The sequence below is a fragment of the Aurantiacibacter hainanensis genome (assembly GCF_036321025.1).
GTDB lineage: Bacteria > Pseudomonadota > Alphaproteobacteria > Sphingomonadales > Sphingomonadaceae > Alteraurantiacibacter > Alteraurantiacibacter hainanensis.
In genome coordinates this window covers 1-56087 of record NZ_JAZAPB010000002.1, presented here as the reverse complement: position 1 = coordinate 56087, position 56087 = coordinate 1, and the positions used below count along the sequence as shown (strand labels likewise).

General features: G+C 63.5%; 59 protein-coding genes and 2 tRNA genes (1 of these 61 running past the window's edge). 26 read left to right on the top strand and 35 right to left on the bottom strand.

Features of this window, described 5'->3' with window-relative positions; all coding sequences use genetic code 11:
- The 18 genes from AAA989_RS07755 to AAA989_RS07670 form a co-directional block, all read right to left on the bottom strand.
- A protein-coding gene (locus tag AAA989_RS07755) for an OmpA family protein (protein ID WP_338242275.1) crosses the window boundary here: on the bottom strand, positions 1-290 show its 5' portion. Its footprint begins 829 nt before the window's first position; the window shows 290 of its 1119 coding nt (coding positions 1-290); its start codon is at positions 288-290; the stop codon falls past the left edge of the window.
- Positions 291-557: 267 nt separating this feature from the next.
- The gene (locus tag AAA989_RS07750; protein WP_338242273.1) at positions 558-896 is read right to left on the bottom strand and encodes a P-II family nitrogen regulator; all 339 of its coding nucleotides are present in this window, start codon (positions 894-896) and stop codon (positions 558-560) included.
- A gap of 228 nt (positions 897-1124) precedes the next feature.
- Positions 1125-2459, bottom strand: coding sequence for an ammonium transporter (gene amt, locus AAA989_RS07745; protein WP_338242271.1), 1335 nt, complete (start codon positions 2457-2459; stop codon positions 1125-1127).
- A 17-nt stretch (positions 2460-2476) separates the two neighbouring features.
- On the bottom strand, positions 2477-2815 hold the full coding sequence (locus tag AAA989_RS07740; protein WP_120076376.1) for a P-II family nitrogen regulator: 339 nt from the start codon (positions 2813-2815) through the stop codon (positions 2477-2479).
- A 151-nt stretch (positions 2816-2966) separates the two neighbouring features.
- On the bottom strand, positions 2967-3665 hold the full coding sequence (locus AAA989_RS07735) for an endonuclease/exonuclease/phosphatase family protein (RefSeq protein WP_338242268.1): 699 nt from the start codon (positions 3663-3665) through the stop codon (positions 2967-2969).
- On the bottom strand, positions 3662-4237 hold the full coding sequence (locus tag AAA989_RS07730; protein WP_338242266.1) for a pyridoxamine 5'-phosphate oxidase family protein: 576 nt from the start codon (positions 4235-4237) through the stop codon (positions 3662-3664). Before AAA989_RS07730 ends, AAA989_RS07735 begins: the two co-directional genes overlap by 4 nt.
- A gap of 118 nt (positions 4238-4355) precedes the next feature.
- Positions 4356-5900 carry a peptide chain release factor 3 gene (locus AAA989_RS07725; RefSeq protein WP_338242264.1) on the bottom strand — a complete coding sequence of 515 codons (1545 nt, stop codon included), beginning with the start codon at positions 5898-5900 and terminating at the stop codon, positions 4356-4358.
- Between the two features lie 44 nt (positions 5901-5944).
- A complete protein-coding gene (locus AAA989_RS07720; protein ID WP_338242262.1) occupies positions 5945-6889 on the bottom strand; it encodes a hypothetical protein in 945 nt (314 codons plus the stop codon).
- Positions 6882-9272: a phenylalanine--tRNA ligase subunit beta gene (gene pheT / locus AAA989_RS07715; RefSeq protein ID WP_338242260.1), complete on the bottom strand. Its 2391-nt coding sequence runs from the start codon at positions 9270-9272 to the stop codon at positions 6882-6884. The genes AAA989_RS07720 and pheT overlap by 8 nt, the downstream gene beginning before the upstream one ends.
- Entirely contained in the window at positions 9269-10369 is a 1101-nt protein-coding gene (gene pheS, locus AAA989_RS07710) for a phenylalanine--tRNA ligase subunit alpha (protein ID WP_338242258.1), read from the bottom strand. The genes pheT and pheS overlap by 4 nt, the downstream gene beginning before the upstream one ends.
- Positions 10370-10471: 102 nt before the next feature.
- Positions 10472-11194, bottom strand: coding sequence for an AraC family transcriptional regulator (locus tag AAA989_RS07705; RefSeq protein WP_338242256.1), 723 nt, complete (start codon positions 11192-11194; stop codon positions 10472-10474).
- A 350-nt stretch (positions 11195-11544) separates the two neighbouring features.
- Complete coding sequence (rplT, locus tag AAA989_RS07700) at positions 11545-11907, bottom strand: 50S ribosomal protein L20 (RefSeq protein ID WP_338242254.1); 363 nt, start codon at positions 11905-11907, stop codon at positions 11545-11547.
- A gap of 24 nt (positions 11908-11931) precedes the next feature.
- Positions 11932-12135, bottom strand: a complete 204-nt coding sequence (gene rpmI / locus AAA989_RS07695; protein WP_338242252.1) for a 50S ribosomal protein L35 — start codon at positions 12133-12135, stop codon at positions 11932-11934.
- A gap of 227 nt (positions 12136-12362) precedes the next feature.
- Complete coding sequence (locus AAA989_RS07690; protein WP_338242250.1) at positions 12363-12791, bottom strand: gamma-glutamylcyclotransferase family protein; 429 nt, start codon at positions 12789-12791, stop codon at positions 12363-12365.
- The gene (locus AAA989_RS07685; protein ID WP_338242249.1) at positions 12791-13570 is read right to left on the bottom strand and encodes an inositol monophosphatase family protein; all 780 of its coding nucleotides are present in this window, start codon (positions 13568-13570) and stop codon (positions 12791-12793) included. Before AAA989_RS07685 ends, AAA989_RS07690 begins: the two co-directional genes overlap by 1 nt.
- Positions 13567-13968 (bottom strand): cupin domain-containing protein, encoded by a 402-nt coding sequence (locus AAA989_RS07680; RefSeq protein WP_338242248.1) that lies wholly within the window; start codon positions 13966-13968, stop codon positions 13567-13569. Before AAA989_RS07680 ends, AAA989_RS07685 begins: the two co-directional genes overlap by 4 nt.
- A complete protein-coding gene (locus AAA989_RS07675; RefSeq protein WP_338242247.1) occupies positions 13968-14903 on the bottom strand; it encodes a ribose-phosphate pyrophosphokinase in 936 nt (311 codons plus the stop codon). Before AAA989_RS07675 ends, AAA989_RS07680 begins: the two co-directional genes overlap by 1 nt.
- A 234-nt stretch (positions 14904-15137) precedes the next feature.
- On the bottom strand, positions 15138-15821 hold the full coding sequence (locus AAA989_RS07670; protein ID WP_338242246.1) for a YiaD family glycine zipper/OmpA-like lipoprotein: 684 nt from the start codon (positions 15819-15821) through the stop codon (positions 15138-15140).
- 148 nt (positions 15822-15969) lie between these two features.
- Here AAA989_RS07670 and AAA989_RS07665 point away from each other — a divergent pair, with 148 nt between their 5' ends.
- On the top strand, positions 15970-17268 hold the full coding sequence (locus AAA989_RS07665) for a hemolysin family protein (protein ID WP_338242245.1): 1299 nt from the start codon (positions 15970-15972) through the stop codon (positions 17266-17268).
- A 236-nt stretch (positions 17269-17504) separates the two neighbouring features.
- Here AAA989_RS07665 and AAA989_RS07660 read toward each other — a convergent pair whose 3' ends face one another.
- The 10 genes from AAA989_RS07660 to AAA989_RS07615 all read right to left on the bottom strand — a co-directional run bounded on the left by AAA989_RS07660 (position 17505) and on the right by AAA989_RS07615 (position 26559).
- The gene (locus AAA989_RS07660) at positions 17505-17912 is read right to left on the bottom strand and encodes a DUF3035 domain-containing protein (protein WP_338242244.1); all 408 of its coding nucleotides are present in this window, start codon (positions 17910-17912) and stop codon (positions 17505-17507) included.
- A gap of 35 nt (positions 17913-17947) precedes the next feature.
- Positions 17948-18466 (bottom strand): signal peptidase II, encoded by a 519-nt coding sequence (lspA, locus tag AAA989_RS07655; RefSeq protein WP_338242243.1) that lies wholly within the window; start codon positions 18464-18466, stop codon positions 17948-17950.
- On the bottom strand, positions 18463-21441 hold the full coding sequence (ileS, locus tag AAA989_RS07650; protein ID WP_338242242.1) for an isoleucine--tRNA ligase: 2979 nt from the start codon (positions 21439-21441) through the stop codon (positions 18463-18465). Before ileS ends, lspA begins: the two co-directional genes overlap by 4 nt.
- On the bottom strand, positions 21441-22376 hold the full coding sequence (locus AAA989_RS07645) for a bifunctional riboflavin kinase/FAD synthetase (RefSeq protein WP_338242241.1): 936 nt from the start codon (positions 22374-22376) through the stop codon (positions 21441-21443). Before AAA989_RS07645 ends, ileS begins: the two co-directional genes overlap by 1 nt.
- Positions 22373-23539, bottom strand: coding sequence for a dipeptidase (locus AAA989_RS07640; protein WP_338242240.1), 1167 nt, complete (start codon positions 23537-23539; stop codon positions 22373-22375). Before AAA989_RS07640 ends, AAA989_RS07645 begins: the two co-directional genes overlap by 4 nt.
- A complete protein-coding gene (locus AAA989_RS07635; RefSeq protein WP_338242239.1) occupies positions 23536-24045 on the bottom strand; it encodes a dihydrofolate reductase in 510 nt (169 codons plus the stop codon). Before AAA989_RS07635 ends, AAA989_RS07640 begins: the two co-directional genes overlap by 4 nt.
- A complete protein-coding gene (locus tag AAA989_RS07630; RefSeq protein WP_338242238.1) occupies positions 24045-25097 on the bottom strand; it encodes a 5-(carboxyamino)imidazole ribonucleotide synthase in 1053 nt (350 codons plus the stop codon). Before AAA989_RS07630 ends, AAA989_RS07635 begins: the two co-directional genes overlap by 1 nt.
- Positions 25098-25207: 110 nt before the next feature.
- Positions 25208-25690 carry a 5-(carboxyamino)imidazole ribonucleotide mutase gene (gene purE / locus AAA989_RS07625; protein WP_338242236.1) on the bottom strand — a complete coding sequence of 161 codons (483 nt, stop codon included), beginning with the start codon at positions 25688-25690 and terminating at the stop codon, positions 25208-25210.
- A 4-nt stretch (positions 25691-25694) separates the two neighbouring features.
- Positions 25695-26381, bottom strand: a complete 687-nt coding sequence (gene gpmA, locus AAA989_RS07620; protein WP_338242235.1) for a 2,3-diphosphoglycerate-dependent phosphoglycerate mutase — start codon at positions 26379-26381, stop codon at positions 25695-25697.
- A 34-nt stretch (positions 26382-26415) separates the two neighbouring features.
- Entirely contained in the window at positions 26416-26559 is a 144-nt protein-coding gene (locus AAA989_RS07615) for a hypothetical protein (RefSeq protein ID WP_338242234.1), read from the bottom strand.
- A gap of 117 nt (positions 26560-26676) precedes the next feature.
- Between AAA989_RS07615 and AAA989_RS07610 the strand changes: the two genes are divergently transcribed.
- Positions 26677-26751, top strand: a tRNA-Thr gene (locus AAA989_RS07610).
- 84 nt (positions 26752-26835) lie between these two features.
- The gene (locus AAA989_RS07605; protein WP_338242233.1) at positions 26836-28353 is read left to right on the top strand and encodes a DUF6538 domain-containing protein; all 1518 of its coding nucleotides are present in this window, start codon (positions 26836-26838) and stop codon (positions 28351-28353) included.
- A gap of 1396 nt (positions 28354-29749) precedes the next feature.
- Here AAA989_RS07605 and AAA989_RS07600 read toward each other — a convergent pair.
- From AAA989_RS07600 to AAA989_RS07590, 3 genes are all read right to left on the bottom strand, one after another.
- Entirely contained in the window at positions 29750-30088 is a 339-nt protein-coding gene (locus AAA989_RS07600; protein WP_338242232.1) for a hypothetical protein, read from the bottom strand.
- An 83-nt stretch (positions 30089-30171) separates the two neighbouring features.
- Positions 30172-30459 (bottom strand): hypothetical protein, encoded by a 288-nt coding sequence (locus tag AAA989_RS07595; protein WP_338242231.1) that lies wholly within the window; start codon positions 30457-30459, stop codon positions 30172-30174.
- A 141-nt stretch (positions 30460-30600) separates the two neighbouring features.
- Positions 30601-30921 carry a hypothetical protein gene (locus AAA989_RS07590; RefSeq protein ID WP_338242230.1) on the bottom strand — a complete coding sequence of 107 codons (321 nt, stop codon included), beginning with the start codon at positions 30919-30921 and terminating at the stop codon, positions 30601-30603.
- A gap of 128 nt (positions 30922-31049) precedes the next feature.
- Between AAA989_RS07590 and AAA989_RS07585 the strand changes: the two genes are divergently transcribed.
- Positions 31050-31751, top strand: a complete 702-nt coding sequence (locus AAA989_RS07585; protein ID WP_338242229.1) for an SEL1-like repeat protein — start codon at positions 31050-31052, stop codon at positions 31749-31751.
- A gap of 538 nt (positions 31752-32289) precedes the next feature.
- Here the strand turns inward: AAA989_RS07585 and AAA989_RS07580 are convergent.
- Positions 32290-32871 (bottom strand): recombinase family protein, encoded by a 582-nt coding sequence (locus tag AAA989_RS07580; protein ID WP_338242228.1) that lies wholly within the window; start codon positions 32869-32871, stop codon positions 32290-32292.
- A gap of 298 nt (positions 32872-33169) precedes the next feature.
- Here AAA989_RS07580 and AAA989_RS07575 point away from each other — a divergent pair, with 298 nt between their 5' ends.
- The 3 genes from AAA989_RS07575 (at position 33170) to AAA989_RS07565 (ending at position 36619) form a co-directional block, all read left to right on the top strand.
- Entirely contained in the window at positions 33170-34027 is an 858-nt protein-coding gene (locus AAA989_RS07575; protein WP_338242226.1) for a MerR family transcriptional regulator, read from the top strand.
- A gap of 505 nt (positions 34028-34532) precedes the next feature.
- Positions 34533-35006 carry a PH domain-containing protein gene (locus tag AAA989_RS07570; RefSeq protein WP_338242225.1) on the top strand — a complete coding sequence of 158 codons (474 nt, stop codon included), beginning with the start codon at positions 34533-34535 and terminating at the stop codon, positions 35004-35006.
- Complete coding sequence (locus AAA989_RS07565; RefSeq protein WP_338242224.1) at positions 35003-36619, top strand: PH domain-containing protein; 1617 nt, start codon at positions 35003-35005, stop codon at positions 36617-36619. The genes AAA989_RS07570 and AAA989_RS07565 overlap by 4 nt, the downstream gene beginning before the upstream one ends.
- Before the next feature lie 61 nt (positions 36620-36680).
- On the opposite strand, the gene AAA989_RS07560 is transcribed toward AAA989_RS07565, so the two are convergent.
- Entirely contained in the window at positions 36681-37118 is a 438-nt protein-coding gene (locus AAA989_RS07560; protein ID WP_338242223.1) for a PRC-barrel domain-containing protein, read from the bottom strand.
- 169 nt (positions 37119-37287) lie between these two features.
- On the bottom strand, positions 37288-37584 hold the full coding sequence (locus tag AAA989_RS07555) for a GNAT family N-acetyltransferase (protein ID WP_338242222.1): 297 nt from the start codon (positions 37582-37584) through the stop codon (positions 37288-37290).
- A 50-nt stretch (positions 37585-37634) separates the two neighbouring features.
- Here AAA989_RS07555 and AAA989_RS07550 point away from each other — a divergent pair, with 50 nt between their 5' ends.
- Both AAA989_RS07550 and AAA989_RS07545 read left to right on the top strand, forming a co-directional pair.
- Positions 37635-38630 carry a threonine aldolase family protein gene (locus AAA989_RS07550; protein ID WP_338242221.1) on the top strand — a complete coding sequence of 332 codons (996 nt, stop codon included), beginning with the start codon at positions 37635-37637 and terminating at the stop codon, positions 38628-38630.
- Positions 38631-38637: 7 nt separating this feature from the next.
- Entirely contained in the window at positions 38638-39603 is a 966-nt protein-coding gene (locus AAA989_RS07545) for a DMT family transporter (RefSeq protein WP_338242220.1), read from the top strand.
- On the opposite strand, the gene AAA989_RS07540 is transcribed toward AAA989_RS07545, so the two are convergent.
- The gene (locus tag AAA989_RS07540; protein WP_338245471.1) at positions 39600-40382 is read right to left on the bottom strand and encodes a Rossmann-fold NAD(P)-binding domain-containing protein; all 783 of its coding nucleotides are present in this window, start codon (positions 40380-40382) and stop codon (positions 39600-39602) included. The two genes, AAA989_RS07545 and AAA989_RS07540, sit on opposite strands and share 4 nt — an antisense overlap.
- 53 nt (positions 40383-40435) lie before the next feature.
- Between AAA989_RS07540 and pepN the strand changes: the two genes are divergently transcribed.
- The 17 genes from pepN to AAA989_RS07460 form a co-directional block, all read left to right on the top strand.
- On the top strand, positions 40436-43090 hold the full coding sequence (pepN, locus tag AAA989_RS07535) for an aminopeptidase N (protein WP_338242219.1): 2655 nt from the start codon (positions 40436-40438) through the stop codon (positions 43088-43090).
- Positions 43083-43766 (top strand): peptidoglycan editing factor PgeF, encoded by a 684-nt coding sequence (gene pgeF / locus AAA989_RS07530; protein ID WP_338242217.1) that lies wholly within the window; start codon positions 43083-43085, stop codon positions 43764-43766. The genes pepN and pgeF overlap by 8 nt, the downstream gene beginning before the upstream one ends.
- 215 nt (positions 43767-43981) lie before the next feature.
- Positions 43982-44566, top strand: coding sequence for a ubiquinol-cytochrome c reductase iron-sulfur subunit (gene petA / locus AAA989_RS07525; protein ID WP_338242215.1), 585 nt, complete (start codon positions 43982-43984; stop codon positions 44564-44566).
- An 18-nt stretch (positions 44567-44584) separates the two neighbouring features.
- Positions 44585-45877: a cytochrome b gene (locus AAA989_RS07520; RefSeq protein ID WP_338242214.1), complete on the top strand. Its 1293-nt coding sequence runs from the start codon at positions 44585-44587 to the stop codon at positions 45875-45877.
- 30 nt (positions 45878-45907) lie between these two features.
- Complete coding sequence (locus AAA989_RS07515) at positions 45908-46765, top strand: cytochrome c1 (protein ID WP_338242213.1); 858 nt, start codon at positions 45908-45910, stop codon at positions 46763-46765.
- Entirely contained in the window at positions 46708-47319 is a 612-nt protein-coding gene (locus AAA989_RS07510; RefSeq protein WP_338242212.1) for an adenine phosphoribosyltransferase, read from the top strand. The genes AAA989_RS07515 and AAA989_RS07510 overlap by 58 nt, the downstream gene beginning before the upstream one ends.
- A 97-nt stretch (positions 47320-47416) precedes the next feature.
- Entirely contained in the window at positions 47417-49267 is a 1851-nt protein-coding gene (locus AAA989_RS07505) for a cation:proton antiporter (RefSeq protein WP_338242210.1), read from the top strand.
- Positions 49268-49278: 11 nt separating this feature from the next.
- A complete protein-coding gene (locus tag AAA989_RS07500) occupies positions 49279-49923 on the top strand; it encodes an OmpA family protein (protein WP_338242209.1) in 645 nt (214 codons plus the stop codon).
- 40 nt (positions 49924-49963) lie between these two features.
- Positions 49964-50037, top strand: a tRNA-Gly gene (locus tag AAA989_RS07495).
- A 210-nt stretch (positions 50038-50247) separates the two neighbouring features.
- A complete protein-coding gene (locus tag AAA989_RS07490; RefSeq protein ID WP_338242208.1) occupies positions 50248-51480 on the top strand; it encodes a tyrosine-type recombinase/integrase in 1233 nt (410 codons plus the stop codon).
- A gap of 63 nt (positions 51481-51543) precedes the next feature.
- Positions 51544-51873 (top strand): type IIL restriction-modification enzyme MmeI, encoded by a 330-nt coding sequence (locus AAA989_RS07485; RefSeq protein WP_338242207.1) that lies wholly within the window; start codon positions 51544-51546, stop codon positions 51871-51873.
- Positions 51874-52686, top strand: coding sequence for a hypothetical protein (locus AAA989_RS07480; RefSeq protein ID WP_338242206.1), 813 nt, complete (start codon positions 51874-51876; stop codon positions 52684-52686).
- A gap of 96 nt (positions 52687-52782) precedes the next feature.
- Positions 52783-52968 (top strand): helix-turn-helix domain-containing protein, encoded by a 186-nt coding sequence (locus AAA989_RS07475; protein WP_338242205.1) that lies wholly within the window; start codon positions 52783-52785, stop codon positions 52966-52968.
- A 52-nt stretch (positions 52969-53020) separates the two neighbouring features.
- Positions 53021-53752 carry a hypothetical protein gene (locus tag AAA989_RS07470; protein ID WP_338242204.1) on the top strand — a complete coding sequence of 244 codons (732 nt, stop codon included), beginning with the start codon at positions 53021-53023 and terminating at the stop codon, positions 53750-53752.
- The gene (locus AAA989_RS07465) at positions 53749-54426 is read left to right on the top strand and encodes a hypothetical protein (RefSeq protein WP_338242203.1); all 678 of its coding nucleotides are present in this window, start codon (positions 53749-53751) and stop codon (positions 54424-54426) included. The genes AAA989_RS07470 and AAA989_RS07465 overlap by 4 nt, the downstream gene beginning before the upstream one ends.
- Entirely contained in the window at positions 54371-54529 is a 159-nt protein-coding gene (locus tag AAA989_RS16410) for a hypothetical protein (RefSeq protein WP_353527003.1), read from the top strand. Before AAA989_RS07465 ends, AAA989_RS16410 begins: the two co-directional genes overlap by 56 nt.
- Positions 54530-55245: 716 nt before the next feature.
- A partial coding sequence (locus tag AAA989_RS07460; protein ID WP_338242202.1) for a VCBS domain-containing protein occupies positions 55246-56087 on the top strand: 842 nt, incomplete at its 3' end.

Below are 56087 nucleotides of genomic sequence, written 5' to 3'. Positions count from 1 at the left end.
GTCGGGGCGTTGACGGCGACGGCGGTGATGTCCTGCGTATCCGCTTCCTTGTAGGAAACTTCCAGCTCGGTGCGGATCGGTCCCCAGTCGTAACCGGCGACGCCGCCCAGTTCCCAGCCGAGGTCATAGTCGACCTCGGAGTCGGGCAGGGCGAAAATTTCGAGATCGGTCTCATCGAAGACGACGGCGCCGACATCTACGCCGGCGTAGCCTTCGCCATCGCGGGCCATGGCCGGCGCGGCGATCGCACTTGCGGCGACGCCGATTGCCAATGCACTTTTACGCATCATTGAATTCCCTCACATTGTTCCGAGCATGGCATAAAACCCACACGAGTCCGTGGCAACGGTTTCCCTTGCAGTACCCCTCGGCCTTTGGCGGGTTCCATTTGCGTCGGAATAATGACTCGCCGGTTCTCGCACAGCCTAAACGAAAATTAATCGTCCTGATTCAGAGATTTATCCGAATATCGCGTTTCTCCGCGACGTCTTGTTGCGCGAAAGTCACATTTTCGATGTTAGCGACGGCGCAGGTTCGGCTTTCCTGAAATTGCGCCGTCAAATCGCCAGTTCGCCGGTTTCTCCGGTGCGGATGCGGGTCACCTCGCCCACGTCGATGACGAAGATCTTGCCATCGCCGATGGTCTCCGTGTTGGCGGCGTTACGAATGGTTTCCACGATGCGGGGCGCCATTTCATCGCCCGTCACGATCTCCAGCCGCACCTTGGGCAGCATGTTCACGGCATATTCCGCGCCACGATAGATCTCGGTCTGCCCCTTCTGCCGTCCGAACCCCTTTGCCTCGCACACGGTCATGCCGGCGACGCCGATGGCGGCCAGGGCCTCGCGCACTTCTTCCAGCTTGAACGGCTTGATGACTGCGACGACCATTTTCATGCGGTGACCCCCTGAATTTCTCTATCCGCTCGCCAGGTCCGGCGAACTCGTTGCCCCATGTAACCGATCACACGGGGCGGCTGGCAACAGAAAAGTGGAACACAAAAAAAGGGGCCGGAGCATGGAAGCTCCGGCCCGTTGGAGTTGTACGTTCGCAGGAGGAACGAATGTTGGCGGGGTCGGGGGGAGAGGAGGAGAGAGGTCCCGCCCCCGCCAATTCGGTGAGGATCAGGCCTTGTGGGCGAGATCCGGATAGGCTTCGACACCGGTCTCGTGGATGTCGAGACCGGCGATCTCGACTTCCTCGGAAGGACGCAGGCCCATGGTCATCTTCAGGACGATCCAGACGATGCCCGAGGCGACCGAGACCCAGACGGCGGTGGCAACGATACCCGCGACCTGCGCACCCAGGATCTCCGGGTAGCTGATGGCGACGGCCAGCGTGCCCCAGATACCGGCGAAGAGGTGGACCGGGATCGCGCCGACGACGTCATCGATCTTCAGCTTGTCGAGCAGCGGCACGGTGAAGACCACGATCAGGCCGCCGATGGCGCCGATGATGATCGAGGTTCCGACGGACGGCATGAGCGGCTCGGCGGTGATCGAGACGAGGCCGGCCAGCGCGCCGTTCAGTGCCATGGTGACGTCAGCCTTGCCGTAGCGCAGCTGCGTCAGGATGATCGCGGTCACCACGCCGGCGCAGGCGGCCATGTTGGTGTTGACGAAAATCTTCGACACGTCCGACACGTCGCCCACGGTGCCCATCGCCAGCTGCGATGCGCCGTTGAAGCCGAACCAGCCGAGCCACAGGATGAAGGTGCCCAGCGTGGCGAGCGGAATGTTCGTGCCGGGGAAGACGTTCACCTTGCCATCGACGTAGCGGCCGAGGCGCGGACCAAGGATGATGGCGCCGATCAGGGCAGCCCAGCCGCCGGTCGAGTGGACCAGGGTGGAGCCGGCAAAGTCGGAGAAGTCCATCTGATCGAGGAAGCCGCCGCCCCATTCCCAGCTCACCACGACCGGGTAGATCACGCCGGTAAGCACGGTGACGAAGATGAAGAAGGGCACGATCTTGATGCGTTCGGCCAGTGTGCCGGAGACGATCGAGGCTGTGGTGGCGCAGAAGACCATCTGGAAGAACCAGTCGGAAGCGACAGAATAGCCCGTCTCGAGGTCGGCAGCGCCGACGTCCTGCATCGGATACCAGCCGCTGAAGCCGCCGATGTAGCCGTTGAAGTCGCCCGGATAGGCGATGTTGTAGCCGATGATCCAGAACATCAGGCCGGCAATCGAATAGAGACCGATGTTCTTGAGGCACTGGGTGGAGGTGTTCTTGGCGCGGACGAGGCCCGCCTCCAGCATGGCGAAGCCTGCCGCCATCCACATCACCAGGAAGCCGCCGATGAGGAACAGCAGCGTGTTGAAGATATAAGCGGTTCCGCCGCTCACGGCATCAGCCGCCACTGCGGCTGCGGCATCGGCAGCCGGAGCCGCGAGAGCCGGACTGGTTGCAAGCGCAGTCGTCGCGACGACGGCACCCAGTTTGAGAATTGCGTTTTTCATTCTGTCAGACCCCCTGATCAAAGCGCGGTTTCGTCGGTTTCGCCGGTGCGGATGCGCGTGGTCGAAGCGAGTTCGAGCACGAAGATCTTCCCGTCGCCGATGCTTTGCGTGCTGGCGGTTTCCTGGATGGTCTCGACGACCTTCGGCATCAGCTCGTCGCTCACGGCGATCTCCAGCTTCACCTTCGGCAGCATGTTCACCGAGTACTCGGCACCGCGGTAGATCTCGGTCTGCCCCTTCTGGCGACCGAAGCCCTTCACTTCCGACACGGTCATGCCGGCGACGCCGAGCCCGGCGAGCGCTTCTCGCACTTCGTCGAGCTTGAATGGTTTGATGATGGCGATGACGAATTTCATCCCTGACCCCTATGACTTGCCGGGTCGCTCCCGGCCGCACGATTGCAATGCAACCGCCGTGCCAGACGCAACGAAACGTTAGTTTTCGGGATGTTGGCGCAATTCGTCGCGCGTGAAAGCCGACCGGTCGCCTAAATCTCAGGCACGGTGCCTAAGATTCGTGCAGCGCCAGCGTCACCTTTATGGGCAGGTGGTCCGACGCCTGCCGCGCCAGTGGGCTGGTGTGCACGACGGCGTCCTCGCACTGCCAGTGCGGCGTGTGCATCAGCCGGTCGAGCGGCAGCAGTGGCCGCCGCGCCGGAAAGCTGCGTCCGGGCTCCACCATCTCCCAGTGCGCGGCGAGCCCGCGCTCTCCCCCGATCGGGCGGATCCATTCGTTGCAGTCGCCCAGCATCACCGCGGGCAGGCCGGGTGCGCGCGAATTGTTGCACAGGTGCGCGAACTGCCGCTTGCGCCGCAGCCCCGAAAGGTCGAGGTGCATGGAGGTAACGCAGATTTCGTAGGAGCCCGGGTGCAGCTTTACCCGCAACGCCCCGCGCGGCTCGATCTGCGGCAGCGTCTCCGCTTCCAGCTTGCCGATCCCGATCCCTTCGCGCACCAGCAGGGCGTTGCCGTGCCAGCCCATGCTGGCGGGCTTGGTGGGGCGAGCGACGATCTGCCAGCCGCAGTCCTTCAGCGCGTCCCGGTCCAGCACTGCCCGGCGCGTGCCGAAGCGTTCGTCCACTTCCTGCAGCGCGATGATGTCGGCACCCAGTTCCTCGATCACCTCGACGATGCGATCGGGATCGCGGCGCCGGTCGGCCCCGACGCCCTTGTGGATGTTGTAGCTGGCGAACGTCAGCCGCGTCATTCGGCGGGTTTGGTCGCCTTTCCGGCGATGTAGCGATCTGTGGGGCGGGTCGGCAGTCCGTCGATGCTTTCCCGGCGACGCTTGACCTTGCCCGCCCACTCCTGCGGATCGGCGTTGCTGTGCGCCTTGATCAGCGTGTTGCGCTCCTTCTCGAACTGCATGAAGGGCACGCCCCACCCGCAGCTTGTCTGCACGCTTTCCACCTCGATATCGAAGATCTGCCGCGTGCCGGGAAGCAGGGTGAAATGCTGCGCGATCTCGTCCCAGCCGGCTTCCCACGGCAGGACCGGCTTGCCCCTGCCATAGATGCGCAGGATCAGCGCGGGCTGCTGGAAATTGCAGAACATCAGCGTGATGCGTCCATCGGCCAGCAGGTGGGCATTGGTCTCGTTGCCCGAGCCGCCGAGGTCGAGATAGCCGGCCCGCGTGGGCGAGAGCACCCGAAAGGCGTCGTAGCCCTTGGGCGAGAGGTTGATGCGCGCGTCGGCAGCGGCAGTGGCGACGAAGAAGACCGGCTGGGCCTCGATCATCGCGATATGCTTGGCGTTCAGGGAGTCGAAGAAGTCGGCCATGCCGGGAAGTTACTTCATTCTCGGCGCTGGCGGAAGCATGGTGCGGCGCTTTCCTGCACCGAGGCGGCCAGGAAAAGGCCTGCTCTCGTTGTCAACTTCGTCAGGTTCGTGCAGGGCCTTACCGCTCCTTGGTGGCGGAGAATTTCAGATCGGGGTTCTTCTCTTCCTGGTAGCCCACGTCCCACGCGCTCTTAGCCATGAACACCAGATCGCCGTCGCGATCCTTCGCCAGATTACCCTGGTTGAAACGTTCGAATTCGCGCAGGGCCTCGTCGCTGCCTTTCAGCCAGCGCGCGGTGGCGAAGGGCGAATCCTCCAGCCCAGCATCGACCTTGTATTCCTGCGAAAGCCGGGAGACGAGAACGTCCAGCTGCAACTGACCGACCACGCCGACGATGCTGGTGCCGCCGATCTCCGGGTAGAAGACCTGGATCACGCCTTCCTCGGAAAGATCGTCCAGCGCCTTTCTCAACTGCTTGGTCTTGGTGGGATCCTTCAGCCTCACGCGGCGCAGGATTTCCGGCGCGAAGTTGGGCAGCCCGGTAAACCGGATCGTGTTCTTTTCGGACAGCGTATCGCCCACGCGCAGCGTGCCATGGTTCGGAATGCCGATGATGTCGCCGGGAAGGGCCGTATCGGCGATCTCGCGGTCCTGTGCGAAGAACAGGATGGGAGAGTGCACCGCGATGGGCTTTCCCAGACCGCTCGGTATCAGCTTCATCCCGCGTTTGAACGTCCCTGACACCTGCCGCATGAAGGCGATGCGGTCACGATGGTTGGGATCCATGTTGGCCTGCACCTTGAAGATGAAGCCGCTGACCTCGTCGTGATCAGGGCCGATCTTCTCGTCGCCAGCAGGTTGCGGACGCGGCGGCGGAGCGTAGCGGGCGATCGCGTCAATCAGTTCCGCCACGCCGAAGTTCTTCAGGGCGGAGCCGAAATAGACCGGCGTCAGGTCGCCGTTGCGATAGGCCTCCAGGTCGAATTCGGGATAACCGACCCTGGCCAGTTCCGCCTCTTCCTCGTACTGCTCGGGAATGTCGGCACCTGCGTCGCGCTTGCCGAGATACTCGTTGGAGCCGCCTTCGGGCCGGGCCACCTCGCCGGTGCGAAAATCCAGCAGGCCTTCGAACAGTCCGCCCATGCCGATGGGCCACATCTGCGGCGAAACGTCGAGCGCCAGCATGTCGGCCACTTCGTCCAGCGTCTCGAAGGGATCGCGGCCCTCGCGGTCCACCTTGTTGACGAAGGTGATGATCGGCACCGAGCGCAACCGGCAGACCTCGAACAGCTTGCGCGTCTGCGGCTCGATACCCTTCGCGGCATCGATCACCATGATCGCGGAATCGACGGCGGTCAGCGTGCGGTAGGTGTCTTCCGAGAAATCCTCGTGCCCCGGCGTGTCGAGCAGGTTGAAGGTGATCGTCTCGTCTTCGTATTCCTTCTCGAAGGTCATCACGCTGGACGTGACCGAGATACCGCGCTGCTGCTCGATCTTCATCCAGTCCGAGCGCGCGCGCCGGGCTGCGCCGCGTGCCTTCACCTCGCCGGCAAGGTGGATCGCGCCGCCCTGCAGCAGCAGCTTTTCGGTCAGCGTGGTCTTGCCCGCGTCTGGGTGCGAGATGATCGCGAACGTGCGGCGGGAGTTGGTCGATGAGGGCATGGTGGGGGCGCCGCTACCAGTCGCCGCCTTCTCGGTCTACCGAATTAGCCCGCGACGGCTGCGGCCAGCAACTGCTCGGCGCGCCAGTCCGGTTCGCGGAACGCCCGCTCGCGCCAGTCGGGCAAGAGTCGGTCGAGAACGAGCCACAGCGCGAGGCCCTGGTTCTGCGTCCAGTAATCGCCCGACAGGGCTTCTCGCAGGGCGAGTTCCGCCGAGACGCCCGGCTGGTTGCGGAAATGGCTGAGCATCATGAACTGGCCCATGCCCTCCATCGTCAGGAAAACATCTTCCAGTTCGGCATAGAAATCCCGCGCGTCGTGGAAGTACATGGCCCGCCGCTGGCGCATCAGGCCGAGGGCTTCGCCCGCCAGGTAGCGGGCCGTCTCATCGTCGGGCGCGGCAGCCGCGGCGAAGAGCGTGTCGCGCTCCGTCTCGTAGAGGCCGACATAGGCGGGATCGTCCGAGAAGGTGTCCTGCACCAGATCATCGCTGATCCTGAAATCGGGATGGCGCGCCTCGATGGCACCCAGCGCATCGCTGGCGAGGGTCGACTGCCGCGTGTGCATGATCTCGTGCAGCATGACCCCTTCGAGGAAGACTTCGAAATCGATGCTGCTGGAAATACCCGCGGCGCGCCACACGCTGGGAAGGCTCATCACGAAGCGCCCCGATCCGTCGGCGAATGCGATGGGTCCGAGCGGCACTTCGAAATTGCCCAGATCGACGCTCTCGCCGCCGTGCGGCACCCCCTCCGCCAGGGCCACCTGCCCTTCGGGCATGGTATAGGTGCAGGCGGAATCGATGGCCACGACCTGCGGCAAGGGTGCCGGGGGAAGGTCCAGCCACTGCTGTTCCGCCACCTGCCACTGGGAAAGCGCCCCTTCGAGCCAGGCCTGATCCGCGCTTGCCATCGTGCACACGCCCACGGGTCCGGAGCCGGTGGTGCACCCTGCCAGAAGCAGGCCGAGGGGCAGCAGCGTCCTACCCACGCAGCTCCGCGCCCTGGTTTGCTGCAGCGGCAATCACCTTGTCGCTGATCGCCTTCAGCTCCTCGTCCTTGTAGCTCTTCTCACCCGGCTGCAGCGTCACCTCGATGGCGATGGATTTCTTCCCCTCGGGAACGCCCTCGCCTTCGAACACGTCGAACACGCGGGCATCGACGATGTTGGCCTTGTCCGCCCCCTTCACCGCACGCAGGAGGTCTCCCGCCGGACAGTCGGCAGGAACGAGGAAGGCGAAGTCGCGCTCCACCGATTGCAGGGCGGGCGGCGCGAAGTGAGGTTTCTCGAAGCCGCCCTTGCCCTTCTTCTGCGGGATGGCGTCGAGATAGATTTCCACGGCCACGACCGGTCCGCCAATGTCGAACGCGTCGAGCGTGGCAGGATGCAGCGCCCCGAAGCGCGCCAGAACGTTCTTGGGGCCGAGCCGCATGGTCGCGGACTGGCCGGGGTGGAACTGGCCGCCCGCTTCGCCCATCACCATCAGCTTGTCGACCGGCGCGCCGGCCTGGGCCAGCAGCGCCTCGGCCTCGGCCTTGCCGTCGAAGGCATCGAATGGCTCGGCCTTGCCGGCGGACCAACCCCGCGGCGTTTTCTCGCCCGCCAGCAGGACGGCCAGCGTGGGGCGTTCGTCGCTCGAGCCATCCTTGGCGCGGAAGTAGCGGCGGCCGATCTCGAACAGGCGCGAACCCGGGGCGCCGCGATCGGAATTGCGCTTGGCCGCGCTCAGCAAGCCGGGGATGAGCGAGGGACGCATGACTTTCATGTCCTCGCTGATCGGGTTGTCGAGCACCCACAGCGCCTCGTCATCGGCAAAATGCCGGGCCTGGTCGGTGGGCAGGAATGACCACGTCACGGCCTCGTTCATACCTCGCGCGGCGGCGGCGCGGCGCAGGCGCCGTTCCAGCGCCTGCATCGGCGTGGCGGTGGGGCGCGCCACGCCATCGATGCGCGGCAGCGGCGTGCTTTTCACGTTGTCGAGGCCGTGGATGCGAACGACTTCCTCGACGAGATCGGCCGGGCCTTCGATGTCATGACGACGCGGCGGGCAGGTGACCCGCCAGTCGGAGCCGACCGAGAATTCGAGCGCCTCGAGAATGCGGCGCTGCTCGTCCTCGGCAACTTCGACGCCGCCCAGTCGCGCGGTCAGGCCGGGATCGAAAGCGATGACCTGAGGATCGGCAGGCGGCGAGCCTGCACGCACGATTTCGGATGCCTCGCCGCCGCAGAACCTCTGGATCAGGCTGGTAAGGCTTTCGAGACCTTCGTCCAGCCAGGCCGGGTCCACACCGCGTTCGAAGCGGGTGCGCGCATCGCTGGCCAGACCCAGCTTGCGGCCCGTCACCCCGATATGCTCGGGATCGAAATAGGCGATCTCCAGCAGCACGTCGGTGGTTTCCGGCTGCACGGACGAATACTCTCCGCCCATGATACCGGCGATGTCGTGCACGCCATTGTCGTCCGCGATCACCGTCATGCTGGAATCCAGCGTGTAGGTCTTCTCGTTCAGCGCCAGCACCTGCTCGCCATCCTTCGCGCGGCGAGCGACGACCGGGCCGGACAGCTTGGCAAGGTCGTAGGCGTGGGCCGGGCGGCCGAAGGCGAGCATCATGTAGTTGGTGATATCGACGATGGCGCTGATCGGGCGCTGGCCTGCCGCCATCAGGCGTTTCTGCATCCACTCCGGGCTGGCGCCATTGCTGACGCCCCGGACCACGCGGCCATAGAAGGCCGGGCAACCTTCCGGATCGTCGGTACGGATTTCCACCGGGCACTCGAACGTCGCCTCGATCTCGTGCTCGCGCAGGGGCTTCAGCGTCCCCACGCCTGCCGCCGCGAGATCGCGGGCAATGCCGTATACGCCCATGCAGTCGGGTCGGTTCGGCGTGATCGCCACGTCGAAGACGGGTGATGCGCCGTGATAATCGGCGAAACTCTCTCCGACGGGCGCATCTTCGGGCAGTTCGATGATGCCTTCGTGATCGTCACCCAGCTCCAGTTCGCGCACGGAGCACATCATGCCATTGCTCTCGACGCCGCGGATCTCGGACTTGCGCAGCTTCATGCCGTTGGCTGGCACCTCGGCACCGGGCAGGCCGAGCACGCCCTTCATCCCGGCGCGCGCATTGGGCGCACCGCAGACGACCTGCAACGGATCGCCCTCGCCCGTAGTGACGGTGAGGACCTGCAGGCGGTCGGCATCGGGATGGGGCCTTGCCGTAAGCACTTCGGCCACGCGAAAGCCTTCCAGCATCTCGGCCGGGTTCTCGATATCCTCCACCTCGATGCCGATGGCATTCAGCTTTTCGGCGATTTCCGCGACGCCGGCATCGGTTTCGAGGAAATAGGTGAGCCATTCCAGCGAGAACTTCATGGCTGCGCTCCCACACCGGCGGAAAGCGTCGGCTGGTCGAACGGGCTGAACCCGTAGTGCGACAGCCAGCGCGTATCGCCATCGAAGAAGGCGCGCAGGTCATCCATCCCGTATTTCAGCATGGCCAGGCGATCGACGCCAAGCCCCCAGGCAAATCCCTGCCACTCGTCCGGATCGAGGCCGGCAAATTCGATCACGCGGCGATTGACCATGCCGCTGCCCAGAAGTTCCATCCAGCCATGGCCGGGTTCGTCGCCGCTGCCGCCGAGGACGCGTTTCCCGTTCTCGATGGCGAAGCCCACGTCGACTTCCACCGATGGTTCGGTGAAGGGAAAGTAGCTGGGCCGAAGACGCAGCACGATGTCCTCAGTCTCGAAGAACGCCTTCAGGAAGGTCTCGAGCGTCCACTTCAGGTGGCCGAGATGGATACCCTTGTCGATGACAAGGCCTTCCACCTGGTGGAACATGGGCGTGTGGGTGGCGTCGCTGTCGCTGCGATAGACGCGGCCCGGCGCGATGATGCGCAGCGGCGCACCCTTCTCGAGCATGGTGCGCACCTGCACTGGACTGGTGTGCGTGCGCAGCAGCATCTTGCCGCCCTTGGGAGCGGTGTCGGGGAAATAGAACGTGTCGTGCATCGCGCGCGCCGGGTGGCTTTCCGGCATGTTGAGCGCCGTGAAGTTGTACCAGTCATCCTCGATCTCGGGGCCGGTGGCGACAGCGAACCCGAGGTCGGCGAAAATCTCTGCCAGCTCGTCCATCACCTGGCTCACCGGGTGCACGCTGCCCACGGGAGCGCTCGGGGCCGGAAGGGTCAGGTCGAGAGTTTCAGTGGCGAGGCGAGCCTCGAGCTCTGCCGCTTCAAGCTCTTCCTTGCGCGAGGCGAGGCCATCCGCCACCGATTGCCGCAAGCCCTGGATGGCCGGCGCCTTCTCCTGCCGCTCCTCCGGGCTCATCTTGCCAAGTGTCTTCAGCAGCGCGGAGATGCTGCCCTGCTTGCCGAGGTACTCGACGCGCAGGGCTTCCAGCGCGTTGAGATCGGCGGCGCTGTCGATCCGCGACTGGGCTTCCGCGGCGGTTTGGTCGTAATCTGACATTGTCTCTTCAGGGTCTTGAGGCGGGTGTTTTATTGCTTCGGACAGGCCGGGCCTGTTAGCCGCCCGGCCGCCCGCGCCCAAGCCCTAAATCGGCGGGGTTCGTCAGGTCTCGCGAGAATGGGCGCCGAGTTCGCTCAGCCGCCGGGCGAAGATACCATTCAGCAAGGGGTGGGGCATCTGGGCATATTCGCTGGGCGTCATGTCCATGAAACTACGAAAATCGCGCACGAAATGAGCCTGGTCGACATATTGTCCATCCAGCGATGCGCTCCATTTGCGGCCCGGGTTGTCGGTGAATTTCCAGAGGCTGCGAAGGAAGCGCTGGCGGCGTAGCAGCGTCTTCGGAGGAAAGCCGAAATAGCGGGATGCGAGGCGCTCCAGCGTGCGACGGCTCACGCCGACGCTCTCGGCCAGGCATTCGACATCGCCGATGGCCGGATCCTGCAGCGCCGCATGAATTTCGGCAACCTGCTTCTCCTGCGGATTGCGCGAGGACCGGTTCGCGCAGAGGAAGTCTCCGATCCGGCGAGCCGTGCCTTCGACATCGGCGGGATCCTCGCGCACCAGGTCGAGAATGGGGGCAAGCCTCTCGAACGCCGGGTGGTCTGCCGCATCGACGATGCGGTTTGCGATGTCCCGCGCAGAGCCGTGGGCGAAACGGGTCCAGCCCACCGGATTGAGACCCACGCTCCAGGAGCGGGAGGTGTGCAAGTCCAACTTGAGCGCACGGCTGGTGGGACCGTTGGCCACGAAATCGGGGCAGGCTTCCACCTTCGTTGACCCCAGCGTCACGCGGTGCGGCTCGCCATCGACCAAGAAATGCATCCCGGCCCAGTCCGGATAGTGGCAATCTCCGACGGCCACATTTTCGGGGGTTTCGACAACAAAATGGTAAAGCGCGCTGAAATAGGGCTGCAGCTTCTTCGGCAAGGCAAAGGCCTTCACCTCGACCTTGCAGTCTTGAAGAAGATACCCGGAAATGATTGCCCCCATTGTCTTGATCGGCGCGCTAATTCAACCGCGCTGGATACGAAGTTTACGCCAAGATTCGAATAAATAACAACAGGCTTCGCGATTCGATCAGGGGAGAATGATCGGTTTTGGAGGCAACAAAGACAAAGGGCGCGGATGAGATGCCCCATCCGCGCCCTTCAATCCTGAAATGCAGGCAGAAATCAGGCCGCGGGCAGCGCGTCCTTCGCCTGCTTGATGATCGCGCGGAAGGCATCCGCTTCGTTCATGGCGAGATCGGCCATCACCTTGCGGTCCAGCTCGATACCGGCGAGCTTAACGCCGTGCATGAACTGCGAGTAGGTGAGCCCTTCGGGACGCACGGCCGCGTTGATGCGCTGGATCCACAGGGCGCGGAAGTTGCGCTTCTTGATCTTGCGGTCGCGGTAGGCGTACTGGCCGGCCTTCTCGACGGCCTGGCGGGCGACGCGGATCGTGTTCTTGCGACGGCCGCGATAGCCCTTCGCCTGTTCGAGAATCCGCTTGTGCTTCTGGCGCGTGGTGACGCCGCGTTTAATGCGAGGCATATCCTATAACTCCTTGGCTGCGGCTCAATCGAGGCCGTAGGGGGCCCATTTCTTCACCGCGGCCCAGTCGGCCTTGGCAAGAACCTTGGTCCCGCGCTGCTGGCGGATATACTTCGCGTTGTGGCTGATCAGGCGGTGGCGCTTGCCGGCGACACCATGCTTGACCTTGCCGGAAGCGGTGAGCTTGAAGCGCTTCTTGACGCCGCTCTTGGTCTTCAGCTTGGGCATTTTCATCTCCTTGGTCAGAGACACGTCCGAACCAGCCCTGGCAGCCCTTTCAGCCAGACCGGCAGATAATCACGTGTCGGTGAAGGCCGCGCACATAGCGAATACATGCGAGAATGCAAGCTGGTTGATGAAGCACATGCGGCGGGTTGCCGCTGTATCTCCGCGAGGGCGCCCGCGATGGGAAAGAGCGATTCGCGGGTTTGCCGGCACCGACAGCTGTAGGAAAGTCAGCGCGCCGCGATCGGCTTGCGTCCCGTTTCCTCCAGCCAGGCCGCGAAGCTGCCGCCCTCGATCGGCACCGCCCCTTCCGGCACCTGGCGCGCGTAGCAGTAGGCCTGCGCATCCACGACGAGGCCGTTGGGCAGCATGACCGGGATCTGTTCGCGGCGATACTCGGCGTCGGGGCCGTCGTGGGCGTTCTCGAATTCGTCCATCGCCCGCCATTCGACAGCGCCCGCCTCGTGCACCACGCCAAGGACCTCGCCGCCCGCGGGATCGGGCAGCAGGATCGGATACCAGCCGCCGTCGTCGCCCTTCACGCCGTAGAGCGCGCCGCGCGTGGTGGCGGGCAGCCCGGCCTCCAGCGCCGCGACCAGTTCGGCGGCGCGGCCTTGCGCCAGTTCCTTGATAAGCACGCCGTAGACGAACAGACGCATCAGTTGCCGCCCATCGCTTCGAGCACGTCCTCCAGCCGCGCGGCGTCGCCCAGCGCCAGCACCGTGCCATTCGATTCGGCGTGCAGAGGCTCGCCCGCCCAGTCGCACATCATTCCGCCCGCGCCTTCCACCACGGGGACCAGCGCGGCGTAGTCGTGCAGCTTGAGGCCCGCCTCGCACACGATGTCGAGATGGCCGGAAGCGAGGCAGGCATAGTTGTAGCAGTCGCCGCCCATCACCATGCGCCGGTGATCGGTCTTCGCTGCCAGCGCCATGAAGGCATCGCCCTGCGCCTGGCTGAAATACTGCGGCCCGGTGGTGGCGAGGCTGGCGTGCGCAAGTTCGCGGCAATGGCGCGTTTCCACGCGCTTGCCGTTGAAGGTGGTCGCCTCGCCCGCGACGCCCAGCCAGCGCTCCGAATTGATCGGCTGGTCGATCATGCCCAGCACCGGGAAGCCTTCGACGAGGAGCGCGATGAGCGTCCCGAACACCGGTCGCCCGGCCAGGAAGGCGGTGGTGCCGTCGATTGGATCGAGCACCCACTGGCGGCCGGAGACACCGTCCTTGACGCCGAATTCCTCGCCGTGGATGCCGTCGCCGGAAAACTCCGCCTCGATCAGCTTGCGCATCGCCTCCTCGGCGTTGCGGTCGGCTATCGTTACGGGCGTCGCGTCGCCCTTGGCCTCGCTGTCGACGCCGGAGCGGAACAGGGGGATGATCTCCGCCCGCGCGGCATCGGCCAGGCGGTGCGCCAGCGCGATTTCGGCGGCAAGGTTCATTCGCCCACCTCGATCCTTTCCGGATCGCCTTCGTCGTGAACGCGCACGACGATGCCGCGAACGCCTTCTTCTCCGGCGCGCGGGGTGTGGACCTGCCTGGCGGGAATGATCACGCTCTCGCCCGCCACGAGGGTGCGGGGCTCCCGTCCCTCCATGTCGAGCACGGCGCTGCCCTCTATCACGTAGAGGTATTCCTCCCACGGGTGATAGTGCGTCGCGCCGACCGCCCCAGCGGGCAGGCGAAGGTCGTTCACGATCAGGCGCTGGCGGGGGGCCGCGCCGGGTGCGGTGTCGAAGACGGCGTTGGCGCCGAAAGGCGGCACCCAGCGGCTTTCAGGCCCCGGGGTCGAGGCGCACCCCGCCAGCAGGACAGCCAGCAAGGCAACCGCGGCGCGCATCAGTCGAACAGGCTCGACACGCTGCTCTCGTCGGCGATGCGGCGGATCGCCTCGCCCAGCAGCGGGGCGATAGGCAGGATGCGGATACGGCCCGAATCCTTGGCCGCGTCGGTCGGCTGGATCGAATCGGAGATCACCAGTTCGGTCAGCGCCGACTTGTCGATGCGCGCGACGGCACCGCCCGACAGCACGCCGTGGGTGATATAGGCGGTCACGCTTTTCGCGCCCTGGTCGATCAGTGCCTGCGCCGCGTTGCACAGCGTGCCGCCCGAATCGACGATGTCGTCGATCAGGATGCAGCAGCGATCCTTCACGTTGCCGATGATGTTCATAACCTCGCTCTCGCCAGGGCGATCGCGGCGCTTGTCGACGATAGCCAGCGGGGCGTTGTCGAGGCGCTTGGCCAGCGCGCGGGCGCGCACCACGCCGCCGACGTCGGGCGAGACGACCATCAGGTCCTTGTCGCCGTAGCGCGCCTGGATATCGGCCGCCATGGTGGGCGCGGCATAGAGGTTGTCGGTCGGGATATCGAAGAAGCCCTGGATCTGACCTGCATGCAGGTCCACCGCCAGCACGCGGTGGGCACCCGCCTCGGTAATCAGGTTGGCGACCAGCTTGGCCGAGATCGGCGTGCGCGGACCGGGCTTCCGGTCCTGCCGGGCATAGCCGAAATAGGGCACGACGGCGGTGATCCGCTTGGCAGAGGCGCGCCGCAGCGCATCGATGCCGATCAGCAGTTCCATGAGGTTATCGTTCGCCGGATAGCTGGTCGACTGGACGATGAAGACATCCTCGCCGCGCACGTTTTCGTGGATCTCGATGAACACCTCTTCGTCGGCGAAGCGGCGCACGCTGGCATCGGTGAGAGGTACTTCGAGATAACCGGCAATCGCGCGGGCGAGCGGCAGATTGGAATTGCCGGACATGATTTTCATGGATGCGAATCCCTGTGTGGCAGCTTGAGCGTCCCGCCTAGCGGAGAGTCATGGAAACGCAACAGAGGGCGGTTTCAGTTTTCCGCGCGATTGTATGTTTTTCGCTTCCGCCCCTGCCCTGGCGTCCTCGCCAGACGCGCAGCAAGCGTGAACGCGCCCTGCCGGGCGCTTGCGTGGGGCCAACAAAAAAGGGCGACCCGCAGGCCGCCCCTTTCGTTCGGTTCGAAGACTTTATCAGTAAGCCTGTTCGACATCTTCCTCGGTAACCGGGGTGATGCGGATTTCCACGCGGCGGTTCTCCGAACGGCCAGCGGCGGTGGAGTTGTCCGCGATGGGATACTGCTCGCCGTAACCGATCGTCTCGATGCGGGCGCGAGAGACGCCGCGCGAGACGAGGTAGTTGGCGACCGATTCGGCGCGGCGGCGCGACAGGTCGAGATTGTACTGCTCGCTGCCGGTCGAATCGGTGTGACCCATCACGTCGATCAGCGAGTTGGGGTAGTCGATCATCGACTGGGCAACGCCGTCGAGCGTGTCGCGCATCTGGGGCGAAATGGTGGTGGAATCGACCGCGAAGGTGACATCGGGAAAGTTCACCAGGATGCCGTCGCCCTCGGGCGTCTGGTTCACATCGACGCCCGTGCCTGCGGTCACTTCTTCCAGCTCGCGAATCTGCTCGTCCATTCGGTAGCCGACATAACCGCCGGCCGCACCGCCGATGCCCGCGCCGACAATGCGCGCGGTCTTGCCGCCGATCAGGCCGCCCAGAAGATAGCCGAGGCCGGCCCCGCCGATGCCGCCGATGGCGGTGCGCGAGACGTGGCGTTCACCGGTGTTCGGGTCGGTGACGCAGGCGCTGGTGGTGCCGATCAAGGCGACGGCGGCCGTCGTGGAGACGAGCAACTTCTTGATGTTCATTGAGATTTCCTCCAAATTTCGCACAGCGCGGCAGGCCCGAACTGCGCCACATGCCAACCTAAACGCCCCGTTTTGACGGCAGTTCCTTGAATGGCTGGAAGGGAAGGCTTTCACGTCGGCCGATAAACCTGCTAGCGCCGCAAGCCTGATGAGCCCGTTTCCCTGGCATTACCTCGCCGCGCTCGCATTTCTGATCGTGCTCAACGGCGTCTTTGCCATGTCCGAGCTGGCGATCGTCTCCGCGCGTACCGCACGCCTGCGCATGGCGGCCGAGAAGGGCAGCAAGAGCGCCACGGTGGCCATGCGACTGGCGGCCGATCCGGGCAAGTTCCTCTCCACCGTGCAGATCGGCATCACCCTTATCGGCATCATCGCCGGTGCGGTGTCGGGCGCGACCCTGGGCGAACCGGTCGGCGAGCGGCTGGCGGAACTGGGGCTGGAGGAAGAGACCGCCGTCAGCCTGGGCATCGCGCTTATGATCGGCCTCACCACCTTCTGCACGCTGGTGGTGGGCGAACTCGTGCCCAAGCAACTGGCCCTGCGCGCGGCTGAGCCGATCGCCATTTTCATGGCCCGCCCGATGGACGTGCTGGCCAGGGTCACCGCGCCTTTCGTCTGGCTGCTCGATGCCTCGTCCAGCTTCATCCTCTCCGCGCTCGGCATCCGCCACAAGGGCGATCCCAACCTGACTTCGGAAGAACTGCGGATGATCCTGGCCGATGCCACGCGCACCGGCGTGATCGAGGAGCAGGAGCATGCCATCCTGGCGGGCATCATGCGGTTGCAGGATCGCCCGGTGCGCGAACTGATGACGCCGCGCACCGAACTCGACTGGCTGGATATTTCCGCCGACGACGACGAGATCCGCGAGACCATCGCCGAATCGCCGCACTCGCTGCTGCCGGTGGCGGAAGGCTCTCCGGACAGGGTGCTGGGCGTGGTGAAGGTGCGCGAAGTGCTGACGCTGCTGATGACGGGCCGCCCCGTCGTGCTGGACGAGATGCTGCGCAAGAGCGAGGTGGTGCCAGACCAGCTGGATGCCATGGACGCGCTGCGCGTGCTGCAGCAGTCGGGCACCGGCATGGCCATGGTCCACGACGAATACGGCCACCTGGACGGGATCGTGACGACGGCCGACCTGCTGTCCGCCATCGCCGGCGACTTCGCCAGCCACCAGGACGAAGGCGACACGCCGATGTTCGTGGAGCGGGAGGACGGGAGTTTCCTCGTCTCCGGCGCGCTGGCCGCCGATGCCCTGGCGGAGCGGCTGGACATCGAGTTTCCCGAAACGAAGGAATTCGCCACGGCCGCGGGCTACGTGCTCTATGTTCTGAAGCACCTCCCGGCAGAGGGAGAACACTTCACCGAACAGGGCTGGCGCTTCGAGATCGTCGACATGGACGGGCGCAAGATCGACAAGCTGCTGGTGAGCAGGGCGAAGGGATAGTTCGTTTTTCGATTGCGCCTCCGCGCAATCGTCCTCGCTAGACGCGCAGCAAGCTGCGCCCGCTGCGGACGGGCGTTCCCCTTGCGGTCGGATAGACGCCGCCCGATCCAAGGACAGATTGATTTGGTCGGCGAAAGTCTCGGTCGCGATCAGCGACCGACAGCGCGCGAATTGCGCGCCGCCCGGTAGGGCGAAAGCCAAGCGACCGGACGCGAACGCCGGTGCCCGAGGCTGGATCAGGAAGGTATTACCGCCCGCGCGGCCTGTCCGTCACCTTCGGGTGCGGCGATGATGGCCTGCGTGGCCGTGCCCTTGTCCACCGTGAAGGTGTCCACGTCGCCGATGGACGAGCGGATGCCGGGATCGGCCTCTCCGGCCTGGTCGAGCGCCGAGGTCTCGATGCTGCTGCGCGCGGCGGGACCGCCGAAAAGCGCTTCCAGCGCCTGCTGCGAGGCGGTGCCTTCGGCGGGACGCGGGGCGCCCGGCTCGGGCGGGACGAGGTGGAAATCGGGCGGAATCACCAGCGGAGCCTGGCGCTGCACGGCGAATTCGTCCGGACGCTCGCGGTCGATGCTGATGCCGCCACAGGCGGCAAGGCCGAGCACGGCGGCGCTGGCGATGGTTGCTCGGATGATGTTACGCATAGATATCGTTTCCCTGGCTTTCGCAGCCTTCGGAGTTATTCGGTTGCAGCGTCCTGCTCATTGGCCGGTTTCTCGCGCATGAACAAGGCGCGGGCAAGGATAATCACGACGCCGATCGTGATCGCCGCATCGGCGACGTTGAAAATCAGGAAGGGGCGGAAATCCCCTATGTGGAAATCGGCATAGTCGATGACGTAGCCGTAGACATAGCGGTCGCGGATATTCCCCATCGCACCACCCAGCACCAGGCCCAGCGACAGGATGTCGCCGAGCAGCTTTTCACGCATCATCCAGACCAGCACCACCAGCGCAATGGCGGCGGTGGCGGCGACGAGGATCCAGCGCATCTCCACGCTCGTCGCCTCGAACATGCCCAGCGATACGCCGTAATTGTTGGTGCGGGTGAAATCGAAGAAGGGCAGCAGCGGATAGTGATCGCCGCGCTGGGTGAGACCCAGTTCGTCCACCACGAAATGCTTCATCCACTGGTCCGCGGCGAATATCGCCGCGGCCAGCAGCAGGCCATAAAGGCGGAACCTGGCAATCGCGCTCATCGGGCGGCATCCATTTTGGCTACGACGTCCTCGCAACGATGGCACAGATCGCCATCCTCTGAAACTTCAGGCAGCAGACGCCAGCACCGGCCGCACTTGGCATCGGTGGACTTGGTGACCTGCACCGCGTCCGTTTGCGCGGGCGTGACTGTGCCGGTGATGAACAGCGTTGCCAGATCATCCGGAGTGAAGCCTTCCGGCACGGCGCTGGCAGGCACGGTCACCTCGGCTTCCAGGCCGGAGCGGATCGTCTTCTCGCGCCGCAGCGGCTCGATGGCTTCCATCACCCGCTCGCGCAACTGGCGCAGCGCGTCCCATCGGCCCATGTCGGCATCGGCGGCGGGTATCTCCGGCCACTCGAGCAGGTGGACGCTGCCGCCTTCGGGATGACGCGTTCCCCAGACCTCTTCGGCGGTGAACACCAGCACCGGCGCGGCGTAGCGGATGAGGGCATTGAACAGCGTATCGAGCACCGTGCGATAGGCCCGGCGCTCCACGCTGCCCGGCGCATCGCAATAGAGCCTGTCCTTGCGGATATCGAAGAAGAAGGCCGACAGGTCCTCGTTCATGAAATCCACCAGCGCGCGGGTGTAGGCGTCGAAATCGTAATTGGCGACGTGAGTGCGCAGCCTGCCGTCCAGTTCGCCCAGCAGCGCCAGCACGTAGCGCTCCAGCTCGGGCATGTCGGATACGCCGACGCGCTCGTCCTCGCTGAACTCGCCCAGCGCGCCGAGCATGTAGCGGAAGGTGTTGCGCAGCTTGCGGTACTGGTCGGCCACGCCCTTCAGGATTTCCGGGCCGATCCGGTGATCCTCGGTATAGTCAACCGAAAGCGCCCACAGGCGGATGATGTCGGCGCCGTATTCCTCCATCACCTTGAGAGGATCGATGGTATTGCCGAGGCTCTTCGACATCTTGCGGCCGTCGGCGGCCATGGTGAAGCCGTGGGTCAGAACCTGCCTGTAGGGCGCGCGGCCACGGGTGGCGCAGCTTTCGAGCAGCGAGGACTGGAACCAGCCGCGGTGCTGATCACTGCCTTCAAGGTAAAGATCGGCGGGCGATTGCAGGTCGGGCCAGTTGTCGCTTTCGAGCACGAAGGCGTGGGTGGAGCCGCTGTCGAACCATACGTCGAGAATGTCGGTGACCATCTCGTAGTCCTCGACCGCGTAGTCGGGGCCGAGCATCTGGGCGGCGTTTTCCTGCGTCCACGCATCGACGCCGTCCTGCCTGATCGCCTCGACGATGCGCGCGTTCACCGCTGTGTCGACCAGGTATTCGCCGCTTTCGCGGTTCACGAACAGCGTGATCGGCACGCCCCAGGCGCGCTGGCGGGAGAGCACCCAGTCGGGGCGGCCTTCGACCATCGATCCGATGCGATTCTTGCCCTTGGCAGGCACGAAGCGCGTTTCCCCGATCGCCGCCATGGCGGTCTCGCGCAGCGTGGCGGTATTGTCCGCCTGCGTGCCGAGCGCCACGGCACCGCCGATGGCATTGGGCACGGCAACCTCGAAATCGAAGGTGCCCAGCGGCTTGTCCATCGGCACGAACCACTGCGGCGTGCAGCGGAAGATGATCTTCGCCTTGCTGCGCCAGCTGTGTGGATAGGAGTGTTGATAATCGGTGGACGCGCTGAGGAGAGCGCCCGCCTCGCGCAGGTCCGAACAGATCGGACCGTCGGGCGCGTTGAACTTCGGGTTGATGACCGAGGCATTGCGCTCGTCAGTGCGCGGCAGCCAGCCCCAGTCCTCGCGGTAACGACCATCGTCATCGACCACGAATTTCGGCGTGATGCCGTTGGCCTTGCACAGTTCGAAGTCGTCCTCGCCATGGTCGGGCGCCATGTGGACCACGCCCGTACCCGCATCGGTGGTGACGAAGTCGCCGGCCAGCATCGGGCGCGGCTCGGCGAAGAACCCGCCGAGCTTGTGCATCGGGTGAAGCACCTTGGTGCCGGCGAGGTCGGAGCCCTTGAAGTGCTTCACCACGTGCGGAACAAGAAGGTTTTCGTCCCCGCTTTCCGAAGCCTCGACCTTGTCATGGACAAGCGTGCGCATCCGGCCGAGCAGGCTGTCGAGCAGCGATTCCGCGACCACGACCATGCGCCCAACCTGCGAACGCGTGCCGGGCTCGTCTGTGGGATGCGAACTGGCGCCATATCCTTCCGGTTCGGCATCGAAGCCGACCAGCACGTAGTCGATATCCGGCCCGTAGGAGAGCGCCTGGTTCACAGGGATCGTCCACGGCGTGGTCGTCCAGATCACCGCGTGCGCGCCGACCAGCTCCTCGATGGGGGATTCGACGATCTCGAACGCCACGTCGATCTGCGTCGAGACGATGTCTTCGTACTCGACCTCGGCTTCGGCCAGTGCGGTCTTTTCGACCGGGCTCCACATCACTGGCTTCGCGCCGCGGTAGAGCATGTCGCTTTCGGCAAACTTCAGCAGTTCGGCGACGATGCCCGCCTCGGCCTCGGGGGCCATGGTGAGGTAGGGCTTTTCCCACTCGCCCAGCACGCCCAGCCGCTTGAACTGCTCGCTCTGCACGGCCACCCATTCGGCGGCATAGTCACGACATTCCTGGCGGAATTCGGCGGGTGGAACCTCGTCCTTGTTCTTCTTCTTCTTGCGGTAGGCTTCCTCGATCTTCCACTCGATCGGCAGGCCGTGGCAGTCCCAGCCCGGAACGTAGGGCACATCCTTGCCCAGCAGCGTCTGCGTGCGGACGACGGCGTCCTTCAGCACCTTGTTGAGCGCGTGGCCGATGTGGATGTTGCCGTTGGCGTAGGGCGGGCCATCGTGCAGGATGAATTTCTCGCGACCCTTCCGCGCCTCGCGCAGCTGCTGGTAGAGTCCATCCTCTTCCCAGCGCGCAAGGATGCCCGGCTCCTTTTGCGGGAGCCCGGCCTTCATCGGAAAATCGGTCTTGGGCAGGAATACCGTGTCCCGGTAGTCCCGCTTGCCTGTATCGTCTGCCATCAGGTGCGCGCACCTAGTAGGTCGCGCGCCTGCGCACAATCCTCTTCCATCTGGCGTTTCAGCGCTTCGAGGTCGTCGAACTTCGCCTCGGGCCGCAGGAAATGGTGGAAGGCGACGTCCAGCTCCTGACCGTAAAGGTCGCCGTCGAAATCGAAGAAATAGGGCTCGAGCAGTTCCTTGGGCGGATCAAAGCTGGGCCGCACGCCGAGATTGGCAGCGCCCTGCAACTGCTGCCCGGTGGCAAGCACGCGGCCCGTCACCGCGTAGATGCCGAAGCGCGGACGGATATAGCTGCCCATGTCGATGTTGGCGGTAGGATAGCCGAGGTCGCGCCCGCGCTTGTCGCCGTGGATCACGGTTCCACGCACGGTGAAGGGGCGGGTTAGCAGGCGCGCGGCGACGTCGCATTCGCCCGCCTTCAACGCGTCGCGGATGCGGCTGGAGGAGACGACCTGCCCGGCATCCCCCACCGGCGAGATGGCGCGCGCGGCGATGCCGCATCCCTCGCCCACTTCGCGCAGCACCTGCACGTTGCCCCCTCGCCCCTTGCCGAAGGTGAAGTCCTCCCCCGTCACCACGCCGGACGCGCCGATGTGCCCGGCCAGCAGGTCTTCCACGAACGCTTGCGCGGACATGGCGGCCAGCGCGTCGTCGAATTCGAACACCAGCATGGCCGCCGCGCCTGCCGCTTCGAACAGTTCCTCGCGCTGGGCGAGGGTGGTGAGGCGGAAGGGCGGCACGTGCGGGGCGAAATGACGCACCGGGTGCGGATCGAACGTGGCGACGATGGCGGGGCGGCCTTCCTCGCGCGCCCATTCGACGGCGGCGCGCACAACGTGCTGGTGGCCGAGGTGGAAGCCGTCGAAATTGCCCAGCGCAACGATGGCACCCAGCAAGGTGTCCGGCACGGGATCGCGGTGGGAAAGGCGCGTCATGCGAGCGGCTCCAGCCCGTTCTCCAGCACGCGCAGGGCATTGCCGCCCATTGCCGCGCGGATTTCCTCTTCGCTCCAGCCGTCGTCCAGCAGCGCCTGCGTCACCTGAGCGAGCTGTGCGGTATCGAACCGCGTGGTGACGCTGCCGTCGAAATCGCTGCCCAGCGCCACGTGCTCAACGCCGACAAGATCGCGCACATGGCGCATCGCCGCGACGATGGCGGCGGGCGAAGTATCGCATACCGCGCCCTCCCAGTAGCCCACGCCGATGACGCCGCCGGTCGCCGCAAGGCCGCGAATCTCCGCGTCGGTCAGGTTGCGGTTGACCGGGCAGGTCGCCTGCACGCCGCCGTGGCTGGAAACGACCGGACGGCGCGCCATGGCGAGCACGTCGGCCACGCAGGCATGGCTGCAATGGGCGATGTCGACCACCATGCCCATGGCTTCCATGCGCTCCACCGCCTCGCGTCCCATCGCGGTAAGGCCGCCCTTCTCCACCCCGTGCATCGACCCGGCCACTTCGTTGTCGAAGAAGTGCGCCAGCCCCGCCATGCGCACGCCTGCATCGTAGAGCACGTCGAGGTTGGCGAGGTCGCCCTCCAGATTGTGCAGGCCTTCCACCGAAAGCAGGGCGGCGACAGGCGGATCGGCCGCGTCCGGCGCGCGCACGGGCACCACGTCGCCGGCATCGCGCACCAGCACCAGCTGGCCTCCCGAGCCCTGCGCCGCGCGCGACAGCTTTTCGGAATGCCACAGAGTCCGCTCCAGCAGCGAGGTCCAGGTGCGCAATGGCTGCAACTGGCCGATGGCGAGCAGGGTGATGTTGTCCGTCTCGTCGGTATTGGCGTCGTAGTTCTGACCGCGCGGCGTCTTGGTGACGCTGGAGAACACCTGCAGCGCAACGTTGCCTTGCTGCAGGCGGGGCAGGTCGATATGGCCGCGGTCGGCGGGGTCGAGCATGTCGCGCTTCCACAGCAGGGTATCGCCGTGCAGGTCGACGATGGTGAGCGTGTCGTGAAGCGCCTGCGCCTCTTCGCTCACAGTCGGCAGCGGCTGGCCGTCGATCCGGTTGTGGTCGCGCTCCGCCACGGCGGGGGCGAACACGAAGAAGACGATGAGCGCCACCAGCAGCACACCGCCGAACCCGATCAGGAACCGCTTCATCCGGCGGCTATCCGCTCGAAAGTGACGAAATCGTAGGGCGGGAAACCATCCCTGGCGGGGCGGCTTTCGCGCGCCACCTCTCGCCAGGAGGGATCATCCGCGGGCGAGCGCATGGATACCTCGCCCTCGGTATCCTCGAAAACCTCGGTCAGCTCGAAAAGGGTGGCTTCGTCCCACAGCAGTTCGAACACTTCCGCGCCGCCGATCACGGCCAGGTCGCCCTCGCCCGCCATGTCCAGAGCAGCCTGCGGCGAATGCGCCACTTCCGCACCGTCGGCCTGCCAGTCTTCCTGACGGGTGAGCACGATGTGACGGCGGCCAGGCAGCAGGCCGGGCAGGCTTTCGAAGGTCTTGCGGCCCATGATCATCGGCTTGCCCATAGTCAGGCGCTTGAACCGCTTCAGGTCTTCCGAGATCGCCCACGGCACGTCGCCGTCCTTCGCGATGACGCCGTTGGTCGCCCGGGCGACGATGAACAGGATGTCGCGCTGCTGTTTTCCGGCCATCACCCCACCCGCGTGATGTGGCCCATCTTGCGCCCTGCCCTCGCTTCGGCCTTGCCGTAGAGATGCACGTGCGCGCGGCCGTCGGCGAGGTGGGCGGCGAGATCCAGCGCGGTCTCGCCGATCAGGTTGTCCATCACGATTCGCTCGGAAACGCTGTCGGTCGCGCCCAGCGGGGCGCCGACGATGGCGCGGATGTGGTTCTCGAACTGGCTGGTGTTCGCGCCCTCGATCGTCCAGTGCCCCGAATTGTGCACGCGCGGCGCCATCTCGTTGAACACCGGGCCATTGGCCGTGGCGAAGAACTCCAGCGTCAGCACGCCGACATAGCCCAGCGCGTCGGCAACCTTCCTCGCCAGATCGCGCGCCTCTTCCACCTGCTGGCCCACGATGGCCGGCGCGGGCAGCTCGCTGTGGGCAAGGATACCGCTGTCGTGACGGTTGCGCGTCGAATCCCAGAAGCGCACCTCGCCATCGCGGCCCCGGACCAGGATGACCGAGAACTCGCACTCGAATTGCAGTCGCGTTTCGTAGACGCAGCCGCTTTCGGGAATGCGCACGCCCTGGGCATCCGCCTGGCTTGAAATCGCCCACTGGCCCTTGCCGTCGTATCCGTCGCGGCGGGTCTTGAGGATGCCGGGCGTGCCTACGCGCTCCACCGCGGCGGCCAGTTCGCTGTCGTGATCGATGACGGCGTAGTCGGCGGGATGGCCACCCAGGTCCTGCACGAAGCGCTTCTCGCGGACACGATCCTGCGCCACTTCCAGCGCACGCGGACCGGGGGCGAGCAGATCCTGCGGCAGGTTCGCCAGCGGACCGACGGGCACGTTCTCGAACTCGTAGGTGATCACGTCGCAATCGTGCGCGAAGGTGATCAGTGCCTCGCTATCGTGCCACGGGGCGCAGGTATACGACGCGCAGACTTCCGCCGCCACGTTGTCCCCCTCGGGCGCGTAGACATGGCAGCGATAGCCCAGCTGCGCGGCGGAGACCGCCAGCATCCGGCCAAGCTGCCCGCCGCCGAGAATGCCGATGGTGGAACCTGGTGCCAGCAAACAAACCTCCGTACGCCCCGGGCTCGTCCGGGGACTGCTTTCATCGTGGAACGCGGGATTAGAAGAAACGGCGGCCCTTCGACAAGTTCAGGGCTGACGGAAACTGGGAATCAATCCTGCGGCTTTTCCGCGACCTTGTCGCTCTGCGCCGCGCGGTAGTCCTTCAGTCGCTGCACCAGAGCATCGTCGCCCAGCGCCAGGATGGACGCGGCGAGGATGCCGGCATTGGTCGCGCCCGCTTCCCCGATGGCGAGAGTGCCGGTGGGCACGCCGGCGGGCATCTGGACAATCGACAGCAGGCTGTCGAGACCGGAGAGCGCGCGGCTCTGCACCGGGACGCCCAGCACGGGCAAATGAGTCAGTGCGGCCAGCATGCCGGGCAGGTGCGCCGCGCCCCCCGCGCCCGCGATGATGACCTTGAAGCCCTCGTCCGCAGCGCCCTTGCCGAAGGCGTGCAGGCGATCGGGCGTTCGGTGCGCCGATACGATTCGGGCCTCGTGACCCACGCCAAGCGCGTCCAGCACTTCGGCGGCCTTTTTCATGGTGGGCCAGTCGGACTGGCTGCCCATCACGATGGCGACAGGTGCGCTCATGGTGTCAGGAATCCTTCAGGTAATAGCGTTCGCCGACGGGAGAGCTTCCCTCGAACTCGTAGATGATCGGCTGGCCGGTGGGAATCTCCAGCCCGGTGATATCGTCGTCGGAAATGCCGGAAAGGTGCTTCACCAGCGCGCGCAGGCTGTTGCCGTGGGCGGAAATGATCACCGTCTCGCCCGCTTCCAGCTGCGGCAGGATGTCGCTTTCCCAATAGGGCAAAACGCGCTCGATCGTCAGCTTCAGGCTTTCCGTCTGCGGCACCTCGATGCCTTCATAGCGCGGATCGGCGCCGGGATCGTACTTGTCGCCCTTTTCCATCGGCGGAGGCGGCACGTCGAAGCTGCGGCGCCAGATATGCACCTGCTCGTCGCCGTGCTTCTCGCGGGTTTCCTGCTTGTTGAGTCCCGTCAGCCCGCCATAGTGGCGCTCGTTCAGGCGCCAGTCCTTGGTTTCCGGGATCCACAGGCGGTCGCATTCCTCCAGCGCCAGGTGCAGCGTCTTGATCGCGCGTTTCTGCAGGCTGGTGAAGGCGACGGTGGGCAGCACGCCCTTTTCCTTCAGCAGGCGGCCCGCCTCCTTCGCTTCGGCAACGCCCTTTTCGGTGACATCGACATCCCACCAGCCGGTGAATCGGTTGGCGAGGTTCCATTCGCTCTGGCCATGGCGCACGAGGATCAGCTTGGGCACGGGTCGTCTCTTTCCTGTTGAGGGATGGCGGGCACTAGCCCTCGTCGGCCTTATTGGAAAGGTCCGGTTTCGCCTCTTCCCCGCGCGCGCTCAGACCGCGCTGCTGGGCCTTGCGCCGCCTGAGATTCGCGCGAAGCTGCGCGGCGAGGCGTTCCTCGCGGGTCAAATCCTTGCTCATGCGCCACATTATTGGCCCAAGGCGCGCCGCGGCTCAAGCTTGGCTTGACTTTCCCTCCCTTCGCGACAATAGCGCCCGCCTGCCTATCGACAGTCGATTTACGGTCTAGGCCCGGATGCTGCTGTAGCTCAGTGGTAGAGCGCACCCTTGGTAAGGGTGAGGCCGGGAGTTCAATCCTCCCCAGCAGCACCACTCTCCCCCTTGGGGGACCGGCAAACCCCCGGAAAACAACGGTTTTTGACAGCTGGCTGTTACATTTGTAACGGAGGCTTACCCATGTGCTCATACCTCGATCAGGTCGGTGCGACCTATTATTTCCGCCGCGCCGTCCCCAAGGACCTTGTCGGGCATTTCTTCACGAACAGTGGAAAACCGAGGACCGAATGGAAGTTCAGCCTCAGGACAAAGGATCGCGAGACGGCCAAGCGATGCTTGCGCCCCCATGAAATCGAGACCGACACCCTCATTGACGAGGCGCGGGCCGCCTTGGGATCGTCAGGTCTGACAGCACCCGAGGTCGATGCCACTTCTCGCCGAGAGCGCGAGGAGGCAGCGGCGGTCCACGCATTGGCCGAGGAAAGGCGACTACGCCATGAGGCCCGGAGTGACCTCCGGACGCTGTGGCACAAGCGGCGGCGCACGAGCACAGCGGAACTGGAACCGGAGCAGGCAGCCGCCATCGACCTGCTGAAAGAGAAGGACGCCGAGCTGGAGCAGCTCAGGCGCGCTGTGACGGTAATGGAGGCCGGAAATCAAGCGCTGAGCATCCCGACCCAGCGGGCACCTCGAACGAAGCCTCCTGTGGCTCTCGGCGCGCTGTTCGAGCGATACGCCGCAAGCGGGACCGCTAACCCCAAGACTGTCAGCAAATGGCGGAGCGTAGTGCAGAAGCTCATCCAGCACCTAGACCATGAAGATGCTGGCCGGGTGACGAGAGCTGACCTTAACGGGTGGACCGCCTCGCTCGTGGCACAGGGGTTGAGCAAGAAGACAATCGTGGACGGTTACCTGCCAGCGGCCCGGGCGGCCTTCTCGATTGCGTACGAGGACGGAACTATTCCTGCCAATCCGGTCACCGGCCTGAAGGTACGAGCACCAAAGGCGATAAAGCTACGGGACCCCGACCTCACCGACCGCGAAGCAAACACTATCTTGGCCGCGACGCTTAAGCCTCATCCCCCTCGACTGGCGAGCGAACATGCTCTTGCCCGACGCTGGGTGCCTTGGTTGTGTGCATACACGGGTGCAAGGGTGGGGGAGATTACCCAGCTCCGTGCGATGGACATCATGCAGGATCAAGGCATCTGGTGCATCCACATCACGCCGGAGGCAGAAGGCGGGGTCAAGACCAGTGAAGCCCGTACAGTGCCCTTGCACTCGCATCTGATTGAGCAGGGTTTCCATAGGTTGGCGAAAGCGGGTGACACCACGCCGCTGTTTTTCCGCGAGGGTGCAGGCAACGCGGTGAACCCCGGGTCAAAAATCAGGGCGGCAGACCTTGCCAAGTGGGTGCGTACCCTAGGCGTGACCGAGGTATATTCTCCCAACCACGGCTGGCGGCACCGCTTCAAAACTTTAGCCCGACTGTTGGAGATACCCGAGTACCTTGCGGACAAGATACAGGGACATGCACCACCGAATCAGGGGAGAAAGTACGGTAGCGTTCCTTTGGTTACCATGAGGAACGCCATTGAGAAGCTACCCGCTTACCGACTTGATGGTGCCGCGGGGGCATCCAGCATGGAACCACTAGAGGATACCCTCGGGATAAATCTCCTCAGGGAAGGGGCATAAGCCCTATATCACCTTAGGATACTCGGAGTGAGCTTTGGATCACCCCGGCCCATCCCCCCTACCCCCCTTCCCGCTCCCAAAAACGGCAGTTTTCTGCGGTTCTTGGGATCGCCACGGTCGTGCCGTTTGAGGCAGAGCATGGAGAGGAGCGTCTATCGTGGCATCCGGGTGATGCAGCGACCGCTGGGTTTCATGGCTAGGTTTACCGTCCTCACCTGATAGACGTTCCATCGACACCCATGAGGGTATCGGCGATGACATCACCTTGAGGCTCGTCGGTCGCTTTTGGAGTGCACCCCGGTGCGCCCAACCATGCGGCAGGCCAAAGGCCGGTGCAGCTCGCATGATCCATCCCGCTATAAACTTCCACCTTTCGGCAGCGCGGGCGCAATCGTGTTTATGGTCCCGCCGGACCGAGTGCCGAAGCACATCTGTGTTAAGACGGTATCGAAATGGAGAGGGGGAACGGTCGACCGGAAAATGAGACAGATGGCTCGCGCGGATGGCTGCGGACCCTCTCACGGCAGGTGCCGGATTTTTGGCCGTGGAGTGCACAGGACATGCCTTGGCTGGGGCAGTAGCGGGGCGTTCTCGTATTGCGTTCCTGGGGCTTCCCAGCCGGGCTGAGCGGGGTGTTTAAAGCGGGGCTAGTCCCGAGGCGTGAAAAGCTCACCCAGCCTGCCTCACCGTCCGCTCTGGCGAACCAGTGGGCAGGGCGCGAATGTCCACTGTTGGGTGGAAAGCGGACATTGCTCGGCCCTTCGATATCGTGAGGCTGGGCTCAGAATTTCGGGCTGAGCCTTAGTTCGAAGCCTGCATTAGAGGTTGAGTTAGGGGGTAGAACAACGCAATCTTGCCGTCGCGGAACACAAAGTAAGACGCGCTTGATTTGGCAGGAGAACGACACTCGGTATCAAACTCGACGCTACCCGCCCACTCACGCAAATTTGTAACATCACAGTGAGCAAGAAATTGGGCCATGCGTTCAAGCGTGAGCTCTTCGAATCGATGCGTGCCGGGGGTGTCCCCTGGCACGAACTCCCGAATGTCAGGTTGAGCTAGCCGAGCGAAGGTCGCCTGATCTCTATTTTCCACCGCTGCCAAAAACGAGGCTGCATGATCGACGGGTTGATCGGTCGACGGCGACGTGGATGCACAACCGGCGGCCAGCAGTGTAATGCAAATTGCAGGTATTGGCTTCAAGTTGTGGAATCTCACGGAAGTTGCTCTCAGAAGCTAGAGGCGATCACGTTCGTATGGCAACCCATTCAATCGTCTGCAATCGGGTCGTTACCGGCTGGTCCGGTTCTGGACCAGGCTGATGCATAGTTGCCAGTCCGTTATCAGGAACGGCGAAGCGCAACGGCCATGCCCGCTTATGGGTGGAAAGCGGACTTTAGAAGTCGAAGATTAGCGACAGTCCTAACAACAGAAAAATGAGAGCAAAGATCGGCGCGATGACGACCACCCACGCGGCAACCGCTCTGCGTAGGGTCTGCTCTTCAGCCCTCTTCCGGTAGAGGTTTGCAGCGACGGCGAAGGCAATGCTGAAGATCGAAGAGGTCAGGTGAAAAATAGGCATGCTCTCGGAAAAAAGAGACAGCAGCCCGAGCGGCAAGAACAACGCCAAAGCATAGATCGCAAACCCTAGCTGGCACCCCCAACTGAAGCGAAGGTCCGACTGAAGGTTACGCCGAGTTTGAGCATCTGGTGAACTATCTTGGGCTTCGGGCATGCCGCTAGCATACCGAGAACGCTAATGTCTGCTAGCGGGTCGTTAGCGGCTGGTCAGCTTCTCGGTGGAAAGCCGACATTTAGCTACCGGGAGCGTCGAACAGTTTCAGCTCCGAGCAGTTCTCGCCGAAAGAAAATGAAGAACACACAGGCCAGGCCCATAATTTGAGCGAGCATAATCCAGGCGGTCAGACCGAGCGATAAGTCAGCGAAACGCTGTGCCCCGGTTATGTTGACACCTAGGACGAAGGAAAAGCCCGCGATCGAAGCTGAGTAATCAGTAACGAAGAGTGACGCCACCCAACGAGCAAGATACGCACCTATCAAGATACTTAAGGGCACCGTGACGGTGATGATCGCGAACTGCCACATCTCTTTCGGCCCTCGAAAACGCACTGTCTTACCAATGGATAGCTCTGGGATGCGGCGTCCGCAATCGGGTCGTTAGCGGCTGGTCGGGTTTCAGGCACGCAGCCAGGCTGAGCAAGTCAGCCGCGATGGGGTGGGAAGCAGTCACTCGACTTCCGGCTTCGAAAGGCCTTGGATTAGCTCGCCAGTGCGGGTGTCGAAGACGAAATATCCAAGACCTTCTGTGAAGGGGTGCGAATAATCGGTGTTGTCTGTTGCCAATACGCGCTTTCCTACGACCCGTTCATTTTCCAATCGATATTCCAAGACGTTTGGATAGACCGCGAAGTCACCTTCGTCGGACACAATAGCGCCGTTTCCGTCGGACAACTCGACGAAACGATAGCCATTAGGCAGGGTATCGTTCGCTTCGCCGCTTACGCATCCCGTTAAGAACAACAGGGTGGCTGGGATTATGCGAACCATTCCGCAAGTCTGCCATCTAGGGTCAACGTTCGCAATCAGGTCGTTAGCGGCTGGTCAGCTTCTGGGTGGCAAGCGGACGAGGCTGCCTCTAGGCAGTAGGTGGAGGAGAGTAAGGCAGTGAAAGACCGGTGATCCGCTTCGACAAGATGTTTGATCTCACGTTGGGAAGGCTTTTTGCGAAGCTCGCGACTAATGGGCGCAACCCAATTCATGAGAACTGGAAGAGAACCCATCAATGGGATGCTGATCACTCGAACACAGCGGGAATAATCGAAAGCGACCCCAACCGCCCAGCACTGGAGCGTGCAATTGAGCTAAAATCCGAGGCGACGGAGGCGATGTTCCCGATTTGGAAGGAACTTGCCGAGAATGGGTCGGCTTTCGCGATGAACGAAGTTGCATGGCACTACTTGGCTGGAAAGGATGTCGAACAAAATCGCGCAATGGCGATCCATTGGCATAGATCAGCGGAAAGATCAGGATCGCAATGGGCGGCCCTTAGGCTTGCTAAACTTCTCGCAGAGCAGGACGATCACACTGGTGTTGAGGAGGCTCTAACACCTCAAGTAGCGAGTGGCTGGGCGCCCGCAAAGTTCTGGTTGGCCTGGTATCGATTACAATCGTCCCAAGCGCGCGCACAACTTGATAGTGCGCGCGAACTGCTTGAGGAAGCAATGGACGCAGGCCACCCAGGTGCAAAGTGGTATCTTGGCAGACTTATGGCCCAAGGGAGATTTGGCTGGAAGAATAGGAGCCATGGGCGGAAAATCCTGATGGACCTTTCCCCAGAGATTATTGGCGAGATCGAAGCGCCGCCTAAGCCCGACTGAATACTTGATTGCAATGTCCGGAATCGGGTCGTTAGCTGACCAGCTGCTCTCGGCTGGTTACGCAGCAAAGCAGACCGTCAGCTTTCAGGATACCGATTGGGCGCGATTTGGGGCCGGTTCTGGGTGGAAAGCGGACGTTGAACCTTGCAGCATCGCGTTACTTGCCGAAACTTGCCGCGCCGCATTTAGGACAAGGATCGATGATCCATGGATACCAGACTGGTCCAGACTGCGAGACCATACCGTGTCCGCATTTCCGGCGTTTCCCAGCGATCATAATGTATCGCAACCCGCAGTAACCGGCAATGGCCCACCAGAGAAGTCGAAAGGGCAATGAGGCGTCGCCGGAAAACACTGCTGAGATGGCAATGATCGCGAAGGCTAGCATTTTCAGTGAAGCGGTCGATTGCGACATGGGTTTCAAGCTAGGTGGAAAACTGTCGTCGAACAATGTCCGCAATCGGGTCGTTAGCGGCTGGTCCGCTTTTGGGGCAAGGCGGTCGAGCGTCGCCAACCCCGCACGAGCACGAGACCAGCGTCAGGTGGCGGCGCAATACCGTTTTACGGTGGCGGGCGAGATGCTGAAGTGCCGTGCGGTCTCGCTGATGCTGGCCTCGTTGGACTTGCGCCATGCGGCCACGTCGCGGGCATTGGCGGCAAATGGGCGGCCAAGGCTGTCCTTGCCCCGGTGGGTCTTGCCAGTGGCCTTCAGGGCGTCCTTAGCGGCCTTGCGTCCATCTGCTGTGCGCTCGGCGATCCCGCGGCGCTCCATCTGTGCCACCTGTGCCAGGACGGCCAAGATAATCTCACCAACTCCTTGGGCAATCGGCCCGAGGCCATGAACGTACAAAGTAACACCGTTCTCGATAAAGTTCCGCACGGTGGTCTGTATATCGATAGCATCGCGGCCGAGACGGTCCACGGCATAGACATGGACGGTGTCACCCTTGCGAACCTTGTCCAGCATGGCGGCGAACCCCGGACGGTTGGCGGCCATCACCCCGCCGCTCACGCCCTCGTCGGAAAACTCCTGATCGAAGGGGCCGCCCATTACCTTGCGCTGGGCCTCGATGGATTGGTCATTGGTGGAGACACGGTAGTATGCGATGCGGTGGGACATAGGGCTAGGCTCACAAGTTAGGGTTGCATGTGAGGTGGCTCATATGCCTAGCTCATTATTCCTGTCAAGCTATGTTGTGAGCCTAGCTACCTAGGTACGCCTTGTGAGCCGGTCCAGCACGCCGACCCAGAGATGCCAAGGCTCAGCGCCCTTGGAGCTGAGGTGCACCCCTACGGGGGTAGATTGCATGAATACGTTGGGATGGCCCCCTTCATGTGAGAACCCCATTTCTAGGCCGTCAAGTACCTAACGCACATCATGCGTTTACATACGCACATCATGCGTGTAAGAAGAAGGCATGGACCCAACTAGCTCCTTGTATTCCCGCCAGCAGATTGGTCAGCTTGTCGGGTTGGATGACACGACGCTCAACTATTGGAGCCGTGAACGCTTACTCATCCCCACCGAGGGGGGCGAGGGCCGCGGAAGCCATCGAAGGTTTGATTTCATCCAAGTAAACATAGCTGCGATCTTGGCCCAGCTACGCCCCTTCGGACTAAACATCGCGGTCTTGCGCCCGCTGGCCGACCTACTCCAACGTGCGGCTGACCTTGGGAAGGGAGGGGAGTTGCACCCCGGCGACTATTTTCTAGCGGCAAGGCTCGCGACCAAACTTCACCAGTTTCGGAGCGGTTCGACCGTTATGGTTCGCCAGCGCAAGCATGCCGAGGAACGACCGTCGGGCCTTTCGAGACAAGCCTACATCGACTGGCTAATGGCTGAAAGGCCCGCCACCACGGAAGCCGAGATTACAGACGAACTCCTGCAGAACAACACCGACTACTCCACCGCGGAAGCCATCATAGCGGTCGCCGATGCAATGGGGCCGAACCGAGAAACGGAGGCTAGGCTTTACGGCGACCTAGTGTTCGGCGTCCTCGCGCCCGGCTACTCTGACGAATACAGCTGGCTCCTCGGATTTCGTTCCGATCAGAGTTGGCGCATAGAGTTTGGCCACCAGGGTGGTAAGTTTTTTGATGGGCTGGGCAGCACCTCGCCCGAGGAGTTCGGCGCGGGCATCTTTCTACCGGTCTCGGCGATTATCCGACAAGTCTGGGACCTGAAAACGTGGGCTGAAATCCACCGAGACCGCGAGGCAGAGCGCCGCACTGCGTCACGCGACCGTGACACCCAATCGCAGGAGCCGAAGGGATGATAGAGGTTGCTTTCATGGTGGCTGCGGTAACAACCGGGGTCGGAGCACTCTGCGCCGGGATCGCGGCGATGCGGATTGCAGACGCTTGGAAAATCTGGGCCGGTCGGTGCGATCCGATGAACCCCAACTTTAGACCGCCGCCTCCCCGCCGAGAACGCTAGCAGGGGACTTCCTGTAACCAGAGCCAACACGCTTGACCGGGGTTTTACAGTTTGCCATTACAGCGATGACAGCCGCGAAAAATAAATCACTGTTTTCGAAGGGTTAGCTCGAGGCGTCCGGGAGTTCAATCCTCCCCAGCAGCACCATCTCTTTTCCCGATCCCGCCTCCCGACGCTGATCGCGACCGAAACCTTCGCACCCCATCGCAGAATTGAACTCCGGCCGCCCGCAGCCTGCGCGGATTGCTGCGCGTCCGGCGAGGCTGCGGGCACGAAGGCGCCTGTCCGGGACAAACACCCCAAACCTATTCCCAAACAGGTGTATCGCTCATATAAACCACCCAATGGACACCGAACAGCTCACCAGGCTCGATCCCGCCTACACCACGGTCATGCGAATCGAGGGGGCACTGACGGTGCTGCCATTCCTTATCGTCGCCATCGTGCTGGGCGTGGCCGGCGTATTGCCCACGCCGTGGACGTGGGCGCCGATGATCGTGCCCGTGCTGATCGCGCTGGTGTTCATCATCCTGGTGCCGGTGAAGCGTTTCATGGCGCGCGGCTACCAGATGTCGAGCGACCGCCTGCGGGTGGTGAAAGGCGTGCTGTTCCATGCCGATACCGTGGTGCCGTTGAGCCGCGTGCAGCACCTCGACGTGGAGCAGGGCCCGCTGGAGCGCGCTTTCGGAATCGCCCGGCTGATCCTACACACGGCGGGAACGCACAATTCCTCGGTCACGCTGCCGGGTCTGGCGCATGGCGATGCCGTGGCCATGCGTGAGGAGATTCGCAGCCACGTGAAGCGCGAATCGCTGTGAGCGAAGTCCCCACGACCTCCCATCCTGCCTCCGCGAGCGATGCCTCGCTCCCGGCGCCGACAGGGGAGGTGGAGATCGACGAATGGCGGCGGGTCAACAAGCTTACGATGGCGGCACAGATGCTGCGCACGCTCGTCAGCGCCATCGTGCCCGCCGTGCTGGTGCTGTCCGGCGCGGCCTACAGCGAAATGCAGGCCAACGGCATATCCTTCATCACGCCATGGCTGGGTTTGCTGCTTGTCGCCTTCATCGCCGTGAACCTGGCGGGGGCCTGGCTGAACTGGGTGCGCGTGCGCTACCGCATCGGCGCCAACGACGTTCGGGTGGAGCAGGGCATCATCAGCCGCCAGGCACGCTCCGTGCCCTACGATCGCATCCAGGACGTCAGCCTGGAGCAGAAGCTGCTGCCGCGCCTGCTCGGTCTCGTCGAAGTGAAGTTCGAGACCGGCGCGGGCGGCAAGGACGAACTGAAGCTTTCCTACGTTTCCGAGGCGGAGGGCGAGAGGCTTCGCGAAACCGTGCGCGCGCTGGTGGAAGGCGAGGACACGGCGCCTGTTTCCGCCTCCACCCTCGATACGCCGGAGCGGGAGATCGCCGCCGAGCAGCACGGGCGCACACTGTTCGCCATGGACGTGCGGCGCCTCTTCACGTTCGGGCTGTTCAATTTCTCGCTGGTGATCTTCGCCGTCCTGCTGGGCGCGCTACAGCAGCTTGAATTCCTGCTGCCGTTCGACGTCTGGGAATATGTCGGAGACTGGTTCAACGAAGACCGGATCGCCGAGGCCGGCGAGTACCTTTCCGGCTACACCACCCTCGCCCAGGTGCTGGCGATCATCTACGCGGTCGTGGCCGTTGTGGTGGTGGGCATGGCCAGCGGCGTGGTGCGCACGTTCATCCGGGACTGGGAGTTCCGGCTGGACCGGACCGCCAAGGGGTTTCGCCGCCGCCGCGGCCTGCTGACGAAAACCGACGTCGTGATGCCCGTCCACCGGGTGCAGGCGCTGGTCGTTTCGACAGGCGTTCTGCGCCGCCGCTTTGGCTGGCACGGTCTCTGTTTCATCAGCCTGGCGCAGGATGCCGGGTCCGCCAACCACGACGTCGCGCCATTCGCGAAGATGGAAGAGATCGCGCCCATCGCGCGGGAAGCCGGCTTCACCCTTCCCGATGAAAGCGAGGACTGGCGGCGGGCCAGCGCGGATTATTATTTCGATCGCGCCGTGGTGCAGGCGTTCGTCCCGGTGGTGATCGCCGTCGTCGCTTTCCTGCAGGGCTATGTCGTTCCGGGAACGCTGGTCGCTCTGGCGGCTGCCTTCATCGCGGTCGGAGAGCATTACCGCTGGCGTTTCGTGCGCCATGCGCTCGGCCCCGAACAGGTGATGTCGCGGCGGGGGTGGCTGGCGCCCGGTTACACGATTGCCAGCCGCGTGAAGCTGCATTCGGTGGAAATCAGTCAGCACCCGCTGGCGCGCTGGCGGGGCTACTGCACCTTGCGCTTCGGGCTTGCCGGGGGACGGCTGGCGTTCGAGGGGCTGCGCCTCGACGACGCCTACGAACTGCGTGCCGCTGCGCTCGATCCCATAGCCGCGGTGGATTTCGCCAAGCTGCCGCGCTGACATGCAAGAAGGCCACGGCGAATGGCGCGGCCTCTCGCTTCGTCTCGGGTCTGCAGCGCCGTCAGTACATCACACCGTAATAGGCGTAGACGGTCTCGCCGTAGTCCTTGTTGAATTCGGGTCGCTCGTTGCGCGCGTATGACGGCGCATCCTTCAGGCGCGACTTGTCGATGTTCACGACGTAACCGCCGCGCTCGACATCGTAGTCCAGCGCGTCCCACGGCACGGGGTGATATTGTTCACCGAGGCCCAGGAAACCGCCGAAGCTCATCACCGAATATTCGACGCGGCCGGAGCGCTTGCCGATCATCAAGTGATCGATCGAGCCGAGCTTCTCCCCGTCGGCCGAGTAGACGGCCGTGCCTTCCACCTTGTCCGATGAAATCAGGTTGCCGGTTTCGTCGCGTTCGAGCGGGCGGGACCGATCGAACTGGGTACGGCGATCGAGTTCGCTCTCGGAAAAGTCGTTGCGGCTTCGCAGGTTTTGCGTCTGTGTCATGGTTCTCTCCTTATGCTGGAGCCGATGACGCTAGCTGTCCGGGGCGCGCTGCAACTCGCGGGAAGCGAGGCGCGCGGCTGGCCAGATGTCACCGGCCTTATTACCTTGAACAACGCGATGAAAACGGGTGATGTTCCGAAAAAGAGACGTAATTTCCGCTATTTGAATACTAGCTGGCGATCCTGGCTCGAACGTCCGCCCAGTCGGGGTGCTTGCGGAACTGCGCCTCGACGTAGGGGCATTGCGGAACGATGGTGAAATCCTTCTCGCGCGCGTCGGCCACCATGGCTTCCACCAGCTTGAGGGCAATGCCCTTGCCGCGCGCCGCGGGAGGAGTGAAGGTGTGATCCGCGATGCGCGCCTCGCCGCGGGCCTTCCAGGTCAGTTCGGCGGGGCTGTCGGCACCTTCCACTTCCATGCGATAGGCACCGTGGGTGGTTTCATCGGTCTTCACGATCTCGGACATCAATTTCTCCTTCTTGCGCTGAACGAGAGGCAGGGCCATGGCGTTCCGCGATGCAATTCCTCTCCGACAACGCAGCCCCCGTCCATCCCCATCTGTGGGACGCCATGCGCGCTGCCGACGCGCCCGACACGCCTTACGATACCGACGCGCTGAGCCGTGAGCTGGATGCGCGCTTCACCGCGATGTTCGGGCGCGAGTGCGCGGCGCTGTGGGTGGCGACGGGCACGGCGGCCAACTGCCTGGCCCTGGCCACCATGGTCGATCCCCACGGCGGCGTGGTCTGCCACGAGGAAGCGCATATCGAGATGGATGAATGCGGCGCGCCCGGTTTCTACCTGCACGGCGCGAAGCTGCTACTGGCCCCCGGCGCAGACGCGAAGCTGACGCCCGAGGCGATAGGCACAGTGCTCGCGGGCATCACCCGCGGCGTGCACCAAGTCCCGGCCCAGGCGATTTCCATCACGCAGGCCAGCGAATACGGACTGTGCTACCGACCCGGCGAGCTGGAGGCCATCGGCGCGCTGGCGAGCGAGCACGGCCTTGGCCTGCACATGGACGGCGCGCGCTTCGCCAATGCCTGTGCCTTTCTTGACGCCTCGCCTGCCGAGGTTGCCGGACCGGCGGACGCGCTCAGCTTCGGGTTCGTGAAGAACGGGGGGATGGGCGCCGAGGCCGTGATCCTGTTCGATACCGACATGGCGGAGACGATCCGTTTTCGCCGCAAGCGCGCCGGACACCTCCAGAGCAAGGGGCGCTTCCTCGCGGCGCAGATTCTCGCCATGCTGGAGGACGACCTGTGGCTGGACAACGCCCGTGCGGCCAACGCCGCGGCGGCAGAGATCGCCAGGGGCGCGGGCGAGCGCCTGCTCTACCCGGTGGAGGCCAACGAGCTGTTCGTGACCATGAACGCCGCCGAACGCGCCGCGCTGCGCGACGAGGGATTTGCCTTCTACGACTGGGACGAGCGCGCCGTGCGCTTCGTCACGAGCTGGGCGACCGATCCTGCCCACGCCGAGGCGCTGGGCAAGGCCCTCGCGGCGCTGTGAGCCCGGCATGAGCGCGGCGCAGGCCAACATCCTCAGCTGGCGGGTGATCGTGCCCTTCGTGCTGACGGGCACGATCTGGGGCTCGACCTGGTTCGTCATCACCGGCCAGATTAACGGCGTGCCGGCCGCGTGGTCGGTCTTCTACCGCTTCGCCCTCGCCACGCCCGCGCTGTTTCTGGTCGCGGCGCTGATGAAACGCCGTCTTCTTCTGACGCGGCCCGAACACGTGCTCGCCCTGGGCGTCGGGCTGGCGCAGTTCAGCGGCAATTTCCTGTTCGTCTACCACGCGGAACTCTACGTCACGTCGGGCATCGTGGCGATGATGTTCGCGCTGCTGATGGTGCCCAATGCCCTGTTCGCGCGGATCTTCCTGGGAGAGCGGGTGCAGGGCGGTTTCGTGCTCGGCAGCTTGGTGGCCATCGTCGGGGTGTCGTTTCTGCTGTGGCACGAATGGCAGGCCAATCCCGATGCCGGGGTCATCGGCGGTAACGTCGGACTGGGCATCGTGCTGGCAATCGTCGGCATCCTCGCGGCCTCCGTGGCCAACGTCATCCAGGCCAACCCCACCGGGCGCGCCGTGCCGATGGTCAGCCTGCTCGCCTGGGCAATGCTCTACGGCACGCTGTTCGATCTCGGCTTCGCATGCCTTACCGCCGGACCGCCGCCGCTGCCTACGGGCGCGGCCTACTGGGGCGGCATCGTCTACCTTGCGCTGATCGGATCGGTGGTGACCTTCCCGCTGCACTACAATCTGGTGCGCGAGATCGGCGCGGGCCGCGCGGCCTACAATTCGATCATCACCATTTCGGTGGCCATGCTGCTGTCGACGCTGTTCGAGGATTACCGCTGGACCTGGCTGACAGCCAGCGGGATGGTACTGGCCATCGTCGGCATGGTGCTCGCCCTCAAGGCCAGGCGGCAGAAGGGCGTGCAGGTACAGCAGTCCGCGCGCCTTCGGCACGGGGCCGACTAGGCGAGAACTCGCAACCCCTCGCGATAGGTGGGATAGGCCGGCGTCCAGCCCAGCACACGCTTCGCCTTGCCGTTCGCCACGCGGCGGTTCTCCGCGTAGAAGCCGCGCGCCATGGGCGACAGGCCCGCCTCGTCCATTGTCTGGAGCGGCGGCGGTTCCACGCCCCGCAGGCGGCATGCCTCCTCTATCACCGCGTTCTGACTGGTGGGCAGGTGGTCGGAGAGGTTGAAGGCCCCGGCGGGCGCATCGCCTGTGAGCGCTGCCATCACGCCGCTGGCAATATCGTCGACGTGCACCCGGCTGAACACCTGGTCCGGCAGGTCGATGCGATGGGCCTTGCCCTCCGCGATCCGGTCGAACGCGCTGCGCCCTGGCCCGTAGATACCAGGCAGGCGGAACACGCGCGCCCCGCGGCTCAGCCACTCCGCATCGCAATCCGCCCGCGCGGTGCGACGCCCCGTGCCGGTGCGCGCGGTCTCGTCCACCCATGCGCCGCCGGTATCGCCGTAGACACCCGTGGACGAGAGATAGCCCAGCCAGACCCCATCCAGCGCCTCGCCATAGCTGGTCAGAGCCGGGTCGGTGCCGGCCTCCCTGTCGGGCGGGACGGAAGAGAGCACGTGGGTGGCACGCGCGAGGGAATCGAGCACCGAATCGCGATTCGCGAAGTCGATGTCGCCGTCCGAACCGGTCGCGAAAACCTGCCATCCGGCGGATTTTGCCAGATCGGCGACACGTTTTGCCGTGTAACCGAGGCCAAAAATGAACAACTGCGCCATTTCGTGCGTTCTACCCACTCGACGCGCCAACGGAAGAATTTTAGGCCAGATGTATGGATATCGCCCGCACACCCTCCACCCCTGACGGCAATCCCGAACTTGCCGATGCCGCGCCGGAGCCGCACGACCCGCCGACGATCCGGCGTGAAGATTATCGCCCCTTCCCCTGGCTGGTCCCGGAAGTGGCGCTGGAGTTCGACCTCGGGCTTGATTCGACGCGGGTGGTTGCCACCCTCACCGTCGCCCGCAACAGCAGGGCGGACCACTCGCCCACCCTTCGCCTGAACGGCGACGGGCTCGAACCCGTTGCGGTGGAAGTCGACGGCGCGGCCACCAACAGCTGGACCATGGACAGCGGAGACCTGCTGCTGACCCTTCCGGGCGATGCGCACGAGATCCGCGTGGTCACGCAGATCGATCCATCGGCCAACACCCAGCTGATGGGCCTCTATGCCTCCGACGGGATGCTCTGCACGCAGTGCGAGGCAGAGGGTTTCCGGCGCATAACCTTCTTCCCCGACCGGCCCGACGTGCTGTCGGTCTACCGCGTGAAGATGCGCGGTGACCGGGAGACCTTCCCCGTGCTGCTGGCCAACGGCAACCTGGAAGCGAGCGGAGAGGACGAGGACGGCACGCACTGGGCGGAGTGGCACGATCCCTGGCCCAAGCCGAGCTACCTGTTCGCGCTGGTGGCGGGGCAACTGGTCGCCAACACCGACAGCTTCACCACCATGAACGGGCGCGAGGTCACGCTGAACATCTATGTCCGCGAAGGCGACCTCGACCGCACCGGCCATGCCATGGAATCGCTGAAGAAGAGCATGAAGTGGGACGAGGAGACGTTCGGGCGCGAATACGACCTCGACCTGTTCAACATCGTTGCCGTCAGCGATTTCAACATGGGGGCGATGGAGAACAAGGGCCTCAACGTCTTCAACACGAAATACGTGCTGGCGGACGAGGATACCGCCACCGACGGCGATTTCGACGGCGTGGAAGGCGTGATCGCGCACGAATACTTCCACAACTGGTCGGGCAACCGCATCACCTGCCGCGACTGGTTCCAGCTGTCACTTAAGGAAGGCTTCACCGTCCTGCGCGACCAGCTGTTCAGCCAGGACATGGGCAGCGCGCCGGTAAAGCGCATCGAGGACGTTCGCGTGCTGCGGGGCGCGCAATTCCCCGAGGATTCGGGGCCGCTGGCACACCCGATCCGCCCCGACAGCTACCGCGAGATCAGCAACTTCTACACTGCGACCGTCTACAACAAGGGCGCCGAAGTCATCCGCATGATGCGCACGATGAGCGGCGAAGAGGCGTTCCGCAAGGGCACCGATCTCTACTTCGATCGCCACGACGGCGAGGCCGCCACCTGCGAGGATTTCGTGAAGGCGATCGAGGATGGCGCCGGCCTGGACCTGAAACAGTTCCGGCTGTGGTACTCGCAGGCCGGCACGCCCAAGGTCTTCGTGCGGCTGGAACATTCCGGCGACACGGCCACCCTGCATCTCGCGCAGGAAGTGCCGCCCACGCCCGGTCAGCCCGAAAAACAACCCATGCCGATCCCGCTGAAGCTGGCGCTGTTCGACAAGGCGACGGGCCGGCATCGCGGCGAGGAGCTGGTCGTTTTCGACGCCGCTTCGACGACGGTCGAATTCAAGGGGTTCGACGAAAGACCCGTGCTTTCGATCAACCGCGGCTTTTCCGCGCCTGTCGTGATCGATCGCGATATTTCCACTGACGACCTGGTTTTCCTGGCCGCGCACGACGACGATCCCTTTGCCCGTTACGAGGCCCTGCAGGATCTCGTGGTCACGCACCTGAAACAGGCCGTGGCCGGCAACCTCTCCGACGCTGCGCGCGACGAGGCCCGTGCCGCTATCGCGAAGGCGATCAAGGCTGTGCTGGCGGACGACAAGCTGGACGACCTGATGCGCGGCGAACTGCTGGTCCTGCCGAGCGAGACCTACCTCGCGGAGACCATGCTGATCGCCGATCCGGGCCGCATTCACGAAGAACGCCAAGCCCTGCGCGCCGCCATCGGGTCCGCGCTGGAGGTCGATTTCGCGGCCACGCACGCCCGCGCCGCAGCCGTGCCCTACAGCCTCTCGGCCGAGGCGCGCGGTGCTCGCAAGGTGAAGACGCAGGCGCTGCTCTACCTTGCCGCGGGCAATGCCGATCGAGGACGCGAACTGGCGTGGACGCAGTACCAGGGTGCCGACAACATGACCGACCGGCAGGGTGCCCTGATGGTGCTCGCCGGCATGTCCGGCATCGAGCGCACCAATGCCTTGCTGGATTTCTACAACCGCTATCGCGGCAACGCCCTGGTGGTGGACAAGTGGTTCGCTATCCAGGCCGGGTCCCTGCATCCCAAGGTGCTGGAGCACGTGAAGGCGCTGGCCGATCATGCCGACTTCACCCTGAAGAACCCCAACCGCGTGCGCTCGCTCTACATGGCATTCGCCTACAACCCCCACGCCTTCCACGCCGAGAGCGGCGAAGGATATCGGATGATCGCGGACCTGATTCTCGCGCTCGACCCGATCAATCCGCAGACGGCCGCGCGCTTCGTGCCGCAGCTCGGACGATGGCGGCGAATCGAACCGCGGCGCTCGGCGATGATGAAGGAGCAGCTGGAGCGAATCGCCGCTGCGCCCAAGTTGTCCCGCGACACCTATGAACAGGTCAGCCGCAGCCTTGGGTAGTTCGGTCAAGGTGATCCGCGCGGAGAATATTTCCGTCCCGCACGGCTTCCTCGATGCCGTGCAGAGCGATGCAGGCGCGCATGACCTTGCCGTGGGTCCAGCGAAGACGGTGTTCCTCGAACAAGTGCATTCCGCCGAGGCCATCACCGTTACCGCCCCGTTCGCCCCGGGTCAGCGCCCCCAGGTCGATGCCATGGCCTGCGCCGAACCCGGCCTGGCACTGGCCATCGTGACCGCCGACTGCGCCCCGATCCTGCTGGCCGACGAGGATGCCGGCGTCATCGGCGCAGCCCATGCCGGATGGCGCGGCGCGCTGGACGGTGTGGCCGAGGCGGTGATCGGTCGCATGGAAGAACTGGGCGCCCGGCGCAGCCGCATCGATGCCGCCATCGGCCCGTGCATCGCGCAGGAAAGCTACGAGGTCGGCGCCGACATGCGGGCCCGATTCGCATCCGCCGATCATCACTTCTTCGAGGCGACCGGCCCCGGCAAATGGCATTTCGACCTCGAAGGATTCGTCGCCAGCCGCCTTGCCGCGGCGGGAATAGGTTCGGTCGTGGCGCTGGAGACCGACACCTACGCGAACAGCCGCCGCTTCCATTCCTTCCGCCGCTCGACCCACCGCGGCGAAAGCGGCACGGGCCGCCAGATATCCCTTATCGCCCTTCCCGGATGACCCGCCCCCAGTAGTCCGACAAGGCCCGCCACGGGCGTTCGGCGCGCATGCAGGTCGATTCACGGCCAAAAGGCGGGTTGGCAGGGCGACTTTGCTCGTCTATCAGCCGCGCCAAGCCGCCGCCCGGCAACGGCTCGTCGTGCGGCTTTTAGGACGTTTCTTATCGTCGCTCGTGGTTCAACGCAGCATCCGGCGACGACAGGCAAGGCAAGGGTATGGCATCCACCACGGGTACTGCTGACGCGACACCGGTAACGACCGGCGAAGTCGAAGGCGAAGACGGCGTTCGGCGCCGCGATTTCATCAATATTGCCGCCGTTTCCGCGGCCGGCGTGGGCGGCCTCGTCACCCTGCTGCCGCTGGTCAGCCAGATGGCGCCGTCGGCGGACGTGCTGGCAGAAAGCACGACCGAGCTGGATATTTCCACGCTGGAAGTCGGCCAGTCGATCAAGGCCGTGTTCCGCAAGCAGCCGGTGTTCGTGCGCCGCCTGACGCCTGCGGAGATCGAGGCTGCGCAAGCGGTGGACGTATCCACCCTGCGCGATCCGGCCACGCTGGATGAAATCACCAAGGAAGGGCACATGGACGTGCTCGTGGTGATGGGCGTGTGTACTCACCTGGGCTGCGTGCCGCTGGGCGCGCAGGAAGGCGAGAACAAGGGCGAGTTCGGCGGCTATTTCTGCCCCTGCCACGGCTCGCACTACGACACCGCGGCGCGTATCCGCAAAGGCCCGGCACCCACCAACCTGGCGGTGCCCGACTATGAATTTACGTCCGACACGACGATCGTGATCGGCTGAGGCTAGAGAGAACAGACCATGAGCTTTCCCTGGGCCAAGGAATACCAGCCACAGAACGGACTGACGAAGTTCCTCGACGAGAAACTGCCGTTGCCGCGCCTCGTCTACAATGCCGTCGGTGCAGGCTATCCCGTTCCTCGCAACCTTTCGTATTTCTGGAATTTCGGCGTGCTCGCCGGGTTCTTCCTGGTGCTGCAGATCGTTACCGGCGTGGTGCTGGCGATGCACTATGCCGCGAATACGCAGGTCGCCTTCGCCTCGGTCGAGCACATCATGCGCGACGTGAACTGGGGCTGGCTGATGCGCTACACGCACGCCAACGGCGCCAGCTTCTTCTTCGTGGTGATCTACATCCACATCTTCCGTGGCTTGTTCTACGCCAGCTACAAGCCGCCTCGCGAGATGATCTGGCTGATCGGCGTCGTCATCTTCCTGCTGATGATGGCCACCGCCTTCATGGGCTACGTGCTGCCGTGGGGCCAGATGAGCTTCTGGGGCGCACAGGTCATCACCGGCCTGTTCGAGGCGATCCCGCTGGTCGGCCCGCCGCTCAAGACCTGGCTGCTCGGTGGCTTCGCGCCGGACAACGCCGCGCTCAACCGCTTCTTCAGCCTGCATTTCCTGCTGCCCTTCGTGATCGCCGGTGCCGTGATCCTGCACATCTGGGCGCTGCACATCCCGGGCTCCAGCAACCCGACCGGCGTGGAAGTGAAGGACAAGAGCGACACGCTGCCGTTCCACCCGTACTACACGGCGAAGGACGGCTTCGGGCTGGGCGTCGCCCTGATCGTGTTCATGACCTTCGTGTTCTTCCTGCCCAACGTGCTGGGCCATCCCGACAACTACATCGAGGCGAACCCGCTCTCCACGCCCGCGCACATCGTGCCCGAATGGTATTTCTACCCGTTCTACGCCATCCTGCGCGCGTTCACCTTCGACTTCATCCTGCCCGCCAAGCTGTGGGGCGTGCTGGCCATGTTCAGCGCCATCCTGGTGTGGTTCTTCCTGCCCTGGCTGGACAAGGGTCCGGTGCGCAGCGGCCACTATCGCCCGCTGTTCCGCAAGTTCTTCTGGTTCGGCCTGATCCCCTGCATGGCGGTGCTGTTCGTCTGCGGCGGCGCGCCTGCCGAAGAGCCCTACGTGATGATCAGCCAGATCGCGACCGCGTACTACTTCCTGCACTTCCTGGTGATCCTGCCGATCATCTCCTCGGTCGAGCGGCCCGACCCGCTGCCGTTCTCGATTACCGAGGCCGTGCTGGGATCCGACAAGAAGGCCGTGCTTGGCGAAAACGCCGAGCCCGCGGTCTGACAAGACGAGATTAAGGGAAAGACGACAAAAATGATCCGCCTTGTTGGTATCCTCATCGGCCTTGGCTTCACCTTCGTGGTGCTGCTCGCCTTCGTCACCGGCGCCTATACCGCCGCGACCGAGGAAGTGACCGAAACCGCCGAATACGTCTTCCACGAAGATGCCGTCGAGCCCGAAGGCGGCTTCGCCTTCGAGGGCGCCTTCGGCACCTGGAACTATGCCCAGCTTCAGCGCGGCTACCAGGTCTACAAGGAAGTCTGCGCCGCGTGCCACAGCCTGAACTTCGTCGCGTTCCGCGACCTGGAGCAGCTGGGCTATTCCGAAGCGCAGGTGAAGGCCGAAGCCGCAACCTGGCAGGTGCCAGGCGTGAACCCGGATACCGGCGAGGAAACCATGCGCGAGGCGCTGCCGACGGATTACTTCCCCTCGCCCTTCGCGAACGACGTTGCCGCCGCAGCGGCCAACGGTGGCAAGATTCCGCCCGATCTCTCGCTGATGACGAAGGCGCGTCCCAACGGCAGCAACTACGTCTACTCGCTGCTGGCGGGCTACCAGCCGATGCCGGAAGCGCTGAACCAGCAATTCCCCGAGTTCGAGGTTCCGGTGGGCGGCTACTACAACCCCTACTTCGAATCGCTGGTTATCGGCATGGCCCCGCCGCTGTCCGTGGACGGGCAGGTGACCTACGCCGACGGCACCGAGGCGACCATTCCGCAGATGTCGGCCGACGTCGCGGCCTTCCTCACCTGGACTGCCGAACCCACGCTGATCAAGCGCAAGCAGACCGGCTGGCCGGTGCTCGGCTTCCTGCTGTTCGCCACCATCCTCGCATGGCTGGCCAAGAAGCAGATCTGGGCCGACGCCAAGCCCAAGCGCCGCAAGGACTGAGCAGGATTTCCCGGGACCTCGATCGAGACGAGCTGAAACGGCTCATCCGCACGGTCCCGGACTTCCCCTCAAAGGGAATCCAGTTTCGCGACATCACCACGCTGCTCGCCCATGGCGAGGGGCTTGCGAAGTGCGTGGACATGCTCGCCGAAATGGCATCCGAATTCGAGGCGGACGCCGTTGCGGGAATAGAAGCGCGGGGTTTCATCTTCGGCACCGCGCTGGCGCTTCGCCTGGAGGCGGGCTTCGTACCCATACGCAAGGCCGGCAAGCTGCCGGTCGACTGCATCTTCGAGGACTATGCTCTCGAATACGCCGAGGCGAGGGTCGAACTGGACCCTACCATCATCACTCCCGGCGAACGCGTCCTGATCGTCGACGACCTGCTGGCAACCGGCGGGACGGCACTGGCCGCCACCCGGCTGCTGCGACGCGCCGGGGCCACGGTGACCCATGCCCTGTTCGTGATAGACCTGCCCGAACTCGGCGGCGGCGACGCGCTGGGGGCAGAACAGGTCGAGGCCCGCGCACTGGTCGATTTCGCCGGCCACTAGGCACCCCGGGAGGGCCGACGATGGTCCGGGTGGGAAAGTTATCCTATCTCGGGCATTGTCTGACCAACAGACGGGAATAATCGAAAGCAGGAGATCGATGGAAGAACAGGCGCTCGTAATCGCGCTCGTCGGTGTGCTCGGCATCGGCGCGCAATGGGTTGCGTGGCGCACCGGCTGGCCGGCCATCGTGCTGATGCTGGCCGCGGGCTTCCTCGCCGGGCCGGTGCTCGGCATCATGAACCCAGAGGAGGCCTTCGGCGAACTGCTCGAACCGATGATCTCGATCGGCGTCGCGCTGATCCTGTTCGAAGGCGGCCTCAGCCTCGATTTCCGGGAATTCCGAAAATACGGCGGCGGCGTGTGGCGTCTGGTCATCTTCGGCGTACCGCTGGGATGGCTCTTCGGTTCGCTGGCAGGCTATTACGTGGCCGGGCTGGTCTGGCCGGTCGCCATCCTCTTCGCCGGCATCCTGGTGGTGACAGGCCCCACGGTCGTCATTCCACTGCTGCGCCAGAGCGCGGTCCAGCAGCGGCCCGCCGCGCTGCTCAAGTGGGAAGCCATCGTCAACGATCCATTCGGTGCCCTGTGCGCCGTGATCGCCTACGAGTATTTCCGCAGCACCGCCGCCACCGGTGGCACGGCCTACGATGTCGTCCCTGAAATCGCCATCGCCGCCGGTATCTCTGGCCTGATCGGCTTCGCCGCAGCCTGGGTCATCGCGTGGAGCTTCCCGCGCGGGTTCGTGCCGGAGTACCTCAAGGTGCCCGTCCTGCTGGTTGCGGTGGTCGGCACGTTCGTGTTGTGCAACAAGATCGAACACGAGGCCGGCCTGCTGGCTGTGACGGTGATGGGCATCGCGCTCGCCAACATGCACGTGTCCAGCCTGCGCAGCATCCATCCCTTCAAGCAGAACATCGCCGTGCTGCTGGTGTCGGGCATCTTCATCCTGCTGTCGGCCAGCCTCAATCTCGACGAGCTGCGACAGTTCGAGTGGCAATTCGGCCTGTTCCTGCTGGCCCTGCTGTTCGTCGTCCGGCCGGCCACAGTGCTGCTCAGCCTGCTGTTTTCCAGCGTTCCCTGGAACGAGCGGCTGTTCCTCGCCTGGATCGCTCCGCGCGGTATCGTGCTGGTGGCCATCTGCGGCCTGTTCGCCCTGCGGCTGGAGGACCTGGGCTACGCCGACGGTTCCATCCTGGTTGGCCTGAGTTTCGCCGTGGTGGTGACCACCATCGTGGCGCACGGGTTCACCATCGACCTCGTCGCCCGCCTGCTGAAGGTGAAGGGCTTCTCGCGGCCGGGCATGATCATCGTCGGCGCCACGCCGTGGACCGTCGCGCTGGCCAAGCAACTGCACGACATGGAAACGCCGGTGATGCTGGTCGATTCCAGCTGGCAGCGACTCAAGCCCGCGCGGGCCGCCGGCCTGCCGACCTATCACGGCGAGATCCTGAACGAGGCGACCGAGCACAATCTCGACCTCACGCCCTACCAGGTGCTGGTCGCCGCGACCGAGAACGAGGCCTACAACACCCTTGTATGTTCGGAATTCGCGCCTGAAATCGGAACCGACCGGGTCTACCAGCTGGGCGAGAGCGAATCCGACGACGATCACCGCGCCATTCCCGCCAGCCTGCGCGGCCGCTCGCTGTTCAGCTCCGGGTTCGGCGTCGACGACGTGCAGCAGCGCGAGATGGAAGGCTGGGAATTCCGTCGCACCAAGCTGTCGGAGAAGTTCTCTCTGGACGATGCGCGCAGCAACCTTCCCGAGGCAGCCAGCATGCTGCTGGTGGTTGACCCGGATGGCGACTTGCACTTCTTTACCCATGCCGCAGCGCCCGACCCGCAGCCGGGCGACACCATCATTTCCTATTCGCCGCCGCGTCCCGCGTCGGAGGACAAGGCAGCCAAACGCAGTGGAAAGGGCGGGCGCAAGCCGCAACCCGCTTGAGGATGCAGGACATGAAAACGTTTTTCACTATCGCCGCGACAGCCACGCTCGCCATGGCCCTTTCGGCCTGCGAACTGCGCCAGGACGGCGCCGACGAAGAGCCCGCGCCGGACTCGGCGCCAGGTGCGACGACGCCATCACCCTCGGTGTCGCCCACGCCCTCGCAGTCGGCTTCGCCCGTCGCCTCGATCATCCGCGATGCCGCGGCGCCCGAGATCGAAAGCGTCGAGCTGCCGGTCCAGCCGGTCGAACTCACCGTGCCGTTTCCCGATGGCACCAATATCAGCGCCGCTGCCGAGCGCCGTCTCGCCGGTCTGATGAACCGCGGCGCTATCGAGGAGGAGGACTGGCCCGTGATCCTCGCCGGCCACACCGATTCGGGCGGAAACGACCAGGCCAACCTGCGCGCCTCGCGCGCGCGGGCGGAAGCCGTCGCCGCCTGGCTGGTGGAGCGCGGCGTGGACGACGACCGGATCGAGGTGATCGCCTTCGGCGAGCAGAACCCCATCGCCCCCAACGCCCTGCCCGACGGCACGCCCAACGAAGCGGGTCGCCGCAGCAACCGCCGCGTGGAAATCCGCATTGCTCCCCCGGAAGGGAATGACGACGCCGATGAAGAAGAGGGTGAAAACACCGCAAGCGATCAGGACGCTTGACGAGCGGCCCATGCCGGTGGCAATCGCCACCTGCGAGCGGGCGGGTATAGCTTAGTGGTAAAGCCCCAGCCTTCCAAGCTGGTTATGCGGGTTCGATTCCCGCTACCCGCTCCAACTTCCCGTTCAGTCACGTTCATTCTGGACTAGACACTCCCTGTAAAACCGCGATATTCTCACGCTACCGGGCCAGATGCGTTCATCCTCGGTCAGATACGACCACCCGTTATGTGGGGGTATATTTGGGGGGTATGGCCATGCGGTCTATTCGATACCCCCATCCGCGGGGGTATCTGCCCGTTCTAACCGGGGAAGGATTCGCGAATAATGGCGCTCACAGACATCACGGTTCGCAATGCGAATTCCGGCAAGAAGCCGGTTAAGCTGTCAGACGGTGAAGGAATGTTTCTGCTTGTCACGCCCGCCGGGGGGAAACTCTGGCGGTTGAAATACCGTGTGGATGGCCGGGAGAAGCTACTGGCTATGGGTGCCTACCCGGACGTCAGCCTGGCCGAAGCGCGCAACCGGCGGCGCGATGCGAGAGAGTTGATTGCCTTAGGGAAAGACCCGTCCCGCGAAAAACAACGGGCCAAGCGCAGGGCGCATATTGACGCCGGCAACACCTTTGCGGCGATCACCGCTGAATACTGCGCAAAGCGCAAACGCGATGGCGTTGGCGGCTGGTCCCCCGCTACGGCTAAGCGGAGCGAATACCTGCTATCGTTGCTTGATCCGGCGATTGGCAAACTGCCGATTGCCGAAATCGAGCCAGCCGACATTTTGGCCGCGATCCGGCGCATCGAGGCCAAGGGCAATCTGGAAAGCGCCCGGCGCACCCTGCAACTGGCCAGCATGGTCTTTCGCTATGCAGTAGCGACCGCTCGCCTGCGTTCGGACCCTACCCGCGATCTGCGCGGCGCACTTACGGCTCCCAAGGTCACTCACTACGGGGCCGTCACAGATACCAAGGGTGCTGGCGAACTGTTGCGTGCCATTGATGGATATGAGGGGCAGGGACTAGTGAAGCTGGCGCTGCAATTCGCGCCGCACGTATTCGTGCGACCTGGCGAACTGCGCCATGCCGAATGGTGCGAGATAGATTTCGATGCCGCACTGTGGATCATTCCTGAGGGCAAGACCAAGATGCGCAAGGCCCACCACGTCCCCCTTTCCAGTCAGTCGATAGCGATCTTGCGCGAGGTTCACTCTGCGACTGGGCCGAGCGGATATGTATTTCCTTCGATCCGATCCCGCGCCCGCCCCATGAGTGACAATACCCTCAACGCCGCGCTAAAACGGCTGGGTTACTCCAGCGAGGAAATGACTGCACATGGCTTCCGCGCCATGGCTTCAACATTACTCAACGAAAGCGGCAAGTGGCATCCGGACGCGATTGAGCGTGCCTTAGCCCATGGCGATAGCGACAAAGTGCGCGCAGCATATCATCGCGGGGCGCATTGGAACGAACGCGTGGAAATGGCGCAGTGGTGGAGCGACTATCTAGACCAGCTGCGCAAGGGTGCTGATATTATCGCTATCCCCAGCCGGGAAGCTAGCTAGCACCCAAGACTTGCCCGACGCCCGCGAACGTGCCTAAACCCTTGCGAACGCTAGAGGGGTATCATGCGGCTAGGCTGGGACGAAATAAAGCGGCGCGCTAAGGCCTTCAGCGAGGAATGGAAGGACGCCCACTACGAGAAGGGCGAAACGCAAACCTTCTACAACGAGTTTTTCGAGCTGTTCGGCATCCGGCGCAAGGACCATGCCGCGCTCGATACTGCGGTAGACCGGCTCTACCGCCCCGCGCCCTTCGCCAGTGACCGCAGCCGAGTGGAGCACCTTTTCGGGCGCTACGAGGCGCTTGTGAATCCGCTGGAGCGCGTAGGCGCTGTAAAGAATAAGGCGCGTGGCAAAGAAAGCAGAAGCAAGCGCGACAGAAAGAGAATAGGTTGAATGACCTCCGCTAACGATACTGCCGCTGCTGCGCTCAAGATCATGCGTCAGTGGGATTGGAGAAATTACGATCCTGACGGCAATGAACACGCGCCGAGCCTAGATCTGCACTCGGTCGTAAGCCGCCTGGCGATTGAAGGCGTGAGGCGACCGCAGGCAGTTATCCTTCAGTTGCTTTGCCAAGGCGATCTGCTCTCGCGCGGGGGCTATCGCTGGCGGAAGTATCAGGATTTCTCCCATTATGAGCACGAGGAATGGAATGACCAGATCAAGGCGAGGCACTGGCAGCATTTGGCCGAGGCCATAAAGAGCTCCAGCCCTGGCGGCGTGGGTAGCTTTATGGAGACGACCCTTCAGCTTCACGAACTGGATTTGAAGGATTGTCCGGCACACGAGTGGGATACCGCTAATAATAGCTGCGGCTACGCACGAGTGACAGATAAGCTTGACCCTTGGGACGATGACTACATGGAAGAATGGTTCTCCGCCTCGAGCATCGAGGTGTGGCCGCAGTTCCTTCATGAACCTAGCGCTGAAGAGGTCGCGCAATACGAAATGGAATGCGATACCAATGGGGCGACGCAAGGGCGAGGGCGATCAGCCGCAAAGTGGTGGCCCGATTTCGCTGAAGAGCTGTCAGTGTATATCCATGAGGAAGGCATTCCAGAAGGCTCCGGCCACGAAGGGCAGTCTGCATTAATCGATGCCGTTTTCGAACGGCTGGTTGCTGCCGGGAAGACCGAACCGGGGCGGGCGACTGTGCAGCCGGTTATCAATGCAGTGCTCCAGAGAATTCGCTCAGCCGGAAAATAGCGCGAGTGGATTTCCGGCCAATTCCGGCCAGTCCGGCTGACTGCACAAGGCCGGTCAGGGCAAAACGTCTCCAGTCGCAAACGAACGGAGATGCACATGGACACTACTGCTCGACTTGAACCGCTGGCCTATTCGATCAAGGAAGCCTGCCGGGTTTCATCGCTTGGCCGCACCCGAATTTATCAGCTGATTGGCGAAGGAAGACTAGAGGCTCGACGCATCGGCAAGCGCACTCTCATTCCAGCCGCCTCCCTTCGCGCGCTGGTTGTCGGGGAAGGCTGAAACCATGGGCAGGCGTCGAAACCGAAACAGGATCAACGCAAAGGGGCGGAACGTGACTAGCCGTTTTGTCCGGCTGGATTATCGCATCCTCACCAGCAACGCCTATCGGGCGCTTTCGCCAAATGCCCGCTCGCTGCTTGTGGAAGTGGCAATGCTCTACAATGGCGACAACAACGGGAGCCTTTATCTCGGCGTGCGAGATGCCGCACACCGGCTAGGCTTGGCAGACCTGACAGCTGCCAGCCGTGCCTTCGATGACCTCATGGCGCTAGGCTTCCTGCAAATGACTCAGGACGCGCATTTCGCGATCAAGGCAGGGGAGGCCTCCCGCGCGCGGTGCTGGCGGCTTACGTGGCTTCCAGGACCGGGCAGGAAGCTTGCAAGCTGGGATTTCCTAGAGCGGGAGCCAGCACCCAAGACGCCCTCGCGCAAACGGATGGAACGCGGACTGAGGGCGCTGAAGGCTTATCGGAAGGCCCGCGCTGCCAATCAATTCCCGGTATTGGATAGCGATACGATCCCGGCGGATAACGCCATTCCAACGGCCAGTGCCGTGGCGGAATCCGATACGACAAATGCCGAGATTGGCGGAAATCTGCCGATCCACCGAATTCCGAAATCCAATACACATTTAGCTACACCATGGGTGAGTGGACGCAGCGGCCGACCGTTTGGCTGGTGGCAGCCTGATTGGTCAGCTCAGTTTGCGCGGCTGGCCTACGCCCATTCGCTGGCCAGGCCGCTCAACGTGCAATCGGACACCTGCCGGGAGGTCGCAGCATGACGAAACCACGAAAGAACAAACAAGCCGCAAAGAGAGTTACGACCGTGACGGCGGAAAAAGGTGAGACGGAACCCGAAACCATGGCCCGCGTGCTCGTAGGCCCATACTTGCGCCATGGCGTCCTCAGTCATGCCGTAGCAGAAAAGGGTTTCGGCAAACTGCCCGGCGAACCGAACTTCGATGATTTCGGCAAAGCGATGAAGGCCAAGGCCAAGGCCGCCATGGATGGCAACTTGACGCTGGCGACCGAGCTATTGACCGCTCAGGCGCTTTCGCTCGATGCGCTTTTCGGAGAGCTCGCACGGCGCGCCACCATGAACATGGGCGATTATCCCTTGGCAGCCGAACGCTACGCCCGATTGGCCTTCAAGGCGCAATCCAATTCGCGGGCGGCAATAGAGGCCTTGGCAAAGCTGCACCAGCCGCGCGAACAGGTGGTGCGCCATGTGCATGTCAACGAGGGCGGCCAAGCGGTTATCGCGAACAACATCAACCAGCACGGCGGGGGGATGGAAAATGGAAAATCAAACGAACAACCCCATGCAACCAGTTCAGCTGGCGAAGGCCCGCCGATGCTTGGCCAAGACGCGGCTGGGAACGGCGTGCCAATCCCCGGCGGTGAAGGGCAGCCCGCGATGCAGGATGCACGGCGGCAAGGGAAGCGGCGCACCTAGCGGCAACCGCAACGCCTGGAAACATGGCGGGCGATCCGCTGAAGCTGAAGGCGCAGCGCGATACCTGAAGGCGATGGCACGCCTGATAAGTGAAGCCGAGTAATTTTCTGAAGCCGAGTAATTTTCGGAGCATTACGCGCGTGTGCGAGCGGGGGGGTAGGACAGTTTTCAGCCGCTCTGCTGCTAGGACCGGCCCACAAGCGTACGCAATCGCTAATACAGTTTTTAGGCTTGGGTGGGACAAGTGGCATCGTGTCTGCAACCGCAGGAGCGATGCTCAAAGCGGACATTCTGCTTACGACCCGATAGAGGACATCGCAACAAATCGTCCACCCAACTTCTTTCAATCACTGCATTCTTCGAAACGTTGATGAAGAATGCGACGCTTTCGGAGAGGTCGTTGATTTACGAATCGATGCCAATACCGGCCTAGGCGTAAAGCATTTCGATTTTGCTTTTTTACCTGTCCCAAATCGGGAATTGAGGATTCTCAACGTTCTGAAAAAAGCAAAATCGCATACTCACAACACTTTACCGCAATTTTCCTCAGAAAAACTCTTCAAAAGAATATCTATGTTTTCCTCAATGCTCGCCATAACAAATGCGTTAGAAGGCGCAAATCGATCGGGGCGGGGTTGATCATCGCTTATCGTGGTCTTAATCAGTAAGAGATTCTCTTGGGGGGAATCCAAAACAATACAGCGGGTCAAAGTCACTCATAAGGATCGCTTGCGATCATTTTGTGTGAGTTTTGTTCAGTGTGGCTCGTACTGAGTCATTGGCGGGAGGCAGTGCTTTTCGCGAAGGAGAGGTATTGCTATGACTCGTTCAATTACCTTCACCATTGAAGACCAGAGCGAAACCCGTCTCACCATAACCGAAATGGAAGATGGCAGTCTGCTGTTCGAGATTGAAAGTCTCGGAATTCATTCCGATGACCTTCGAGCTCTATTCTTTGATATCGGTGATAGTTTTGAAGGTCTGCTGGATGGCCTTAGCGTTACCGGCGGAGACGTTAACGGCACTCAGTTTGAGGCAAATGACGTTTCAGATCTGGGTCAGGGTGCAAACGTAAACGGCTGGATCGTCAATCGCTATGGCGAATTCGACGCTGGTATCGAATTCGGCACTCCCGGCGGCGAAGGCGATGTCATTACGTCGACAAGCTTTATCCTGTCCCACGACACCGAAGCACTCGACTTGGACATGATCGACGAGCAGGATTTTGCCGTCCGCACCACGGCTGCCGGTGATAAGGCGGTTGGCAGGAGTTCGGCGGCAATTCTAGCAGTGGACGACACCGTCAGGATTGATGAAAATTCTGTTTCCCTCTTATCAAACCTGCTCACCAACGATCGCTATTCCGATGGCCTTTTGATTACTAGTGCAGGACATGAGGGTAATCCGCTTGCGCTGGGCGGATGGAACACCTTGACCACCGCAAGCGGGCGATCGATTGATATTTTCCTGGCCGTTGATGGATCGTTTCAGGTCGATGCCACGAATTCGGAGTTTGACACTCTGGCGTTAGGCGAGACCGACACGATTACTATTAGTTACGCTTCAGAGGACGCTGCCAGTTCTACCGACACCGCGACCGTCACTATCACCATCACCGGCCAGAACGATGCACCGGTTGCGCTTGGCGTGACCGGCGATGC

Coding starts and splice junctions, on each gene's coding strand:
- AAA989_RS07750 (WP_338242273.1), bottom strand. CDS start 896: ATGAAAATGGTCGTCGCAGTCATCAAGCCGTTCAAGCTGGAAGAAGTG.
- amt (WP_338242271.1), bottom strand. CDS start 2,459: ATGAAAAACGCAATTCTCAAACTGGGTGCCGTCGTCGCGACGACTGCG.
- AAA989_RS07740 (WP_120076376.1), bottom strand. CDS start 2,815: ATGAAATTCGTCATCGCCATCATCAAACCATTCAAGCTCGACGAAGTG.
- AAA989_RS07735 (WP_338242268.1), bottom strand. CDS start 3,665: ATGACGCGGCTGACGTTCGCCAGCTACAACATCCACAAGGGCGTCGGG.
- AAA989_RS07730 (WP_338242266.1), bottom strand. CDS start 4,237: ATGGCCGACTTCTTCGACTCCCTGAACGCCAAGCATATCGCGATGATC.
- AAA989_RS07725 (WP_338242264.1), bottom strand. CDS start 5,900: ATGCCCTCATCGACCAACTCCCGCCGCACGTTCGCGATCATCTCGCAC.
- pheT (WP_338242260.1), bottom strand. CDS start 9,272: ATGAAGTTCTCGCTGGAATGGCTCACCTATTTCCTCGAAACCGATGCC.
- pheS (WP_338242258.1), bottom strand. CDS start 10,369: ATGTCAGATTACGACCAAACCGCCGCGGAAGCCCAGTCGCGGATCGAC.
- AAA989_RS07705 (WP_338242256.1), bottom strand. CDS start 11,194: ATGCATTTCTTGGTCGATGGCGAGCCGCACCGCGTGACGCTGGGGTCA.
- rplT (WP_338242254.1), bottom strand. CDS start 11,907: ATGCCTCGCATTAAACGCGGCGTCACCACGCGCCAGAAGCACAAGCGG.
- rpmI (WP_338242252.1), bottom strand. CDS start 12,135: ATGCCCAAGCTGAAGACCAAGAGCGGCGTCAAGAAGCGCTTCAAGCTC.
- AAA989_RS07690 (WP_338242250.1), bottom strand. CDS start 12,791: ATGCGTCTGTTCGTCTACGGCGTGCTTATCAAGGAACTGGCGCAAGGC.
- AAA989_RS07685 (WP_338242249.1), bottom strand. CDS start 13,570: ATGAACCTTGCCGCCGAAATCGCGCTGGCGCACCGCCTGGCCGATGCC.
- AAA989_RS07680 (WP_338242248.1), bottom strand. CDS start 13,968: ATGCGCGCCGCGGTTGCCTTGCTGGCTGTCCTGCTGGCGGGGTGCGCC.
- AAA989_RS07675 (WP_338242247.1), bottom strand. CDS start 14,903: ATGAAAATCATGTCCGGCAATTCCAATCTGCCGCTCGCCCGCGCGATT.
- AAA989_RS07670 (WP_338242246.1), bottom strand. CDS start 15,821: ATGAACATCAAGAAGTTGCTCGTCTCCACGACGGCCGCCGTCGCCTTG.
- AAA989_RS07665 (WP_338242245.1), top strand. CDS start 15,970: ATGAGCCCGTTTCCCTGGCATTACCTCGCCGCGCTCGCATTTCTGATC.
- AAA989_RS07660 (WP_338242244.1), bottom strand. CDS start 17,912: ATGCGTAACATCATCCGAGCAACCATCGCCAGCGCCGCCGTGCTCGGC.
- lspA (WP_338242243.1), bottom strand. CDS start 18,466: ATGAGCGCGATTGCCAGGTTCCGCCTTTATGGCCTGCTGCTGGCCGCG.
- ileS (WP_338242242.1), bottom strand. CDS start 21,441: ATGGCAGACGATACAGGCAAGCGGGACTACCGGGACACGGTATTCCTG.
- AAA989_RS07645 (WP_338242241.1), bottom strand. CDS start 22,376: ATGACGCGCCTTTCCCACCGCGATCCCGTGCCGGACACCTTGCTGGGT.
- AAA989_RS07640 (WP_338242240.1), bottom strand. CDS start 23,539: ATGAAGCGGTTCCTGATCGGGTTCGGCGGTGTGCTGCTGGTGGCGCTC.
- AAA989_RS07635 (WP_338242239.1), bottom strand. CDS start 24,045: ATGGCCGGAAAACAGCAGCGCGACATCCTGTTCATCGTCGCCCGGGCG.
- purE (WP_338242236.1), bottom strand. CDS start 25,690: ATGAGCGCACCTGTCGCCATCGTGATGGGCAGCCAGTCCGACTGGCCC.
- AAA989_RS07615 (WP_338242234.1), bottom strand. CDS start 26,559: ATGAGCAAGGATTTGACCCGCGAGGAACGCCTCGCCGCGCAGCTTCGC.
- AAA989_RS07605 (WP_338242233.1), top strand. CDS start 26,836: ATGTGCTCATACCTCGATCAGGTCGGTGCGACCTATTATTTCCGCCGC.
- AAA989_RS07600 (WP_338242232.1), bottom strand. CDS start 30,088: ATGCCCGAAGCCCAAGATAGTTCACCAGATGCTCAAACTCGGCGTAAC.
- AAA989_RS07595 (WP_338242231.1), bottom strand. CDS start 30,459: ATGTGGCAGTTCGCGATCATCACCGTCACGGTGCCCTTAAGTATCTTG.
- AAA989_RS07590 (WP_338242230.1), bottom strand. CDS start 30,921: ATGGTTCGCATAATCCCAGCCACCCTGTTGTTCTTAACGGGATGCGTA.
- AAA989_RS07580 (WP_338242228.1), bottom strand. CDS start 32,871: ATGTCCCACCGCATCGCATACTACCGTGTCTCCACCAATGACCAATCC.
- AAA989_RS07575 (WP_338242226.1), top strand. CDS start 33,170: ATGGACCCAACTAGCTCCTTGTATTCCCGCCAGCAGATTGGTCAGCTT.
- AAA989_RS07570 (WP_338242225.1), top strand. CDS start 34,533: ATGGACACCGAACAGCTCACCAGGCTCGATCCCGCCTACACCACGGTC.
- AAA989_RS07560 (WP_338242223.1), bottom strand. CDS start 37,118: ATGACACAGACGCAAAACCTGCGAAGCCGCAACGACTTTTCCGAGAGC.
- AAA989_RS07555 (WP_338242222.1), bottom strand. CDS start 37,584: ATGTCCGAGATCGTGAAGACCGATGAAACCACCCACGGTGCCTATCGC.
- AAA989_RS07550 (WP_338242221.1), top strand. CDS start 37,635: ATGCAATTCCTCTCCGACAACGCAGCCCCCGTCCATCCCCATCTGTGG.
- AAA989_RS07545 (WP_338242220.1), top strand. CDS start 38,638: ATGAGCGCGGCGCAGGCCAACATCCTCAGCTGGCGGGTGATCGTGCCC.
- AAA989_RS07540 (WP_338245471.1), bottom strand. CDS start 40,382: ATGGCGCAGTTGTTCATTTTTGGCCTCGGTTACACGGCAAAACGTGTC.
- pepN (WP_338242219.1), top strand. CDS start 40,436: ATGGATATCGCCCGCACACCCTCCACCCCTGACGGCAATCCCGAACTT.
- petA (WP_338242215.1), top strand. CDS start 43,982: ATGGCATCCACCACGGGTACTGCTGACGCGACACCGGTAACGACCGGC.
- AAA989_RS07520 (WP_338242214.1), top strand. CDS start 44,585: ATGAGCTTTCCCTGGGCCAAGGAATACCAGCCACAGAACGGACTGACG.
- AAA989_RS07515 (WP_338242213.1), top strand. CDS start 45,908: ATGATCCGCCTTGTTGGTATCCTCATCGGCCTTGGCTTCACCTTCGTG.
- AAA989_RS07510 (WP_338242212.1), top strand. CDS start 46,708: ATGGCTGGCCAAGAAGCAGATCTGGGCCGACGCCAAGCCCAAGCGCCG.
- AAA989_RS07505 (WP_338242210.1), top strand. CDS start 47,417: ATGGAAGAACAGGCGCTCGTAATCGCGCTCGTCGGTGTGCTCGGCATC.
- AAA989_RS07500 (WP_338242209.1), top strand. CDS start 49,279: ATGAAAACGTTTTTCACTATCGCCGCGACAGCCACGCTCGCCATGGCC.
- AAA989_RS07490 (WP_338242208.1), top strand. CDS start 50,248: ATGGCGCTCACAGACATCACGGTTCGCAATGCGAATTCCGGCAAGAAG.
- AAA989_RS07485 (WP_338242207.1), top strand. CDS start 51,544: ATGCGGCTAGGCTGGGACGAAATAAAGCGGCGCGCTAAGGCCTTCAGC.
- AAA989_RS07480 (WP_338242206.1), top strand. CDS start 51,874: ATGACCTCCGCTAACGATACTGCCGCTGCTGCGCTCAAGATCATGCGT.
- AAA989_RS07475 (WP_338242205.1), top strand. CDS start 52,783: ATGGACACTACTGCTCGACTTGAACCGCTGGCCTATTCGATCAAGGAA.
- AAA989_RS07465 (WP_338242203.1), top strand. CDS start 53,749: ATGACGAAACCACGAAAGAACAAACAAGCCGCAAAGAGAGTTACGACC.